Below are 57,671 nucleotides of genomic sequence, written 5' to 3'. Positions count from 1 at the left end.
GTGCTGATCCGGATCGGCGCGACCGGCTCCCGGCCGTACGCGGCCTGGGTGGCGGGGGAGCCCACCAGCAGTGCCTCGTCCACCGGGGTGAGCGGGGACAGGCCGTCGGCCAGCATGACGAAGTCGCTGGCGGTCGCGGTCGGGTCGGTCACGGTGAAGACCTGGCCCACCGCCGTCCGCCGGCCGTCGACCGCCGGGCCCGGCCGCCCCAGGCCCGGCACGGTCCGGGCGCTGAGCACCGGGCCGGACGGCAGGGCGTCCAGCCAGGCGTCGCCGACCGGCAACGGCTGGGTGCTGTCGTAGCCGAGCGCCGCCCGGGCCGCGGCCGGGAGCAGGAACCGCTGGTCGTGCCAGGCCAGGTAGACGCTGCCGTCGGGCGCGCCGACCAGCAGCGCCCGGCTGTCCGGCAGCGCGGCCACCGCCCGGTCCGAGCCGATCTCCACGGTCACCACCGGCTCGGCCGGCCCGGCACTGGCGGCCACCTCGGCCGAGCACACCGACCACGGGCCGGTGGTGGGCGCGGTGGCGGACGGCAGCGAGTCGGGCGCGCCGGGGATGCCGATCGCCGGACCGTGCGGGACGCCGTCCACGGCCGCCCGGCTCACCGTGGTGAGCGCGGGGGTGGCGCTGCCGAGCGCCAGCAGCGCCGACGAGTAGTTGAGCAGCGGGTCCAGCTCGCCGCCCTCGTACAGGTAGCGGATGCCGGTGCCCTGCTCCACCAGGATCGTGTTCGACGCGGTCAGCTTGGACGCGCCGGCGCTGGGCGAGACCAGGCCGAACACCGCCGCCCCGGCCACCGCCAGCATGGTCAGCATCACCCCGGCGAAGACGCCGGTGGCCGACCGCCGCATCGGGGTGCTGGGGGCGTCCGGCTCCCCGTGCACCAGGCCGGACACCAAACGGCCCACCACGAACCGGTACGCCTGCAACTGGTCGCGCTGGCTCTGCATCTGACTCTCCGTCCTCGTTCGGTGCGCCGGTCAGCCGCCGAGCCCGCGGGCCCAGCCGAAGACACCCAGCAGCAGCACGGCCAGCGGCACCAGGGCCACGCCCACGGCGGTCTCGGCGATCTCCGCGGCCCGGCCCCAGTAGGGCAGCAGCCGGCGGTCCGCCAGGGTCCTGGACGCCGCCAGCAGCGCCAGCGCCACCACGGCCACCGCCGCCAGCCCCACGCCCAGCCGCTCCGGCGCGGACGCCGCCCGCTGCCCCAGGTGCACGGCCAGCACCACCAGCCCGCACCCGGCCGGGGCCAGCAGCGCCAGCCGCTGCCAGGCGCTGGGCAGCAGTCGGCAGCGCAGCAGCAGCACCGCGCAGAAGCCGCCCACGGCCAGCCCCGGGCCCCAGCCGTCGGCGCGGGCCAGCACGGTCAGCGCCCCGGCGCAGGCGCCGCCGATGCCGACGGTGAGCGCGGTCATCCACAGGTCGGTCGCGCGGGCGCCCGCCCGCAGCTCGTCCGCCTTCAACGGCTCGGTGTTGCGCAGCAGTTCCTCCACGCCGACCGGCAGCGGCGGCACCCGCATCCCGGCCAGCCGGAACGAGACGGTCGGCACCAGCGGGTTCAGCGCCAGCGCCAGGACGGCGGTGCAGGCCGCGCCCCCGGCCGCGCTGCCGCCGGCCACGCCGGTGACCAGCGCGCCGACCCCGGTGAACGCGGCCGCCAGGCCGGCCGCGGCGAACAGCCGCCGGCTGCCGCCGACGCCCAGCCCGGCCAGGACGGCCGCGACCAGCACCGCCGCGCACCCGGCCAGCAGCTCCCGGCCGCCCGCCCCGTGCCCGTGGCCCGGTGCCCGCAGCAGCAGCCCGGACAGCGCCGCACAGGGCAGTGCGGCGCAGCCCAGCACCGCCGCACCGGCCCGGTCGCGCGCCAGCCGGTCCGACAGGGCGGCGCTGACCAGCAGGAACAGCGCGGTGGCGGCCGCCGCTGTGCAGCGCGGCGGCCGGGCGCCGGGGAGCAGCAGCAGGCCGAGCCCGGCCAGCAGTGCCGCGCCCAGCAGGCCCAGGAACATCCACCGGGTCAGCTGCGGCGTCCAGCGGTCGGGGCGGTCCCGGATGCCGTCGGCGATCCCGGCCACCAGGTCGTCGAAGTCGACGGCGGGCAGCCGCTCCTGGCGCGGCCGCAGGTACAGCCGGTCGCCGTCGCGCAGCCCCGCCTCGGCGGCGGTGGCGTCCTCCTCCAGCGGATCCTCGCCGAGCCGTTGCAGCACCCAGCCGTCGTGGACCGCGCCCTCGTCCGGGAGCCCGGCCCCGGCGTGCCGCAGCAGCGTCGGCAGCAGATAGCAGATCGGCACGTCGGCCGGGACCGCCACGTCCAGCGTCCGGTCGGCCGCCACCAGGATCAGTCGGCACAGGTCGTTCGGCATCTTCTCGGTCACCTCGGGCTGCTGGGCGGACGGGCGGCGGCTGCCGCGGCCGGGGAGGGGCTCGCCTCTGGGGACACGCTCGAACCCGGCCGCGGGTTCGGACGTGCTTCCCCTTGCGGGCCGGGAGCCGGTCGCGCCAGTCCCGGAACGATGGACGAAGGAGGCAGCCGTGACCACTGTGGTCTTCGAACGGCCACCGCGGCGCAAGGTCCCGCCCCTGCCGCGCGGCGAACTGGTGCTGCAGGAGCCCCCGGCGCTGCCGGAGTCCGGGCGGGGCGGCCTGGGCAGCACGCTGATGATGCTGCCGATGGCCGCCGGCTCGGGGGCGTCGATGCTGTTCTTCGCGCAGCCCGGCAGCAACCACACGCTCAGCTACCTCTCGGCCGGGATGATGGCGATGTCCAGCGTCGGCATGATGGCCGGCAGCCTCGGGCGCTCCGGCGGCGACCGCAAGGGCAAGCTGCGCGCCGAGCGCCGCGACTACATGCGCTACCTGGGCCAGGTCCGCCGCAAGGTGCGGGCGATGACCGACGAGCAGCGCGAGGCGACGGCCTGGATCCACCCCGACCCGGAGTCGCTGTGGTCGCTGGCGCTGAGCCGCCGGCTGTGGGAGCGCCGCAGCAACCACCCGGACTTCGCCGAGGTGCGCATCGGCACCGGCCCGCAGCGGCTGTCGGTCCAGCTGAAGCCGCCGCAGACCAAGCCGGTGGAGGACCTGGAGCCGCTGTGCGCCAGCGCGCTGCGCCGCTTCATCAGCGCCTACGGCACGGTGCCGGGGCTGCCGATCCCGGTGTACCTGCGGGCCTTCGGCCGGGTGTTGTTCCAGGGCGACGAGGAGGTCTCCCGGGGCATGGTCCGGGCGATGGTCGCCGAACTCGCCACCTTCCACGCCCCGGAGGACCTGCGGATCGCCGTCTGCGTCTCGCCCGACCGCGAGCAGGACTGGGAGTGGGTCAAGTGGCTCCCGCACGCCCAGCACCCCTCCGAGCGCGACGCGTCCGGCCAGGTCCGGCTGGTCAGCAGCAGCTACATCGAGCTGGAGAACCTGCTCGGCGGCGACCAGTTCCGCGACCGGCCCCGGTTCGACCCCCGGCAGCCGCCCAACCCCGGCGAACCGTACGTGGTGATCGTCCTCGACGGCGCCCGGCTCACCGAGGGATCCCAGGCCGCGACCGCCGGCTACCGCAACGCGGTGCTGCTGGACGTCGGCGGTGGCCTGCCGTGGAAGGCGGCCCGGACCTCGCTGCGGCTGCGGACCGCGCCCGAGCGGGTGGAGGTGGTCGGCGCCGACCGGGCCGGCAAGGACACCTTCGAGGAGATCTGCGTGCCCGGCGTGCTCAGCCCGGCCCGCAGCGCCGCCCTGGCCGAGGTGATCGCCCCGTTCCGGCTCGGCAGGTCCGCCGAGACCGCCCAGCCGCTGGCCACCGACATCGACCTGACCGCGCTGCTGGGCCTCGGCGACGCCCGCACCCTGGACCCGGCGGTCAGCTGGCGCGCCCGCTCCACCTGGGACCAGCTGCGGGTGCCGATCGGCGTCGCCGACGACGGCACCCCGGTCGAGCTGGACATCAAGGAGGCGGCGCGCGGCGGCATGGGCCCGCACGGCATGCTGATTGGCGCCACCGGCTCCGGCAAGAGCGAACTGCTGCGCACCCTGGTACTGGCGCTGGCCGTCACGCACTCGTCCGAGGTGCTGAACTTCGTCCTGGTGGACTTCAAGGGCGGCGCGACCTTCCTCGGCCTGGACGACCTGCCGCACACCTCGGCCGTGATCACCAACCTGGCGGACGAACTGCCGCTGGTGGACCGCATGCACGACGCCATCACCAGCGAGATGAACCGCCGCCAGGAGCTGCTGCGGCGCGCGGGCAACCACAGCTCCATCCACGACTACGAGAAGGCCCGGGCGAGCGGCGCTCCACTGGACCCGCTGCCGACGCTCTACCTGGTGGTCGACGAGTTCAGCGAACTGCTCACCACCAAGCGGGAGTTCATCGACCTCTTCGTGATGATCGGCCGGCTCGGGCGCAGCCTGGGCATCCATCTGCTGCTGGCCTCGCAGCGCGTGGACGAGGGCCGGATGCACGTGCTGGAGTCGCACCTGTCGTACCGGATCGGCCTGCGCACCTTCTCGGCGGCGGAGAGCCGCAGCGTGCTCGGCGTCACCGACGCGTACGAGCTGCCGTCCGCGCCCGGCAACGGCTACCTGAAGACCGGCACCTCCAGCCTGGTCCGGTTCAAGGCCGCCTACGTCAGTGGGCCGTCCGGCCGCGACCGGCCGGTACTGCAGAAGGCGGTGATCCAGCAGCAGATCGTGCCGTACACCGCGCGCTTCCTGGAGCCGCGGCCGACCGGGGCCGAGGAACAGGCCGCCGAAGCCGCCGAGACGGCCGCCGCCGAGGCCGCCACGCAGACCCCGGCGGAGGAGGGCGGCGAGAGCGTCATGCAGGTGCTGATCGACCGGCTCCGGGACCAGGGCCCGCCCGCGCACCAGGTGTGGCTGCCGCCGCTGTCCGATCCGCCGCTGCTGGACGAGATCCTGCCGCCGCTGGACGAGGACCCGGTGCTCGGGCTGCAGGCCCTGGGCTCGCCGCACCGGGGCGAACTGCGGGTGCCGGTGGGCGTGGTGGACCGCCCCGGCGACCAGCGCCGCGACCTGCTGGTGGCGGAGCTCTCCGGCGGCGCAGGGCACGTGGGCATCGCCGGCGGCGCCCAGTCCGGCAAGAGCACCCTGGTGCGCAGCCTGCTGCTGTCCCTGGCGCTCCTGCACACCCCGCGCGAAGTGCAGTTCTACTGCCTGGACTTCGGCGGCGGCACGCTCTCCACGCTGCGCGGCCTGCCGCACCTGGGCAGCGTCACCGGCCGCCTCGAACCGGAGAAGGTGACCCGGACCGTGGCCGAGATGGTCGGGCTGCTCAAGCAGCGCGAGGAGACCTTCCGGGTGCACGAAGTCGAGTCCATGGCCGCCTACCGCAAACTGCGCCGCCAGGGCGGCTTCGCCGACGACCCGTACGGCGACGTGTTCCTGGTCATCGACGGCTGGTTCACGCTGCACGCCGACTTCGAGTCGCTGGAGACCGCCATCCAGGAGCTGGCCGCGCGCGGCCTGACCTACGGCATCCACCTGGTGGTCACCGGCGTCCGCTGGAGCGAGATCCGCCCCTGGCTGCGGGACCAGCTGGCCACCAAGTTCGAGCTGCGGCTGCCCGACCACATCGACTCCGAGGTCAGCCCCCGGCTGGCGGCGGGCGTCCCGGAGCAGCCCGGGCGCGGGCTGACCAAGGACGCCATGCACTTCCTGACCGCGCTGCCCCGGATCGACGGCAAGCCCTCCGCGGCGGGACTGCCCGAGGCCACCCGGGAGCTGGTCGAGGAGGTCGGGCAGGCGTGGCCCGGCCCGGGCGCGCCCGCCGTCCGGCTGCTGCCGCAGGTGCTGCAGGTCGCCGAACTCCCGCCGCCCGGCGGCGACCTGAGGGTGCCGCTGGGCCTGGACGAGGCCGCCCTGGCCACCGTCTGGCACGACTTCGAACTGCAACCGCACCTGATGGTCTTCGGCGACACCGAGATGGGCAAGACCAACCTGCTGCGGTTGGTCGCCCGCGCCGTCGCCGGGCGCTACACCCCGGACCAGGCCCGGGTGCTGCTCGCCGACACCCGCCGCGACCTGTACGACGTCGTCCCGGCCGAGCACCAGCTCGGCTACTCGGTGTCCAGCGGCGCGCTGGCCGGCAACGTCAAGGAGGCCGTGTCGATCCTGCGCGAGCGGGTGCCCGGCGCGGACGTCGCCCCCGGACGGCTGCGGCTGCGGGACTGGTGGGTCGGCCCGGCCCTGTACGTCCTGGTGGACGACTACGACCTGCTCTCCTCGCCGATGGACACGCCGCTGGCGCCGCTGATGGACCTGCTCGCGCAGGGCAACGAGATCGGCCTGCACCTGGTCGTGGCCCGGGCCAGCGCCGGGGCCGGGCGCTCCATGGGCGATCCGGTGCTGCGGCGGCTGTGGGACCTCGGCACCCCCGGGCTGATGCTGTCCACCCCGCGCGAGGAGGGCCCGTTCCTGGGCTCCACCATGCCCCGGCGGCTGCCCCCGGGCCGCGCCCAGCTGGTCACCCGTCGCGGCGCCGCGCTGATCCAGACCGCCCTGGTCGGGGAGGGCTGACCGGCCGGACGGCGGCGACCCGGTGAACCGGGACGCCCCGGCGTCCGTGCCAGGAGGTGCGGACCGTGACACGGCCCCGCTGTACGAGACCTGACCGCTCACCAGACCTGACCGTCCAACCGCCGCAGCCGGGAGGTGGCCGCCCGTGGCCGTACGCGACAACCCCGAGGACCGGACCGGGCGCGCCCCCGCGCCCCGGCCGCAGGCCGACGGCGGACCGGGGCGGCGGCGGTGAGCCGGCAACTGCTCACCGTCGCGCCGACCGGGCCGGACGCCCACCGCACCATCGGCGCGGCCCTGGCCGTGGCCCGCGAGGGCGCGGTCATCAGCGTCGCCCCCGGCCGCTACCGCGAAGCGCTGACGCTGACCGTCCCGGTCACGCTGCGCGCCGAACCGGGGCCGGACGGCGGCGAGGTGCTGGTCGAGGCCCCCACCGGCAGCGTGCTGGTGATGGCCGCCGAGGCGGCCACCGTCTGCGGCCTCACCCTGGCCGGCTCGGACGGGCAGGCCCCGGCCGTCGACGGGGTCCGCGGCAGGCTCACCCTGGAGCAGTGCCGGCTGGCCGCCGACGCCTGGGCGGCGCTGCTGGCCCGGGCCGAGGCCGTGGTGGTGCTGAACGCGTGCCACATCACCAACCCCGGTGGGGCCGGCGTGGTCGCCCTGGGCGGCCAGGCCCTGCTGGACGGCTGCACCCTGGAGGACATCGGGGCCTCGGCGGTGGTCATCTCCGCCGCCGCCGACCCGGTCGTCCGCGACTGCCGGATCCGCCGGGTCGCGGGCAACGCGGTCTGCGCCGCCGACCGCGCCCGGGGCACCGTCGAGTCCTGCGACATCTCCCGCACCGGCGGCCCGGCGCTGGCCTTCGAGGAGGAGAGCACCACCACCGTCCGCTCCTGCCTGGTCCACGACGTGGACGACACCGCCGTGCACATCACCTCCGGCGCCCGGCCGGTCCTGGAGGACTGCACCGTCGAGGACGTCGCGGGCCACGGCGTGGCCCTGAGCGACCGCGCCGACCCCGTCCTGCGCCGCTGCACCGTCCGCCGCACCCGCGGCCACGCCGTCACCGTCACCGCCCAGGCCCGGGGGCGCTTCGAGGGCTGCGCCATCAGCGAGGCCCAGGCCCCTGCGGTGTGGGTCGCCGACGCCGCCCCGGTGTTCCTGGACGGCGAGATCAGCGACTGCGCCGAGGTGGCCGTCGTCTGCGGGGAGAACGCCGGGGGAGCCTTCGAGGGGCTGCGCATCCGCGACGTGCGCGGCCACGGCGTGGGCATCCGCGGCGGCGCCAACCCGCTGCTGCTGCGGATGACCGTCGACGGCTGCCAGGGCCACGGCGTGATCGTGCTGGAGCAGGGGCGCGGCCGGATCGAGGAGTGCGAGATCACCGGCACCCGCTTCGCCGCCGTCGCCACCTCCGACGGCGGCAACCCCATGGTCCAGCACTCCCGGATGCTCGGCGGCTCCGACGCGGGCGTCCTGGTCGCCGCGGGCGGCCTGGGCGTCTTCCGCGACTGCGAGGTGTCCGGGGCCGCCCTGCACGGCATCGCGGTCGAGGAGGGCGGCGACGTCACCCTCACCCGCACCCGGGTGCACGGCTGCGGCGGCGACGGCGTCCACCTCGGCGACGCCGCCCGGGCCGCGCTCGTCGACTGCGTCACCGAGTCCAACGGAGGCGACGGCATCGCCGTCCACACCGGCGAGCCGGTGACCCTGCGCGGCTGCACCAGCCGCGGCAACTCCGGCGCCGGGCTGCGCCGCCACGCCGACGGGGGCCGGCTCACCGTGGAGGCGCTGACCAGCGACGGCAACGGCCGCCCGGACACCCCGGGCATCCCCGGCATCACCGGCTCGCCGGGCTCCTCGGGCTCCGCCGGGCCGTCCGGACCGCCCGGCCGCCCGGGCACCGCGAACGGCCCGGGCGCCGCGATCGGCCCGGCGCGGGGACCGGCGGCCGGTGCGCCCGGCCGGGCCCAGCAGCCCGGCCCGGCCGCGTCCGACGGCCCGCCCGCCACGCAGCGCGCCCCTGCCCGGCCCGGCGACAGCGCCGACCCCGGCCCGGCCGAGGAGCCGCCGGAACCGGCCCCGCCCACCCTGCCCGAGCTGCTCGCCGAACTGGACAGCCTGGTCGGCCTGGCCGGGGTGAAGCAGGAGGTGTCCGGCCTGGTCAGCCTGAACCTGCTGGCCCAGCGCCGGGCCGCGGCCGGGCTGCCCGCCCCGCCGATGAGCCGCCACCTGGTCTTCGCCGGGCCGCCCGGCACCGGCAAGACCACCATCGCCCGGCTCTACGGGCAGATCCTGCGCGCCCTCGGCGTGCTGCGGCTCGGCCACGTGGTCGAGGTCTCCCGCGCCGACCTGGTCGCGCAGGTCGTCGGCGGCACCGCGCTGAAGACCACCGAGGTCTTCGACTCCGCGCGCGGCGGGGTGCTGTTCGTGGACGAGGCGTACACCCTCTCCGGCAAGGACGGCTCGGGCCCCGACTTCGGTCGGGAGGCGGTGGACACCCTGGTGAAGCTGATGGAGGACCACCGCGACGACGTGGTCGTCATCGCCGCCGGCTACTCCCACGAGATGCGCGGCTTCCTCGCCGCCAACCCGGGCCTGACCTCGCGCTTCACCCGGACCGTCGAGTTCGACGGCTACACCACCGCCGAGCTGGTCACCATCGTCGAGCGCGAGTGCGGTCGGCACCACTACGTCCTTCAGGACAGCACCCGGGCGGCCCTGGCCGCGCACTTCGACCGCATCCCGCGCAACGAGCACTTCGGCAACGGCCGCACCGCGCGGCAGGTCTTCGAGGACATGGTGGGCCGCCAGGCGCGCCGACTCGGCGCCCTGCCCGCCGCCGGCGACGCCGACCTGGTCCGGCTGCTGCCCGAGGATCTCGGCCCCGGTCCGGCCTCCGCCGTCGGCGCGGCCGCGCGCGGCGCCGACCAGGGCGGCGTCCAGGAACTGCGCGACCGGCTCGCCGCCATGGTCGGCCTGGCCGAGGTCAAACGCGAGGTCTCCGACCTGGTCAACGTGATCGCCGTGGCCCGCCAGCGCGAACAGGCCGGGCTGCCCGTCCCCTCGCTCTCCCGGCACCTGGTGTTCTCCGGCGGCCCCGGCACCGGCAAGACCACCGTGGCCCGGCTGTACGGCCAACTGCTCACCGCGCTGGGCGTGCTGGCACGCGGCCAGCTGGTCGAGGTGGCCCGCGCCGACCTGGTCGGCGAGTTCGTCGGCCAGACCGCCCAGCGCACCCGCGACGCCTTCGACCGCGCCCGGGGCGGCGTGCTGTTCATCGACGAGGCGTACACCCTGGCCCCGCGCGGCGGCTCGGGCGCCGACTTCGGCCGTGAGGCCATCGACACCCTGGTGAAGCTGATGGAGGACCACCGCGACGAGGTGGTGGTGATCGCCGCCGGCTACGCCGAGGAGATGGACGCCTTCGTGGCCGCCAACTCCGGCCTGGCCTCCCGCTTCTCCCGCCGGATCGAGTTCGAGGACTACGCGCCGCAGGAACTGGTCACCATCCTGCTCCGCAGCGCCGCCGACTCCGGCTACGAGATCGCCGAGCCCGCCCTCGCCCTGCTGCGGCGGCACTTCGAGGCCGTCCCCCGGGACCGCAGCTTCGGCAACGCCCGCTACGCCCGGCAGGTCCTGGACGCCATGACCACCCGCCAAGCGGGTCGGCTGGCCGGACTGGCCGCCACCCTGGAGCAGCTGCGGCTGCTGCTCCCCGAAGACGTCCCGGCGGCGACCTGAACCGCCGCCGGGACCGGCCTCAGCGGCCGGGCGCGGTCCAGACCGGGGCCGCGTCCGGCTGCGGGCGCAGCAGGTACTCGGCCGCCCGGGACGCCGTCTCCTGGTCCAACTCCGGTACGGCGTAGTCCGCGTAGCGGATGTGCGCCAGCAGACCCGGATCGGGGGCCAGGCCGTGCCGCTCCAGGAAGTAGCCCACCGCCTCGGTCCAGATCCACTCGCCGTCGGTGAGGAAGCTGGACGGCACGGCGTCCCCCGCCTCCCGGTCCAGCGGGTCCGGCGTCCGCGCGGTGGTGCTCAGCACGGGCACCCCCGAGGCCAGGTAGTCCAGCACCCGGGCCCGCTCCTCGGCGTCGTCGAGCACCGGGTGGTCCACCGTGAAGCCCGGCCCGAGCACCGGATCGACCAGGTCGTAGACGCGCGCCAGCTGGAACGGCGGCTCGCCGGTGGCGCCGCTCGCCCACAGCAGCAGCGCCGCATCCAGGGCCTGCCGCTGGTAGCCGGACACCTCCTGGTCCAGCCCGACCACCTCCACCCCCGCCTGCTCCTCGCCGACCGCCTCCAGCGCGTCGTAGAGCGCGCCCGCCAGCGCCGGGGCGGACGCCGGATCGTCCGTCTGGACGACATAGACCCGCCGCTCCCGCTCGTCCGCGAAGACCGGCAGCCGCCAGCACCGCCACACCCCGGCGACCCCGCCCGCGCTCGCCTCCACGGCCAGCACCAGCGCATCGTCCACCGCGTCCGGGCCTCGGACCGCGCCGGGGCCGGTCGCGGCGAAGACGCAGGCCAGGTCCGGCGGTTCGGCCACCAGCAGGAACCGCTCGGCGGCGTCGGCCCCGGCGTCCGGCCCGCGCTCGTCCGACTCCGACTCCGGTTCCCGCTCGTCCGGGCCCGGGGCCAGCCGCAGCGCGGCGCCCAGCTCCTCCCGGGTGACGGCGGTGCCGTGTTCGGCCAGCCCGTCCAGGACCAGCGCGGCCGCACCGGCGGTCTCGCCGTCGGCCAGCAGGCCCCGGGCGTGCCGCAGCTCCCGGTCGGGCAGCCGCCCGGCCAGGGCCAGCAGCAGCCGGTGGCAGCTCGCGTCGCGCAGTTCCGGGGCGGTCAGGTCGGTGGTCGTGTCGGCGGTCATGTCGGGTCTCCGTCCGCGCGGGGGCGAGGGGTTGGTGTGCGCACAGCATCCTTCAGGCCCGCAGGAAGGGCAGGCCCCGGTCGTCCAGGCCCAGCGCGAACCCGTGCCGGGGCAGCGACCGCGCCGGGACGGGCGCGGCGGGCGAGCCGTCGGCGTCCCGCTCGGCCTCCGCGACCCCCGCCGCACGCTCCGCCACCCGGGCGGCGACGGCTGCCCGCAGCCGGGCCAACAGCGTCCGGTCCGCCTCGTCGAGTGGCACGACGTCCGGCCCGGCCGCGCCCGGACGCCGGTGCTCCCGCAGGTGGACCAGCGTGCAGGGGCCGTCCGACCAGCCCGCCGGGGCCGGCTCGACCGCCAGGGTGAGGAACTCCGTCCCGGCCGGGAACACCACCTCCGCGTCGGAGCCGGTGGCGTCCAGCCAGCCGGTCCGCCGGGCGGTCTGCGACCACAGCACGTAGACGACGGCGTCGGGCTCGGCGGTGGGATCGGGCGCGGACGTCGTCGCGGCGGTGAAGCCCGGCTCCAGCAGCACCAGGCCCGGCCGGTAGCGCTCCAGCAGCGCCGGGGCCAGCCGGGCGGCCCGGAACACCGCGCCCCGGCAGGCGGGCAGCACCCGCAGCCCCGACAGCGCACAGGCGGTGTGCGCCAGCGCGTCGGACGGATCGGCCGTACGCAGCCGCTGGTCCAGGTCGGACGGCTCGCCGCACAGGTACGCCCGCAGGGCGGCGAGGTCGGCGGCGGTCACGTCCTCCGCCTCGCGGGAGGGCCGGACCGCGCCCCCGCGCAGCGCGGGCCGCTGCGCCAGCGCCCGCGCCACCGCCACCACATGACGCTCGTGCTGCGCCCCCGCCTGCTCGCGGTACCGCCGCCGCTCCTCACCCGTACTCGCATGGTCCCGCCCCACCCCCACCCGCACCCGCACCGGCTCGGCCGGGGGCACTGGCGTGGACGGTCCCGAGGCCGCCTCAGCCGGAACGACCGGCACGTCGGGCTGCCCCTCACCGGCCCGCCCCGCCTCGGGTTGCCCTGCGGCGGGCTGCGGCAGGGCGGGTTGCGGCAGCACGGGCTGCGCCGGACCGGCTTGTCCTGGCTCGGGCTGGGCCGGGATGGCCGACGCGTGGTTCGGCTGCTGCGCGGGGGCGGACCCGTGCGCGGCGGGATGCGTCGGGGTGGGCTGCGCGGGGCCGTGGTGGGGCGGCGCGGGCTGCGCCGGGATGGCCGACGCGTTGTCGGGCTGCCTGGCAGCGGGTCGCGCGTGACCGGCCTGTCCCGGCCCGGGCTGCGTCGGGGCGGACAGCGCCTGGTCCGGCTGCGCCGGGTTGGCCGCTACCGGGGCGGTCGGGGCGTGGACGGGCCGTGCCGGAGCAGTCTGCTTCGCAGTGGCCCACGGGGGAGTGGGCTGCGCCGCAGTGACCCACGGCGGAACTGGCTGCGTGGGTGTTGAACCCGCAGCTACCGAGGGCTCGGGCGCGGAGGCGCCGGGCACGGACCTCGCCGCCGCGGGAGCTCCGGTGAGTGACTCCGCAGGCGCGGGAGCGGCGGGCGAGGAAGCCCCGGGTTCCAAACCCGTTGGCGCGGAACCAGCGGCCTTAGGAGCCAGGGGGGTTGAGCTCGTGGGAGCTGCGGGCGCTGACGCCGTGGGCGCGGAGGGGACGGTCGTGGGTGTCTCGAGCGGGGCTGCTCCGGGGGCTGACCCCCTGGGGGCGACCGTAAATGATGAAGTGTCAAATGATGCGCTGGGGAAGATGGTTGGAGCAGCCGATCGGGCCGTGACCGGCAGTGGGAGTGCCGGTCCGGCCGGAGGCAGGTCCCCGGTGGAGCCGCGTACCACCTGCATGGTCGGCGCCGGGGGCGTCGGGTCGGGGGTGGACGTCGGCTCCGGCGGGTCCGTGGGGGTTGGGCTGTGCCGGGGGCGTCGAGGACCGGGCCGAGGCTCTGGGGGGCCGCGGCGGGGGTGAACAGCACCCAGGTGCCGTCGCCGTCGGCTCGCGTTGAGCGCAGGGCGGTGACGTCGCAGGGCTGGATGTCGCCGTCCGGGGCGATGATCTGCAGCCCGCGCCGGTCGCAGAGCCGCTGCAGGTCGCCCTGCAGGGCCGCCGCCGCGTGCGACCACAACAGCCGTACCCCGCAGCGGGTTCCGAGCAGGGCGATGGCGTCCGCCAGGGCGGCCAGCGCGGCCAGCATGGCCGGATCGCGGCCGTGGGCGCGGGCCAGCACGGTGAGCCGGTCGGGGTCGGGCGGCAGGGAGGCGGCCGAGCGCAGCAGGGTCGTGGTGGACTCGCCCGCGCGGTGCAGGACCACGCCGGCGGCGACCCGCTTCAGCAGGATCTCCGGTACCCGTGGCACCCGGCCCGGGGCGACCGCCTGTCCGAGCAGCGCGGCCTCCCACGCGGGCGAGGGGTGCAGCGCGCCGCAGGGCTCGGCGGGGCGGCCGGGACGGTAGTGCTGCCACTGCCAGAACGCCTCGGGCCGTTCGGGGTGGAAGCCGGTGACGGCCAGCAGGCCGTCGGCGGCGGGCAGCAGGTGGCCGTTGGGGGCGATCAGGTCAAGCCCGAGCCGGTCGGCGAGGTCCTGGCCGAGGGCGGCGCCCACCAGCGGCAGCACCAGCCGTACCGTGTGCGGGGCGGCCGGGGGCAGCAGGTCGAGCGCGGACTCCACCGCCCGCACCACCTCCCGGCTCGGCCCGGGGGCCTCCACGACCAGGGCGGGACGCCGCGCCTCGGGCCGGAGCCGGGCGACCGCCGCCGCCCGCCCGGGCTCGCCGGGGCCGGGCGTCAGCCAGATGCCGGCCGGTATGCGCCAGGCCGACCAGCCGTCCTCCGCCTCGGTCACCGGCGTCTGCTCCTGTCGCTGCGTCAGCCATCGCACATTGGACGCCACAGGCTCCCCGGCGGTCGGACGCGGGGTGAAGTCTCCGGAGGGTGAGACCACTGCGTTCATCGGACGCTCCCCGCCACTCTCGTCTGCTCGTCTACTCGTCGTCTGCTCGTCCCGTCCGCGATCCGCTCCGGGACCGCGCCCGTCCCACCCGGTACCACGCCTGCCGTGCCCCGGGGGTTCACCCGGGCCGGGGTCTAGGCGAGGACGCCGCGCCGCAGCAGGCTCTCGCGCAGCTGCCGCAGGGCGTAGTGGCTGCGCGACTTGACCGTCCCCTGGGGGATTCCCAGCCGGTCCGCGGTCTCGGCGACCGAGCAGCCCAGGTAGTACAGCTCCACCAGCACCGCCCGGTGGCAGGCGCTCAGCGAGTTGAGCGCCTCGACGAACGCGGTCCGGGTGGTCACCCGGTCGATGGCGTCGTCGTCGCAGCCCCGGTAGGCCAGGTCCGAGTCGTCGGTCTCCACCGGGCGCACGGACTGGGCGCGCTTGGCGTCGATGACGATCCGCCGGGCCACGGTGAACAGCCACGGCCGGATGGACCGCTCCTGGTCGATCAGGGCCTCGGGGTGGCGCCACAGCCGCAGGAAGGTCTCCTGCACCACGTCCTCCGCCCGCTGCCGGTCGTGGACCAGCGACATGACGAAGTTGAGCAGGGGCGTGCGGTGGTCCCGGTAGAGGGCGCGCATGGCGGCGTCGTCCACCCGGCCCGTGGGGCGCGGGGCGGCCTCCCGGCGCGGGCGGTCCACGACCCGCAGGCCGGGCTGGATCCGCTGGACCGGCTGGCCGAGGGCCCGCGCGGGTGACAGCGGGGAGTTCGCAATGAGCGGCCTTTCGGCCAGGGCCTGGCTCACGATGTCACCGTCCTGGTAGCTGCGTCCGGGGCCGCGGCAACGGCGTGAGCTGCTGCGGTGCGGCTGTTCCGGAACCGTAGGAAGCTCCGGCTCCGGCCGGTACGGCCTGGTCCACCGCCGGCGGCGAACGGCGTGAACGCGGCGGCGCGCGGTTGAGCGACCGCCGCCGAATGGGTGAGTGAACGCGACCAACGGTCAAACTGCGGGCGGTGAACGGGCGGACGGCCGGTGTGGCGGCGGTGCCGGAACCCCGGCCGCGCCGTTGAACGCCCGGCTCCCGGCGGCCGTGTCCCCAGGTGCAGCCGCAGCCGGCGGCGGTCAGCCCGCGACGGCGGCCCGGTGCCCGGCGCGGTGCTGCCCTGTGCGGAGCTGCTCGGCGCGGAACTGCTCGCGGTGCGCTCGGGCCGTGGCCATCAGGGCGTCCAGGGCGTCCCGGGTGCGCGCCAGGTCCGCTATGTGCGCGGAGAGGCGGTCGCGCTCCTGCGCCATCCGCTCCAGCGCGGCGTCGGAGTTCTCCTGGCTGGGGGAGTCCACGCAGGGCAGCAGTTCGGCGATGGTGCGGCTGGACAGCCCGGCGGCGTAGAGCCGCTGGATGAAGGCCACCCGCTCCACTTCCTCGTCGGTGTAGTGGCGCTGCCCGCTCGTCGCGCGGACGCTGGTGAGCAGCCCCTGCTCCTCGTAGTAGCGCAGGGAGCGGACGCTCACCCCGGCCCGCGCCGCGAGTTCACCGATGCGCACGGCGGTCCTGCTTCATGGCGGTCCTGCTCCCTCGGTCGTCCCGGCACAGCTTGCATCTGACGTCTATGTCAGGTTCTAGCGTAGCGAGTGCGCCCGGAAAGGTGCGCACGACCGACGAAGGAGCCCGACGTGACCACTCTCTTCACCCGCTACCGGCTCGGCGGGATGACCCTCCCCAACCGCCTGGTGATGGCCCCCATGACCAGGGTGCGGGCCGCCGCCGGGGGCCTGGCGACGCCGTCCATGGCGACCTACTACGCGCAGCGGGCCACCGCCGGGCTGATCGTGACCGAGGGCGTGCAGCCCAGCCTGCTCGGGCAGTCCAACCCGGGCACGCCCGGCCTGCACACCGAGGGGCAGACGGCCTCCTGGCGGCAGGTCACCGAGGCCGTCCACGCCAACGGGGGCCGGATCTTCGCCCAGATCATGCACAGCGGACGCGTCTCCCACCCGGACGCCACCGGGCTGCAGCCGGTCGGCCCCTCGGCGGTCGCCGCCGTGGGCGAGGTGTTCACCCCCGGCGGGCCCCGGCCCGCGCCGGTGCCGCGCGCCCTGGCCGCCGCCGAGGTCCCCGAGCAGGCGCTGTCCTACGCCCGGGCCGCCCGCCGGGCTGTGGACGCGGGCTTCGACGGCGTCGAACTCCACGGCGCCAACGGCTACTTGATCTCGCAGTTCCTCTCCAGCAATGCCAATCTGCGCACGGACGGCTACGGCGGTCCGATCGCCCACCGGATCCGCTTCGCGGTGGAGGCCGTGGCGGCCACCGCCGAGGCGATCGGGGCCGAGCGCACCGGCATCCGGCTCTCGCCCGGCGGCACCTTCTGGGGCGTCCAGGAGACCGAGGTGGCCGAGCTGTACCGGGCGCTGCTGACCGAGCTGGCCCGGCTGGACCTCGCCTACGTCCACCTGGAGGCCACCAGCGAGGAGGAGTTGCTGCTCGGCCTGCGCCGGGCCTGGCCGGGCACGCTGGTGATGAACCCGGTGCTGCCGATGGGGCCCAAGCAGACCGGCCGGGCCGAGGCCGACCGGTGGCTGGGGCTGGGCGCGGAGCTGATCAGCTTCGGCCGGTCCTTCATCGCCAACCCCGACCTGGTCGAGCGGCTGCGCACCAGTCTGCCGCTCGCCCCGGTGGACGAGGCCACGTACTACCAGGGCGGCGACGCCGGCTACCTGACCTACCCCGCCTACCAGCACACCGGTGCGGCCAAGAATTACTGACCACTTATTGACCAGTTGGTCTGCCGTGGGCCATCATCGGATCAACGCCGAACCGCTCATCTACCAGGAAGGGAGGGGTAATGTTGCGCTGACGACAGCCGTGCGCCGGGAGGATTGGTAAGCATATGGTCAGCGAGGGCCGCTGGCAGAAGCGCGAACGGATCCGCGCGCATCTGCTGGACCTGGTGGAGGAGACCCGGGTCGGGGCGCCGATCCCCGGGGAGCGCCAGCTGTGCGAGGAGCTCCAGGTCTCCCGCCCGACCCTGCGCTCGGTGGTGGACGACCTGGTGCGCGACGGACTGCTGGTGCGCGAGCACGGCCGCGGTGTGTTCGTCGCCAGGGCCAAGGTCGCGCAGCAGCTCACCCAGGGCGGCGGCCCGGCCCTCGCCCCGACCGGCGTGGACGGCGACTGGACCAGCAGCACGGTGGACTTCCGCAGCCTCCCGGCCGGTCCCAGGATCGGCCGGCGGCTGCAGGTGTCGCCCGCCGAGGAGGTCCTGCGGATCACCCGGCTGCGGTACGTCGACGGCGACCCGATGGCGGTGGAGACCCTGCACGTCCCCCGCGCCCTCGTCCCCGGACTGACCGCACGCGACCTGGAGAACGACTCCTTCTACCAACTCCTCGGACGCGGCTACGGCATCCTGCTCGCCGACGCCGCGCAGATCATCGAACCGACCGTGGTGGACGAGGCCGAGGCCGAACTGCTCGGCGTCCCGCTGCACGCCCCCGCGCTGCTGCTCGAGCGCACCACCCGCGACGCGGACGGCCGCGTCGTCGAGTTCACCCGCTCCGTCTACCGCGGCGACCGCTACCGCATCCTCACCCAGCTCTCCCTGGCCGCCCGCGCGGACACCGGCCGCGTCCTCGGCGGCTCCTGGTCCGCCGCCTCGACCGTGCCCGGCGCGGACACCCTGGTCTCGGACCCCTACTGGACCGACGTGTCCTGACCCCGGCAGCCGCGCACCCGCCGTACCGCCCAGCCCCCTGCCGCGCCGGTCACCCCGGCCCGCGCGGCGATCCCGCACGCCCTTCCGAAGGGATGCCCCATGCCCCGTCGCCCCCTGTCCACGGCGGTCGCCGTGGTCTGCGCCGTCGCCGCCCTCGGCGCCGCCGCGGCCAACGCCCCGGCCGCCACCACACCCCGGACCCGCCCCGCCACGGCCACCGCCGGGGTCGAGCTGGAGACCTGGCTCTACCCCGGCTCGCCCGGGGACTCCCAGTGCAGCGCCCCAACCGAGTACGCCGACAACCGGGTCAGGAACGGCGCGCTCAAGCCCGAGTACTGGACCGTCACCGGCAAGGGCAAGGTAAGCCTGGAGACCGTCGCAGGCGGCCTGTGCAACACCTACAGCGCCGGAGACGTCGCCGACATCAAGGCGCACTCCGCCTACCAGTACCCGACCGTCTCGGGCATGACCACCGCCGACGTCCACGCCCTGGTGAGCAGCAGCGCCAACCGCAGCGCCGCCGTCTCCCAGCTCACCTCGCTGGTCACCGCCAACGGGCTCAGCGGCGTCGACGTCGACCTGGAGGACTACTGGTCCTGGAGCGCCGCCGACTTCGGCAACTACCGGACGTTCCTCGGCCAGCTCGCCGCCGCGCTGCACGCCCAGGGCAAGAAGCTCCTGGTCGACGCCCCGGCCATGACCGGCCCCGCCTCCTTCTACGACTACGCCGCGGTCAGCGCCGAGGGCGTGGACGAGCTGGAGATCATGGCCTACGACGAGGAGTACGACACCGCCCCCGGCGACCGGTGCCTGCCGATCACCCCGCTGGCCTGGCTCAAGCAGGTGACGCAGTACGCGCAGAGCCAGGTGCCCGACCCGTCCCGGCTGGTCATCGGGCTGCCCTCGTACGGCATCAGCGCGCCCGACCCCTGCGACCTGGACGACATCACCGGCAACATCCAGTACAGCGCCATGCGGCAGAGCCCCGGCTTCTCGACCGCCCCCGCGACCCTCGCCGCCCGCCGCGACCCCTCGTCCGGCGAGATCCGCTGGGTCAGCGGCGGCACCCTCTACGACTACGTCGACAGCACCGCGCTGGACGACAAGCTCGCCGTGCTGACCGCGCTCGGAGTCACCAAGGTCTCCGTCTGGTCGCTGGGCGGCGGGAACCCCTGGTTCACCGGCTGACCGCCGCCGCCACCCGCCGCACGCAGCCGGCCGTCCACCACGGAGTGAAGGGCACCACGGAGTGAAGGGCACCACCTTGAGCGAGACCCCCACCCCGGCCGCGGCGCTGGCCACCGCCCTGCGGGAGCTGCTGGTCGGCTCCCGCGCCACCGACGGGGAGGGCGTCGCGCCGGCCGTGGTGCTGGCCGTGATCGACCCCGCCACCGGCGCCCGGCACACCGTGGCGCTGCAACCGGAGTCGGCCGACTGGCTCACCGGCCTGACCGTCAACTCCCGGGCGAGCTGCGGCAATGCGTACGGCGGCGGGAACGGCCGGTGCGCGCACTGCCGCGGCACCGGCCGGGCCGGGACAGCGGCGCCGGGGCGCGGTTGACGGCCGTGCTGCGCGGGCCGGGGATTGTGGCGATCCCTTGCGCATGATGTGAATCGCCCTGTACATATCACGGGAGCATTCCGCATGTGTGTTCCATGCGTGCGCCCGAGCACGTTCTGACAGACCTTCACTCCTGGAGTCGTCATTCACCAGAACCAGTCCTCACGCGGACGGTTGACGCGGACGGCCACCGTCGCGTTCGCCTCGTTCGCCTTGGTCGGGGCCTCGCTGGCCCTCGCCGGGACCTCCCAGGCCGACACACCCGCACCCCAGGCCAAGGTGCTGGCAGGCAGCCATCCCGACTGGGCCACCGCCACTGCCGACGCCGGGGTTGTCCCCGCCGCCACGCAGACCACGGCCACGGTCTACCTCGCGGGCCGCAACTCCGCCTCTCTGCAGCAGTACGCCACCGAGGTGTCCGAGCCGACCATCGACGGCCGGGCCAACCCCCTCTACGGCAAGTTCCTGACGGCCGCCCAGGCCAAGGCCGAGTACCTGGCCTCCCCGGCGCAGATCACGGCCGTACGGCAGTGGCTCACCGGCGCCGGGCTGCGGGTCACCGGCGCCACGGAGCACGAGATCACCGTCTCCGGCAGCACCGCGGCGATCACCCGGGCCTTCGGCACCCGGATCGACCAGTACCGGGTCGGCGGCAAGCTGGTCCACGCTCCCGCCTCCGACGTCGTCGTCCCGGCCGGGGTCTCCTCCGCCGTCCTCGGCGTGCTGGGCCTGAGCAGCACCACCCCGGCCGTCAAGCCGGACTACGTGCGCACCAACGCCTCGGCCGCCGGCACCGGCAGCAGGAGCGGCGGCGGGCTGCCCACCGTGGCGACCTGCTCGAACTACTGGGGCCAGCGGACCGCCACCGGTGCGCCCGCGGGCTACACCAAGACGACCGCCTTCGACCAGTGCTCGCTCGACCCGGCGCAGGAGCGCAAGGCGTACGGCATCAACGCCTCGCACCTGACCGGCAAGGGCGCCACCGTCGCCATCGTGGACGCCTACGCCTCCTCGACCATGCTGGCCGACGCCGACCAGTACGCGGTCAACCACGGCGACAAGCCGTTCAAGGCCGGGCAGTACTCCGAGGTCGTCGACCAGTCCGCCTGGAACAACCAGGACGCCTGCGGCGGCCCGGCCGGCTGGGCCCCGGAGGAGGCGCTGGACGTCGAGATGGTGCACGGGCTCGCCCCGGACGCCAACGTCGTCTACGTGGGTGCGAACTCCTGCACCGACACCGACCTGTTGGGCGCGATATCCGACGTGGTCGACAACCACCTCGCGGATGTCATCTCCAACTCGTGGGGTGAGATCATGCACACCACGGACGACCAGGACATCACCAGCACCGAGATCGCCGCCTTCACCCAGGTCTTCGAGCAGGCCGCGATCGAGGGCATCGGCATCAACTTCTCGGCCGGCGACTGCGGCGACTCCTCGCCGTTCGCCGCCGCGACCGGCACCAACTGCCAGTCGGACACCGCCTACGCGCAGGCCGACTGGCCGGACTCGTCGCCGTGGGTGACCTCGGTCGGCGGCACCGCGCTCGGGCTGGCGACCAAGTCCGGCGTGTACGGCTTCGAGACCGACATGGGCACGCTGCGCTCGGCGCTCTCGCCCGACGGCACCAGCTGGACGCCGTTCCCCGGCGCCTTCTACTTCGGCGGTGGCGGCGGCACCAGCCAGGACTTCGCCCAGCCCTGGTACCAGGCCGGCGTCGTCCCCAGCGCGCTGTCGCACACGCTGATGACCGGCGCCCACAGCGCCACCGCGCAGCGGGTGACCCCGGACGTGGCCATGAACGGCGACCTGTACACCTCGGTGCTGGTCGGCATCTCCGACGGCAGCCCGTACAGCGAGGCGGGGTACGGCGGCACCAGCGTCTCCTCGCCGTCGTTCGCGGCCGTCCAGGCCGACGCCATCCAGGCGCAGGGCCACCCGATCGGCTTCGCCAACCCGGAGATCTACGCCCGGTCCGGCCTGTTCACCGACGTGGTGGACCGGCAGGCCGAGCACACCACCACCCCGCTCAGCGCGGTCGCCGACTTCGGCCTGGTCAGCGGCTCGCTGCGGGTGCGCCTGGTCGCCTTCGGCCAGGACACCAGCCTGAACGCGGTCCACGGCTACGACGACGCGACCGGCGTGGGCACGCCGACGACGGCGTACCTGGACTCCTTCAAGAGCTGGTACGGCCGCTGGTAACAGCAGCCACCAAGGACCGGGGCCCGGCGGAGGACGTCCTCCGCCGGGCCCCGGCGCGTGTCACGGCCGCCGCCGACACGCTCACGCGGGTGCCTGGCCGCAGACGTCGGCGAGCGGGGGCGGGCGCGGGCGCAAGCAGTGGGGGAGGGGACCTGCGGCCGGGCGACGATCCCGGGGCAGAGCCCTCACCGAGGCCGGGCTGTCATGGAAGTGAGTCCCTCTCAGGAGTCACTTGAGCCCCAGCAGTCCCTCGGTTACGTTCATGCCACCGATCGGCGCCCACCAGGTGGGGGCCACCCGCAGGGGTGGCGCCCGCGTCGGATCGGCCCACGGGGTCCGGGCCCGGACCGCTCGTTCGACCATTCCCCAACCACCCAGGCGGCACGGCACGCGGAGCCCGGCAGGGCCCCCGCGCACCTCGCCGCACCCTCATGGGAGGGCTTTTCCTTGCACCCGCACCGACAACCGCCGAAGAGGTCCCGCAAGCTCAGGGGCCGCGGCCGGACCACCGCCGTGGCCTCCATATCCGCGGCCGCGCTGCTCGCCGCCGGCGTCGTCGCCTTCACCTCGGCCAACGCGGCGACCCACGCGGCCTCCCGCGCCGGAGCGTCGGCCTCGGCCGCGCACCACGACTACCGCAACGCCTGCCCGCCAGCGCCCGTGCACTACTCCTCCTGCAACGCCCTGGTGCGCACCGACGTCACACCGCAGACCGCCAGGGCGGGCGCCTCCCGGGCGGCGGCCGTCTCCGGCTACGGGCCCAGCCAGCTGCAGTCCGCCTACAACCTGGCATCGGCCGCCGCCTCCGGCGGCAGCGGGCAGACGGTCGCCGTGGTCGACGCCTTCGACGACCCGAACGCCGCCGGCGACCTCGCCGTCTACCGCAGCCAGTTCGGGCTCCCCGCCTGCACCACCGCCGACGGCTGCTTCCAGAAGGTCGGCCAGGACGGCCAGGCCGGCAGCCTGCCCTCGCCCGCCCCCGCCGACGACGACTGGACCGGCGAGGAATCCCTCGACCTGGACATGGTCTCCGCCACCTGCCCCAACTGCCGCATCCTGCTGGTCGAATCGGACTCCGCCAGCGACGCCGACCTGGGCACCGCGGTGAACACCGCCGTCAGCATGGGCGCCAAGTACGTCTCCAACAGCTACGGCGGCCCCGAATCGCCGCAGGACACCACCTTCGACACCGAGTACTACGACCACCCCGGCGTCGCCATCACGGCCTCCTCCGGCGACGGCGGCTTCGGCGTCGAGTACCCGGCCGCCTCGCAGTACGTGACCGCCGTCGGCGGCACCTCGCTCAGCACCGCGAACAACACGCGCGGCTGGACCGAGTCGGTCTGGTCCACCTCCTCCACCGAGGGCGCCGGCTCCGGCTGCTCGGCGGACGACGCCAAGCCCTCCTGGCAGACCGACACCGGCTGCTCCAAGCGCACCGTCGCCGACGTCTCCGCCGTCGCCGACCCGGCCACCGGCGTCGCCGTGTACGACACCTTCAACGGCAACGGCGGCTGGAACGTCTACGGCGGTACCTCGGCCGCCTCCCCGATCATCGCCTCGGTCTACGCCCTGGCCGGCGCCCCCGCCGCCGGATCGACCCCGGCCTCCTTCCCCTACGCCGACACGTCGGCCCTCAACGACGTCACCACCGGCGCCACCGCCTCCTGCTCCCCGAGCTACCTGTGCACCGCCGGGACCGGCTACGACGGCCCCACCGGCCTGGGCACGCCCGACGGCACCGCCGCCTTCACCCAGAACGGCGGCAGCGGAGGCGGCGGGACCGCGCCGGGCAGCAGCGTGACCGTCACCAATCCCGGCAGCCAGACCAGCACCGCGGGCACGGCGGTGTCGCTGCAGATCACCGCCGCCGACTCGGCCTCCGGACAGACCCTGGCCTACCGGGCGACCGGACTGCCCGCCGGACTGTCGATCAGCAGCACCGGCCTGATCTCCGGCACCCCCACCACGGCCGGTACCGCCCAGGCCACGGTCACCGCCACCGACGGCACCGGCGCCTCCGGCAGCACCTCCTTCCGCTGGACCGTCAACAGCCCCACCAGCGGCTGCGCCTCCGGCCAGCTGCTCGGCGACCCGGGCTTCGAGAGCGGCGCCAAGGCCGCCCCCTGGAAGGCCACGCCCGGCGTGATCAACAACCAGACCCGCTCCGAGCCCAGCCACGCCGGAGCCTGGGACGCCTGGCTGGACGGCTACGGCCAGGGCTACACCGACCGGCTGTCGCAGACCGTCACCATCCCGTCCGGCTGCTCCACGGCGACCCTCTCGTACTGGCTGCACGTGGACACCGCCAAGCGGACCAGGCAGGCCCAGGACACCCTCAAGGTCGAGGTGGCCGACGCCGCCGGTACCACCACCGTGGCCGCCTACTCCAACCGCGACGCCCGCAGCGGCTACCGGCACCTCTCGGTCGACCTGTCCGCGTGGTCCGGCAAGACCGTGACCCTCACCTTCGTGGGCGCCGAGAACAGCTCCCCGCAGCAGACCAGCTTCGTCCTGGACGACACCGCCCTGACCATCGGCTGACCCGGGTCACCCCCGGCTCAACCCCCGGGTTGACCAGGCGGTCAACCCGGGGGCCAACCCGGCGGCTGACGACCGGCCGCCGCTGCCCGGGCAGGCTGGTCCGCATGAACACCACCGACTACATCGTCAACGGCATCCTGGTCCTCCTCGTCATCCGGCAGATCCGCGGCGGACGCCTGGACCTGACCGGCCTGCTGCTGCCGGTCGTGCTGGTCGGCGCGACCGCCGCGTACTACCTGCGCTCCGTGCCCACCGCCGGGAACGACCTGGACCTGGAACTCGCCCTGGCCGGTGCGGGCGCGGTGCTCGGGATCGCCTGCGGGGCGACCACCCTGCTGACCCGGCGGCAGGACGGCGTCCACGCCCGGGCCGGGGTGCTCGCCGCCGTCCTGTGGGTGCTGGGCATGGCCACCCGGATGGGCTTCTCCTTCGCCTCCGACCACGGCGCGGGCGGCAGCATCGCCCACTTCAGCCGCACCCACCAGATCACCAGCTCCCAGGCGTGGGTGGCCGCCTTCGTGCTGATGGCACTCTCCGAGGCAGTGGCCCGCCTGCTGGCGATCCGACTCCGGGCCTGGCGGCTCTCCTCTTCCGGGGCCGTGGCCGAGGCCACCGCGTGAGCAGCGCCTCCGCGCAGACCTCCCCGAAGCCCTCCCCGCAGCCGGTCCCGGGCCTCCCCGGGCCGGCTGCTTCTATGCTGCACCGCATGAGCACCGAACGTCCGCAGCCCGCCGGGGCGGAGAGCCCCCGGATGGCCGAGGTCCGGCGGCGCGCCGCCGAGCGCCACACCCGCCAGGTCGCGCGCATGCACGAGATCCTCTGGATGGTGGTGGCGCTGACCGCCGCCTTCGCCTTCCGCTCCCACCCCCGCCCCGGACTGAGCGGCGAGCGGCTGGTGGTCAGCCTGGCCCTGGCCGGGTGCCTGCTGGCGCTGGTCCCCAGCGCCTGGGGCCGGGGACCACGCCGTTCGGTGACCACCACGGTCGTGCTCCCGGTGCTGCTGGGCGTCTTCGGCACGGCGCTGTCCGCGCTGCAGGCGAACTCGATGATGGAGATCCCGGTGTCCGCCGCGGTGGGGATGCTCTGCGCCCGGATGCCGCTGCGGCCGGCCCTGTGGTTGTCCGCGCCGCTGACCGTGGCCGTGGCGCTGGCCGCCGCCGGGGTCGGCTCGCACCGGGTCTCGGTGGAGGCCGGGCTGGCCTCGGTGCTGCTGTGCGTGGTCCTGGGCGCCTCCAGTGCCTTCGCCCGGCAGGCCCGGCTGGGCCAGGACCGCACCGAACTGCTGCTGGCCGAGCTGGAGGACTCCCGCGAGGCGGGGGCCCGGGCGGCCGCGGTCGCCGAACGCACCCGGATCGCGCAGGAGCTGCACGACGTGCTGGCCCAGTCACTGTCGGCGCTGGCCGTCCAGCTGGAGGGCGCACGCAAGCTGGCCGAGCGGGACCAGGTGGATCCGCAGTTGCAGCAACTGATCGTACGCGGCGGTGAGTTGACCCGGGAGGGGCTCTCCGACGCCCGGCAGGCGGTGGCCGCGCTGCGCGGCGACCGGCTGCCCACGGTGGACCAGCTCACCGCACTCATCGACCGCTGCCGCCGGGATCTGGCCCTGCCGATCACGCTGTCGGTCAGCGGCGAGCCGCGCACGCCGACCCCGGAGGCCGGACTGGCGCTGTACCGGGGTGCGCAGGAGGCGCTGACCAACGTGGCCCGCTACGCGGCCGGATCGCCCACCGCGGTGGCGCTGCGGTACACCGCCGGGGCCACCACCCTGACCGTCTCCGACCGGGGCACGGCGGCGGCCGGGGGAGCGGAGGCCGGGCATGTGGCGGCCGGGGGAGCGGGGGCGGCGACGATCACTCCGCCCGCCCGGTCGTGGACCGGCGGTGGCAACGGGCTGCGGGGCATGCGGGAGCGGATCGAGCGGGTCGGCGGCCGCATCCAGGCCGGGCCCACCGCCGAGGGCTGGACCGTGGAGATGGAGATACCGGCGTGAGCGACTCCCCGGCCCCGATCCGGGTGCTGGTCGTGGACGACCAGCGGGTGACCCGCGAGGGCCTGATGCTGCTGGTCGGCCTGAACGCCGGGATGGAGGTGGTGGGCGGCGGCGCCGACGGCGAGCAGGCGGTGGCGCTGGCCCGCGACCTGCGCGCGGACGTGGTGCTGATGGACCTGGCCATGCCCGGCACCGACGGCCTCACCGCGACCGCGACGCTCACCCGGGAGGACCCGGGCGTCGCGGTCCTGGTGCTGACCACCTACGCCGACGACGCCTCGGTCTTCCCGGCGCTGCGGGCCGGGGCCAGGGGCTACCTGACCAAGGACGCCGGGGCTGAGCAGATCGAGCAGGCGATCCGGGCAGTGCACGCCGGGCAGGTCTGGATGGACCCGGTGGTGCAGCAGCGGCTGGTGACCGCCGTCACCGCCGGCCTGCCCGCCCCGGCGGCTCCGGCCGAACCCGGGTCTGCCGCGCCGCCGGTGGCCCCGGGCACGCTGCCGGACGGGCTGAGCGCCCGCGAGGCGGAGGTGCTGACGCTGATCGCCCAGGGGCTCTCCAACGCCGAGATCGGCGAGCGGCTGTTCCTCGGGCGGGCCACCGTCAAGACCCACGTGAACCGGATCTTCGCCAAGACCGGCGCCCGGGACCGCGCCCAGGCGGTGCACTACGCCTTCCGCCACGGCCTGGCCGAATGACCCCTCCGGCGCGGCACTGACCTCCCGCGCAGCCGAGGCCCGCGCCCTGCCCTGAGCGGTGGGCCGTGACCGGCTCGTCCGTTCCCTGGAACGTTCCCTCGGGGCGAACGGTCGGCGAACATCCGTCGGTATCCGGCAACTTGTCTGGACAAGCGAATTCCCGGGACCTACGCTCCGGCTGGTCGGGCTCGAAGCCGCGGCCTCATCCACCCATCCCTGCGGTCCCTCGTGTGCGGAGGTCGCCTGTCATGCCCATGCTGTTCCCGCATCCCGATCGAACACCCCGCCGCATCCGTGGAATCGTCGTACCGGCCCTGGCAGTCGTGCTGGTCGGAGCCGGTTCCGTGGCCGTGGCGGCCACTACGGGGCACAGCAGCGCCGCCGCCCCGACGCCCGCGACCGCCGCCGTCGCCACCAGCGGCACGCTGTCGGTGGACCACGCCAGTGTGGTCCAGGGCGGGTCGGTGACGTTCAGCTATGCGACGCCTGCGGCGAAGGTGAATGCCGAGAACTGGATCGGGGTGTACGCAGATCCGGGCAATGGTCCGGTGAACCAGGTGTATGTGGGTGCGTCGACGTCCTGGCAGTACGCGGCCTCGGCCAGTGGCACGGTGTCGTTCAGCACGTCCGCGCTGGCGCCGGGCAGTTATGTCGCGTACTACCTGTACGACAACGGCTACACCTGGCTGGCGCAGCCGGTCGACTTCACTGTCACCGCCGCACCGCCGGTGACACCGCCCGCCTACCACGCCGAGTTCGGCTCCGGCACGCTCAACTCGCCCAGCGGCGTGGCCCTGGACGCCTCCGGGAACGTCTGGGTCAGCGACACCGGCAACAACCGGGTGGTGGAGTTCTCCGCGAGCGGCGCCGACATCGGCGGCTTCACCCCCTCCGGCAGCTACGCCCTCAACGGGCCCACGGCGATCGCCGTCAACGCCGCCGGTGACGTCTACGTGGCCGACACCGGCGACAACCGGGTCGTCGAATACACCTCCGCCGGAGCCGAGTTGGCCGTCTTCGGGACGGCCGGCGGCAGCGGCGAGCTGAACGCGCCGTCCGGGGTGGCGGTCAACGCCTCCGGGCAGGTGCTGGTCAGCGACACCGGCGACAACCGGGTGGTGGAGTTCGCCGCGAGCGGCGGCTACGCGTCCTCCTTCAACGCCAAGATGGGCTCGCCGACCGGGATCACCGTCGACGGGTCGGGCGACATCTGGGTGGCCAACTCCGGCCTGGCGGACGCCGGTCCGGACGCGGTGATGGAGTACAGCGCGTCCGGCACCTGGCTGGCCACCCTCGGCACCGGCGAGACCAGCGTGCGCGGCGGCCTGTCCGACCCCTCGGACGTGGCCCTGGACGCCTCCGGCCACGCCTTCGTGGCCGACCCCGACTACGGCTGGGTCGAGGAGTTCGACACCAGCGGCCCCTACCTGGACGAGTTCGGCGAGACGCAGCCCGGCCTGCTCTCCACCCCGCAGGCCCTGGCCGTCAACGGCGCGGGCGACGTGTTCGTGACCGACACCGGCGACAACCAGATCGTCGAGTTCGCCCCCGGCGGCTGACGCCGCCCGGCAGCTGACCGCCGCCCGGCCGCCGGACCTTCCGGCACGACACCACCGACCCCCCCGTCCTGTCCTCGGAGGACCGTCATGACCGACCTCACCCGCCGCCGGCTGCTCGGCACGGCCGGGGCCGCCGCGCTCGCCTCGCTGGCACTGCCGCCCAGCCTGACCCGGGCGCTGGCCGCCGCCGCGGCCGACCCGCAGGCCGCGGGCAGCCTCGCCGACGTCCAGCACGTGGTGATCCTGATGCAGGAGAACCGCTCCTTCGACGAGTACTTCGGCACCCTGCCCGGGGTGCGCGGCTTCGCCGACCCCGACGCCCTCACCCTGTCCACCGGCAACTCGGTCTTCCACCAGCCCGACGCCACCCACACCGACGGCTACCTGCTGCCGTTCCACCTGGACACCACGACCACCAGCGCGCAGGCCACCCCCGGGCTGGACCACAGCTGGACCACCCAGCACGAGGCGTGGAACAACGGCGCGATGGACCAGTGGGTGTCCGCCAAGGGCCAGATGGCCATGGGCTACTACACCGCCGAGGACATCCCCTTCCACACCGCGCTGGCCCAGGCGTTCACCGTCTGCGACAACTACTTCTGCTCCATGCTCGGCCCGACCAACCCCAACCGCCTCTACATGTGGTCCGGCACGGTCGACCCCGGCGGCACCGGGGGCGGGCCGATCACCGACGACAGCCCCGCCTACAACAATCCGATCCTGAGCTGGACGACCTACCCCGAGCGGCTGCAGGCGGCCGGCATCAGCTGGCGGGTCTACCAGGAGTACGACAACTACGACGACAACGCGCTGGCCTGGTTCAAGCAGTACGCCAACGCCCCGGCCGGCTCGCCGCTGCACCAGAACGCCATGGTCAAGCGCCCGGCCGGCTGGTTCGAGGAGGACGCGCGGAACGACCGGCTGCCGCAGGTGTCCTGGCTGGTGGCGCCCTCCGCCCAGTGCGAGCACCCCAACTGGATGCCCGCCGCGGGCGCCGAGTACATCGCCTCCAAGTTGGAGGCCATCGCCTCCAACCCGGAGGTGTGGGCCAAGACCCTGTTCATCCTCACCTACGACGAGAACGACGGCTACTTCGACCACGTCCCGCCGCCCACGCCGCCGGCCGGCACCGCGGGCGAGTTCGTCGACGGCGTGCCGATCGGCGCGGGCTTCCGGGTGCCGACCATCATGGTCTCGCCCTGGACGGCGGGCGGATACGTCTACTCCGAGCCGCTGGACCACACCTCGCTGATCCGGCTGCTGGAGACCGTCTTCGGGGTGGCCGAGCCCAACATCAGCGCCTGGCGCCGGCAGACCTTCGGCGACATGACCGGCGCCCTCAACCTCGGTGCCACGGTCGCGCCGTTCCCCTCCGACACCCAGCTGGGCGTGGCCGCGGCCGCCGCCTCCCTGGTCACCGCCCAGCAGGAGGTCGCCGCCAACCCGGCCCCGCAGGTCCCCACCGGCGCCCAGACCATGCCCACCCAGTAGCGCCCGCCGCACCCGTCCGCCCGGCTGGTCAGAAGATGGACCAGCCGGTGAGGGTGGTCAGGGTGTCGAGGGCGGTGATCCCGGCGGTGGAGTTGCCGTGCCCGTCCAGCGCGGGGCCCCAGGTGCAGATGGTGCAGCGGCCGGGGATGACGGCGATGATCCCGCCGCCCACGCCGCTCTTGGCGGGCAGGCCCACCCGGTGGGCGAACTCCCCGGCGGCGTCGTAGGTGCCGCCGATCAGCATGACGGCGTTGACGCGCTTGGCCTCGCTGCGGGTGAGCAGCCGGCCGGTGTCCGCGCGCAGCCCGTGCCGGGCCAGGAAGCCCGAGGCCAGGGCGAGGTCGCGGCAGTCCATGGCGAGCGAGCACTGCCAGAAGTAGTGCTCCAGGACGTCGTTGACGGGGTTGTCGAGCCTGCCGTGGTCGGCCAGCAGGTGGGCCAGCGCGGCGTTGCGGTGGCCGTGCAGGCTCTCGCAGGTGGCGACCGTCGCGTCGAAGTCGACGCCGGGGTTGCCGCTCTCGGCTCGCAGGAACTCCCGCAGGGCGCCCCGGGCGTCGCCGGTCAGGGTCAGCAGCCGGTCGGTGACCACCAGCGCCCCGGCGTTGACGAACGGGTTGCGCGGGATGCCGTGCTCACGCTCCAGCTGGGCCAGCGAGTTGAAGGGCGCCCCGGAGGGCTCCTTGCCGACCCGGGACCAGAGCGCCTCGCCGTCGGCGGCCAGCACCAGGGCCAGGGTGAAGACCTTGGACAGCGACTGGATGGAGAACGGCACCCGCCAGTCCCCGGTGCCCCGGGGCGCCCGTCGGCCGTCGGCGTCGGCGATGGCCAGCCCGAACCGGCCCGGGTCCACCGCGGCCAGGGCCGGGATGTACTGCGCCACCCGCCCGCCGACGAGATCGGGCCCGACCGCCCGGGTGATGTGCTCGAACAGGTCGTGGTCGTTCACGGCACCCCCCGCCAGGCAGGACGCCATTGTCATGCCCGGAACCAGGATGCGTCCGCCGCCCCTCCGAAGGAAGACCCGGGAAGGGGGCAGAACGCGGTATGGTCACGGTGAGAGATCGTGCAGGAACGGAAAGTGACGAGTACCGGATGGTGGAGCAGCTCTTCCAAATCGAGGACCCGCCGGGCTCCCGCGGGCCGGAGCCGCAGGCGGTGTTCGCGCCCGTCCGGGTCAAGTGCATGGGGCGCACCTACCGAGCCGTCGAGGCCGACGGCGCGCTCTGCATCAGCGACATCACCGACATCACCCGCCCGGTGCTGCTGGGTCGGGCCAGCGCGGACGGCGCCGGGGGCTGGGAGGTGTGCAGCACCCGGGGCCGCTGCTTCTCCTGCCCGCCGGACCTGCTGCACGCCGTCGCCGCCCTGCGCCGCGACCTCTGGCCGCCCCGCGACCCGCACTGAACGCGCGTCCGGGCCGGCCCGCGCGGTGGCGGGCCGGCCCGGACACGGGGATCAGGCCAGGTCGAACCGGTCCAGGTTCATCACCTTGTCCCACGCCTCCACGAAGGCGTTCACGAACTTCTCCTTGGCGTCGTCGCTCGCGTACACCTCCGCCAGCGCGCGCAGCTCGGAGTTGGAGCCGAAGACCAGGTCGGCGCGGCTGCCGGTCCACTTCAGCTCGCCCGAGGCGTCGCGGCCCTCGAAGGTGGTGGCGTCCTCGGAGGTCGCCTTCCAGGTCGTGCCCAGGTCCAGCAGGTTGACGAAGAAGTCGTTGCTGAGGGTGCCGGTGCTGTCGGTGAACGAGCTCAGCGGCGACTGCTGGTCGCCCACGCCCAGCACCCGCAGGCCGCCGAGCAGGACGGTCATCTCCGGGGCGCTGAGGGTGAGCAGGTTGGCCCGGTCGACCAGCAGGTACTCGGCCGGCAGCCGGGTGCCCTTGCCCAGGTAGTTGCGGAAGCCGTCGGCGACGGGCTCCAGCGCGGCGAACGACTCCACGTCGGTCTGCTCCTGCGTGGCGTCCGCGCGGCCCGGGGTGAACGGCACCTGGACGTCGAAGCCGCCGTCCTTGGCGGCCTTCTCGACCCCGGCGGCGCCGGCCAGCACGATCAGGTCGGCGAGCGAGATCTGCTTGCCGCCGGTCTGCGCCGCGTTGAAGGACTCCTGGACGCCCTCCAGGGTGCGCAGCACGGTCGCCAGCTGGTCGGGCTCGTTGACGGCCCAGCCGCGCTGCGGCTCCAGGCGGATGCGCGCGCCGTTGGCGCCGCCGCGCTTGTCGCTGCCGCGGAAGGACGAGGCCGAGGCCCAGGCGGTGGAGACCAGCTGCGGGACGGTCAGGCCGGAGGCCAGGATCTGGCTCTTGAGCGCGGCAATGTCCGCGGCGTCCACCAGCGGGTGCGTCACGGCCGGGAGCGGGTCCTGCCACAGCAGGGTCTCGCTCGGGACCTCCGGGCCGAGGTAGCGCGCGACCGGGCCCATGTCGCGGTGGGTCAGCTTGAACCAGGCCCGGGCGAAGGCGTCCGCCAGCTGGTCCGGGTTCTCCAGGAAGCGCCGGGAGATGGCCTCGTACGCCGGGTCGACGCGCAGCGCCAGGTCGGTGGTGAGCATGGTCGGCGCGTGGGTCTTCGAACCGTCGTGGGCGTCGGGGACGGTGCCCGCGCCGCCGTTGTCCTTGGGACGCCACTGGTTGGCCCCGGCCGGGCTCTTGAACAGCTCCCACTCGTAGCCGAACAGGATCTCGAAGAAGCTGTTGTCCCAGGCGGTGGGGGTGTTGGTCCAGATGCCCTCGAGGCCGCTGGTGATCGCGTCGCCGCCCTTGCCGGTGCCGAAGCTGCTGCGCCAGCCCAGGCCCTGCTGCTCGAGCGGCGCGGCCTCGGTGTCGTCGCCGACGCTGTCGGCCGGGCCGGCGCCGTGGGTCTTGCCGAAGGTGTGGCCGCCGGCGATCAGGGCGACCGTCTCCTCGTCGTTCATCGCCATCCGGCGGAAGGTCTCACGGATGTCGCGGGCCGCGGCCAGCGGGTCCGGGTTGCCGTTCGGGCCCTCGGGGTTGACGTAGATCAGGCCCATCTGGACCGCGCCGAGCGGGGTCTCCAGCTCGCGGTCGCCGGTGTAGCGCTCGTCGTCCAGCCAGGTGGTCTCCGGGCCCCAGTAGACGTCCTCGTCGGGCTCCCACACGTCGGCGCGGCCGCCGGCGAAGCCGAAGGTGGTGAAGCCCATGGACTCCAGGGCGACATTGCCGGTGAGGATCATCAGGTCGGCCCAGGAGATGCTCTGGCCGTACTTCTTCTTGACCGGCCACAGCAGCCGGCGGGCCTTGTCCAGGTTCACGTTGTCCGGCCAGCTGTTGAGCGGGGCGAAGCGCTGCTGCCCGGCTCCGGCGCCGCCGCGGCCGTCGCTGATGCGGTAGGTGCCGGCGCTGTGCCAGGCCATCCGGATCATCAGCGGGCCGTAGTTGCCGAAGTCGGCCGGCCACCAGTCCTGCGAGTCGGTGAGGACCGCGGCGATGTCCCGCTTCACGGCGGCCAGGTCCAGTCCGGTGAACGCCGCGGCGTAGTCGAAGTCCTCGCCGAGCGGGTTGGCCACGGCGGGGTTCTTGGCAAGGATCTTCAGGTTCAGCCGCTCCGGCCACCACTGGCGGTTTCCGCCGCCCTGGGTCGGGTGCAGGGCGCGCCCGTGGGCGACCGGGCAACCGCCCCCGCCCTCCTCCTTGGCGTCGGTGACGATGGCATCGTGGTTGTCGGTCATGGGAATCCTTCCGGAGTGGGCGGATCGCTGTGCTCAGTACGGGGGCGGAAAAAAATCAGGAGTACGGCCTGACCTGATCCTACGATGGACAGAGTCCAAGTCAAGAAAGACACCAGAGTCATATGCGATCAGAAGCCGGACAACCCTTGGTACTGTCGGCATCCCCCGACCTGGAACAGGTGAACCCCTATGAGTGACCTGCTGGAGCGGCTGCGCGGGCGCGGCTGGCGGATGACCTCCCAGCGGCGTGTCGTGGCGGAGGTCCTGGACGGCGACCACGTGCACCTGACCGCCGACGAGGTGCACGCCCGCGCGGCGCAGCGGCTGCCGGAGATCTCCCGGGCGACCGTCTACAGCACCCTGCGCGAACTGGTCTCCCTCAGCGAGGTCATGGAGGTGTCCACCGACGGCCGCGCCAAGCGCTACGACCCCAACGCCCACCGCCCGCACCAGCACCTGGTGTGCTCCGCCTGCGGCACCATCCGCGACGTCCACCCGACCGGGGATCCGCTGGCCGGCCTCCCGGCGGGGGAGCGGTTCGGCTTCGCCGTCTCCGCGGTCGAGGTCACCTACCGGGGGCTGTGCCCGTCCTGCGCCTAGCCCGGCGCCCCGCGCCCGCGCTGCCTAGCCGGACGTCTTGGCGTCGCCGGGCGTGACCGGAGGGGTGACGGCCGGGGACTGCGGCGCCGGGCCTATCGCGGCCGGGCCGGGCGCCCCGGAGACGGCGGTGACCGGGCGGGTGGAGAGCTGGTACCGGTGCGGGCCGGAGTCCAGCGCGCGGCCGGAGCCGGGCGAGCGCTGTATCGCCAGGTGGACGAACGGCTGTGTCTCGGCGTCGAGTTGGCGCGCCAGCAGGGCCGCGGTGCGGACCAGCTCGTCCGGGGTCGCCTGGCCGGGGACGCCCACGGTCAGCCGCATCCGGTTGGTCTGCGGGGGCAGCCCGCGCACGGTGGCGTCGGGCGTCTGGTGCGCGGCGCGCAGCCACAGGCCGCTCTGCACGACCTCCAGCAGCAGCCCGCCGCCGAACTCGAACACGCCCGGCTGGTCGCCGACCGGGGTCAGCCCGGGGAAGGGCTCCCGGAAGGACACCACCTCCGGCTCCGGGCCGGTGCCCGCCGGCCAGGGCCAGTAGGCCATCTCGGTGGCGAACGGCTTCCAGGCCGGGCGGCCGGTCGGGTCGTGCAGCACGACGGCGTTGGTGTCGCCGGGCGGCTGCGAGGGCAGCCCGCTGGTGATGACCACGCGTCGGCCGAGCCGGTCGGCCAGCAACTGCCCGAGCGGTATCTCGGACGCCGGGCTGTAGGAGACCAGCCGCACCGCGGGGGCGAAGTCCAGCCACGGCAGCCGGTGCAGCAGCTCGCGGAACTCCCGCTCCGGCAGCCAGGGTTCGCCGGGCGCGCCGAGGACGACGGTCAGCGTCTCGGGCAGGGTGGGCAGGTCGAACAGCGGCTTGGCCAGCCACTGGCCGGTGAGCGACTCGGCGGCGCGGCGGTGGATCCACAGTCCGGCCGGGATGGGTTCGGCCATGCCGACCGGCCCGGTGAACCAGCGGCGGGAAGGCAGGTGCTCCTCCCAGCGCGGGGCCGGGTAGCGCGGGCCGCCGGGCACCGGCTCGGTGCCGGCCCGGAAGGACAGCCAGGCCCCGGTCTGGCCGTCGGTGCGGCTGTCGCGGACGACGAAGACCGAACGGCCGCCGTTGGCAGGGGCGATGAAGCCGTCCGGCGCCACCACCTCGGTGAGGAGCCGTCCCGCCAGCCACTCGGCCCGGGGCAGCGGGTGCCCGCTGCCGGCCCCGGGGATGACCAGCCGCACCGGGCCCTTTCCCTGGAGCAGATCGGCGAGTTGGGACCAGAACGCCTGGGCGTCGCGCTCGTTGGGGGCGTCGGCGACCACGACGAAGCGGCCGGGCTCGCCCGGGAGCGACTCCGCGAGCCGCGTCAGCGCCCGGCTCGGGCCGTGCTCGGGGCAGAACAGCAGCGTCGCACCGGCCAGCACACCGTAAAAGGACACGCCTCATCCACCCCCCGACTTCTCTGCCACCGTCCGGAGATTACCAGTTCAGCCCGGGCACCGGCCGGTCGGCAGGGGCCGAACGGCCAAGCTTTCGGGCAGGGTTGCCGCTGCCGGGGTCGGCCGGGCCGCCGGTTCCGCCCGCGGTGGCGGCCTTGAGCTCGTCCAGCGCCTCCCGCAGGACCCGGGTCAGCTCCGGCGGTTCGGCCTCCGTGATCCAGCGCCTGAAGCCGATCTTGAAGACCGCGATCCCGGCCTCGGCGGTCAGCCCGGCGGCCGGTTCGGCGACCCCGCGCTGCCGCAGCGCCTCCGCCAACGCGGCGGACAGGGAGGCGAATTTGATCAGCTCGCGCTCTTGGAGCTCCGAGTTGGCGGCGATGACGACCTGCCGCTGCCGGGCGTGCTCGCGCTTGCCCTCGAACAGCGCGCCCACGGCGTCCAGGGCCCCGGCCATGGCGTCGATCGGCGCCGTCCCGGTCGGCGCGGCGGCGACGGCGTCCACGAAGAACTGCTGCAGCTGGGCCGCCCCGGAGAACAGCACCTCGCGCTTGTCGGCGTAGTGCCGGAAGAAGGTGCGCTCGGTGAGCCCGGCGCGCCGGGCGATGCCCGCCACCGTCGTCTGCTCGTACCCGTGCTCGACATAGAGCTCCATTGCCGCCTGCTCCAGCCTGCCGCGCGCGTCCGGCTCCCATCGACCCATGCCCTGATGGTACGTGATGACAGCAGCTGACATCGAGGCGTACGCTGATGACAGCAACTGACATCGGAGGTTCTTCCCATGCGTGTTTTTGTTACCGGTGCGTCCGGCTGGATCGGCTCCGCCCTCGTCCCCGAACTGATCGGCGCGGGCCACCAGGTCGTCGGGCTGGCCCGCTCGGACGCCTCGGCCGCCGCGCTCACCGCGGCCGGGGCCGAGGCGCTGCACGGCTCCCTGGACGACCTCGACCTGCTGCGGCAGGCGGCGGCCGGGTCGGACGGCGTGATCCACCTCGCCTTCAAGCACGAGCTCGCCTTCTCCGGCGACTTCCAGGGCGCCGCCGGCGCCGACCGCCGCGCCGTCGAGACCTTCGGCGAGGCGCTGGCCGGATCGGACCGGCCGTTCGTCCTCGCCTCCGGCCTGCTGGGGCTGGCGCCCGGGCGGGTCGCCACCGAGGCCGACGGCCTCACTGCGGACGCCGGCTCCTCGGCCGAATCCGGCCTGGAGATCCGGAAGGCCACCGCGCGGCTGGTGCTCGGCCTGGCTTCCCAGGGCATCCGCTCGTCCGTGCTGCGGCTCCCGCCGACCGTCCACGGCGACGGGGACAACGGCTTCATGGCGGCCGTGGTCGCCGCCGCCCGCGAGCGGGGCGCCTCCGGCCACGTCGGCGACGGCTCCAACCGCTGGCCCGCGGTGCACCGGTCCGACGCCGCACGGCTGTTCCGGCTGGCGCTGGAGAGCGCCCCGGCCGGCTCCGCCCTGCACGCCGTCGACGACCAGGGCGTGCCGCTGCGCGACGTCGCCGAGGTGATCGGACGCCACCTCGGCCTGCCCGTGGTGGCCGTCCCGCCCGAGCAGGCGGTCGAGCACTTCGGCTGGGTCGGGGCCTTCCTCGGGATCGACAGCCCGGCCTCGAGCGAGGCCACCCGCGCGCTGCTCGACTGGAAGCCGACCGGCCCCGGCCTGCTGGACGACCTCGACCAGGGCCACTACGTCACCGACGCCCGGACGGTCTGACCGCGCCGCAGCATCCGGCCGCGACCGTCAGGCCGACTGGAGCCCCACGGCGGTGAGGAACAGTGCGAGCGCCGCGACCGCCGCCGCGGTGCGCAAGGTGTCCAGCCGCTCCCAGCTGCGCAGGGTCGCCCGCCAGTCCGCGGGCGGCGCGTCGGCCTGCCAGCCGTCCAGGATGGCCGAGTTGATCGGCACGGTGCCGGTGAAGGTGGCCAGTGTCCACACCAGTACGGCGGCCATCGCCGCGCACTGGGCGGCGAAGCCGCTGCCGCCGCCGTTCCACACCGTGACGGCGGCCCCGGTCAGCGCCGTCGGCAGGTAGACCGAGGGCACGACCAGCCGCAGCGAGCGGATCAGGGCCTGGCGCAGCACGATCGACGGCTGCTGCTCCAGGATGCCGATGGCCGGGCGGAGGCCGAAGCGGACCGCGAACTCCGCACCGGCCAGCAGCCCGGCGAAGAACAGATTGAGCAACTCCAGAGCGCGCACGGCATGCCTTCCCGTCATATGTACTGCTACTAGAAATTTACCGTAGCAGAAATAATCGGGGCGGGCGGTCGGCTGCCGCCCGGCCGTCCGGTGCGCGGACGCCGCCGGGCCGCGGCACCTGCTGGTGCCGCGGCCCGGGAACGCGGTGGTGACGGGGCTCGGCGCCCCGGCGGTGTCAGTCCGTGCCGGACTCGATCGCCGCCTGGTCCAACGCGTCGGTGTCGACGCCCTCGACCTCCTGCGCGCCGTTGTCGGCGATGGCCTCGGCGCCGCCCGGGGGCAGCTCGCCGATCAGCCCGCCCCAGGCCGCGAGCCGGCCGTGGGCCGCGTACTGCTCCAGCTTGCTGCGGGAGTCCGCGATGTCCAGGTTGCGCATGGTCAGCTGGCCGATGCGGTCCTCCGGGACGAACGCCGCGTTCTGGCTGCGCTCCATGGAGAGCTTCTCCGGGTGGTAGCTCAGGTGCGGGCCCTGGGTGTCGATCACCGAGTAGTCCTGGCCCCGGCGCAGCCGCACCGTGACGCTGCCGGTGACCGGGAAGCCCACCCACCGCTGCAGACCCTCACGGAGCATCAGCGCCTGCGGGTCGAACCAGCGCCCCTCGTACAGCAGGCGTCCGAGCCGGCGGCCGTCGGTGTGGTACATGGCGACGGTGTCCTCGTTGTGGATGGCGTTGAGCAGCCGCTCGTACGCCACGTGCAGCAGCGCCATGCCCGGGGCCTCGTAGACGCCGCGGCTCTTGGCCTCGATGATGCGGTTCTCGATCTGGTCGGACATGCCGAGCCCGTGCCGCCCGCCGACGAGGTTGGCCTCGTGCACGAGTTCGACCGGGGAGGCGAAGCTGCGCCCGTTGATCCGCACCGGGCGGCCCTGCTCGAACTCGACCGTGACGTCCTCCGCCGGGATGTCGACCTGCGGATCCCAGAAGGCGACGCCCATGATCGGGGAGACGATCTCCAGCGAGGTGTCCAGGTACTCCAGCCGCTTGGCCTCGTGCGTCGCCCCCCAGATGTTGGCGTCCGTGGAGTACGCCTTCTCGGCGGAGTCGCGGTAGGGCAGATCGCGCCCGGCCAGCCACTGCGACATCTCGTGCCGCCCGCCCAGCTCGGCCACGAACGCCTGGTCCAGCCAGGGCTTGTAGATCCGCAGGTCGGGATTGGCCAGCAGGCCGTAGCGGTAGAACCGCTCGATGTCGTTGCCCTTGTAGGTGGAGCCGTCGCCCCAGATGGAGACGCCGTCCTCCTGCATCGCCCGCACCAGCAGGGTGCCGACCACCGCGCGGCCCAGCGGGGTGGTGTTGAAGTAGACCTGCCCGGCCGAGCGGATGTGGAACGCGCCGCAGGCCAGCGCCGCCAGGCCCTCCTCGACCAGGGCCTCGCGGCAGTCCACCAGCCGCGCCTTCTCCGCGCCGTACGCGAGGCCGCGCTTGGGCACGTCGGACAGGTCCGGCTCGTCGTACTGGCCGATGTCGGCCGTGTAGGCGTAGGGCACGGCGCCGCCCTCGCGCATCCAGGCGACCGCGACCGATGTGTCCAGACCGCCGGAGAACGCGATCCCGATGCGCTCGCCGACCGGAAGTTCTTTCAAGACCTTCGACATGGTCTGCATGGTAGCGGCGAAACCGGGGTACACCCCGGCGTTGTCCACGGGCCGGTTTCGGCCTGTCGGAGCACCGGGGGAGCGGTGTCGGCCCCGGCCGCCGGGCGGGCCGCGCCGCGCGTGATCCGATCCCGGACCGCTCCGCCCGGCGGGGCGCGGGTACAAGGGCGCCTTGTGCCCATGCAAGGCGGCACCCCCTACAGCCGTGCGCCGCGGGCGCGCAGGGTGGAGTCATGCCCCACACACTGCGCACCGCCCCCCGCCCCGCCCTCCTGCCCGAGCCGAAGCCCGCCACCGTCCCTGCCTCGGCCCCTGCCCCGGCGGCCGCTGCCCCGGCCGCCCCCGCGCAGGCGGGCCGGGGTCTGCTGCGGGATCTGCAGCAGCCCGGCCAGGTGTTCGCCGCCCTCACCCCCAACTGGTACGCCTCGGTGATGGGCACCGGCATCGTCGCCGTGGCGGCGGCCTCCCTGCCCGTGCAGTTCCCCGGGCTGCGGGCGGCGGCCACCGCGGTGTGGGGCCTGGCGGCGTTCCTGCTGGTGGCCCTGACCGCCGCCACCGCCGTGCACTGGATCCGCCACCGCGCCACCGCGCGCGGCCATGCCTCCGACCCGGTCATGGCCCACTTCTACGGGGCCCCGCCGATGGCGATGCTCACCGTGGGCGCGGGCGCCCTGCTCCTCGGCCGCGACGTCATCGGCCTGCGTGCGGCCGTCGACGTCGACTGGGTGCTGTGGTTCGCCGGTACCGCCACCGGGCTGCTGTGCGCCGTCGCCGTGCCCTACCTCGCCTTCACCCGCCATGACCTGCGCCCCGACAGCGCCTTCGGCGGCTGGCTGATGCCGGTCGTCCCGCCCATGGTCTCCGCCTCCACCGGCGCCCTGCTGATCCCCCACGCCCCGGCCGGGCAGGCCCGGTTGAGCCTGCTGCTCTGCTGCTACGCCATGTTCGGGCTCAGCCTGCTGGCGTCCGTCGTCGTCATCACCCTGGTCTGGCAGCGGCTCGCCCTGCACGGGACCGGCCCGGCCCGCATGGTGCCGACCCTGTGGATCGTCCTCGGCCCGCTCGGCCAGTCGGTCACCGCCGCCAACCTGCTGGGCGGCGTCGCCCACCTGGCCCTGCCCGCGCCGTACTCGACCGCGCTGCAGGCGTTCGGCGTCGTCTACGGCGTACCGGTCTGGGGCTTCGCGCTGCTGTGGGCCTGCCTGGCCGCCGCGATCACGCTGCGCACCGCCCGCGCCGGGCTGCCGTTCTCGCTCACCTGGTGGTCGTTCACCTTCCCGGTCGGCACGGTGGTCACCGGCACCAGCGGGCTCGCCCTGCACACCGGCGCAGAGATGTTCCGGATCGCCGCTGCCGTCCTGTACGCCGGACTGGTCCTGGCCTGGCTGCTGGTGGCCGCCCGCACCGCCCACGGCAGCCTGCGCGGACGGCTGTTCCTCCCCGCTGACCAGCAGCAGGCCCTCGACGGGGCCGCAGCCGCCCGCCGCTGACCGACCAGGGCCCCGCCTGGCCTGAAGCCGCCCGGCCCGTAGCCGCCCGGCCCGCCCGCGCCGGGCGCTACGTCCAGGGCAGTCGGGAGCGGTACGCCCAGTAGTCCTCGGCGGTCTCCGCCAGTACGGCCAGCCGGTCCAGCTCGCCGGGGCCCAGGCGCAGCTCCGCCGCACCGAGGTTGCTGTCCAACTGCCCGACGTCGGCCGCGCCCGACAGGACCACGTCCGCCCACGGCCGGGCCGCCACCGAGGCCAGCGCCACGGCGTCGCAGGACGCCCCGAGCGCGGCCGCCGTCTCGCGCAGGGCGGCGGTGTCCGGGCCGGTGGCGTTGCGCCCGGCCAGCCGGCCGTTGGCCATCCCCTCCTTGACGATCACCGTGCACCCCGCCGCGTGGGCCTCGGCCAGCGCCGGACCGGCGGACGGCTCCAGCAGGTTGTACGTCGCCTGCACGCTCCGGAACAGCGGCGCGCCGTCCACGGTGACCGCCAGCGCGGCGCGGATCGCCTCCGCCTGCGCGGGCCCGCTGGACGAGAAGCCGACCGTGACACCCTCGTCCGCGAGCCCCGCCAGCCGCCGGTGCAGGGCGGTGTCGGTCAGCGCCGGGCTGTCCGGGGTGAGCGAGTGGATCTGGTACGCGTCGAGCCGGGAGCCGAGCAGCGCGCGGGTCTCCGCCCACTGGCGGTCGAAGGTGCCCGCGCTGTGGTCCTTGACCTCGTGCACCTCGGCGTCGGTCCGCCACCCGGCCGTGTAGGTGTACCCCCACTTGCTGCCCACCACCGCGTCCCCGGCCCCGGGGCGTTCGCGCAGCCACGAGGCCAGGAACTCCTCGGCGCGGCCGTACGAACGCGCGACGTCGAAGTACCGCACGCCCTGCGCCCAGGCGGCGTCCAGCAGTTGGTGCGTGCGCTCGCGCAGCGCCTCGACCGTCCGCTCGGCGGGCAGGTCCTCGCCCCGCCCCAGCGTGATGTAGCCGGGACGCGCCACCGCGGCCAGCCCCAGCCCGAACCGCACAGCACCCAGGCCGCCGGCCTGCAGGCGTTCCAGCGACACGTAACAGAACCCTTCACGATCCGGCCGACCCCCTTCGCACGGGGAGGCCCGAGTCTACGTCGTGCCCCGGCGCCGGAGCCGCCGCGGACCGGTGCCAACTGTGACCCGATGGAGACAGCGCCGAGACAGCTCACGCGCTACCGTCCTCTCGATACGGGGGGATGTGCCATGGAATGGACGGTCTCCGGATACACGCATATCCGGGAATTGGGGTCGGGTGCCAGCGGGCGTGTCGTGCTGGCGCTGCACGAGGCGACGGGGACGCCGGTCGCGGTCAAGTACCTGAGCGAGGAACTGCACGCCGACGCCGAGTTCCTGACGGACTTCCGGGCGGAGGCGCGGCTGCTGGGCGACTTGGACTCGGGGCACGTGGTGCGCCTGTACGAGTACGTCGAGGGTCCGGCGGGCGCGGCCATCGTGATGGAGCTGGTCGACGGGATCGCGCTGCGCGCCCTGCTGCGGCAGGCCGGCGCGACCGGTCCGGAGGCGGCGCTGGTGGTCCTCAAGGGCTCGCTGCTGGGGCTGGCGGCGGCGCACCGGCTGGGCGTGGTCCACCGCGACTACAAGCCGGAGAACGTCCTGGTCGCGGCGGACGGCTCGTCCAAGCTGGTGGACTTCGGCATCGCCGTGCACCGGGGCGAGGAGGGCGGCATCGCCGGGACGCCGCCGTACATGGCCCCCGAGCAGTGGACCGGCGCCCCGGCCTCGCCCGCCGCCGACGTCTACGCGGCCACGGCCACCTTCTACGAGTGCCTCACCGGCTCGCGCCCCTTCCCGGGCACGACCTTCGCCGAACTGCTGGTGCAGCACACCACCGCGCCCATCCCGGTCGAGGACACCCCGGACAGTGTCCGGCCGCTGATCCTGCGCGGGCTGGCCAAGGAGGCCGGGGAGCGGCCGGACAGCGCCGAGGCGTTCGTCGCCGAGCTGGAGGCGGTGGCCGGGGCGGCGTACGGGCCCGAGTGGGAGACCCGGGGACGCCGTGACCTGGCCGCGCTGGCACTGCTGCTGCCGCTGCTGTTCCCCTCCGCCGGGGGCGGCACACCCACGGCCGACACCGCCGTGGCCACTACCGAGCTGGGCCCGCCGTCGCCGCCCGCCGGGCCGCCGACCGGGCCGCGCGTACGGCTGCGGAGCCTGCCACGCAAGGTGGTGCTGGTGGGCGTCGGCGGCCTGGTGCTGCTGGGCGCGCTGGGCGGGGTGGCTGTCGCGGGCTCCGGCAGCAGCGGGCACACCCTGGTCACCGGCGGCGCGGCGCCGCAGGCCGTCACCTCGCTCTCGGCGACGCCGTCGGCCGGGGGTGCGAGCGACCCGGCGACGCCCTCCGGTTCGGCGTCGGCTTCGGCGTCGGCCTCGGCGTCCGCGTCCGCGTCCGCTTCGGCGTCGGCCTCGGCGTCCGCGTCGACCTCCGCCTCGGTCTCGGCGAGCGCCTCCAGCAGCGCGGGCAGCAGCGCGACACCGACCAGCAGCGTGACGCCGACCGTGACGCCCTCGGCCCCGCCGAGCAGCACCCCGCCGCCGACGTACCTCACCGTGCCCTCGGTGCTGAACGACTCCGTCGGCCTGGCCGAGCGGCTGCTGTACGACGCCGGATTCCCGAGGGACACCATCTCGGTGAACGCCACCGCCTGCACCGGGCCCGGCGGCGTGTTCGCGCAGAACCCCGGGGGCGGCAGCCGGGTGGTGGCCGGCACCAGGATCAGCCTGTCGGCGATGGCGAGCGACTGCTACGCGTACCCGGACGAGCGCGGCGCCGACCCGACCAGGGCCGCGGAGGCGCTGCGCGCCGACGGCTTCACTGACGTGACCATCACGCCGACCTGCCCGTACGGCTACTACGAGGTGGAGACGCAGAGCCCCGCGCCGGCCGGGCAGTACCTGCTGGGCACCACGCCGATCACGCTCGGCGCGCCGTGCATCCTCGGTTGACCGGCCCGTCCGCCGCTCCCGCGCCCCCTGTACCTGCCGCAACGCCTGCCGGAACCAGAGAGAAGTCGACCAGATGAGCCACGAGGACGAGGCCCGGCAGCCGGCCCCCGCCGACGGCGGCACCGTGCACCTGCGCCGCCCGCCGCAGGACGCCGTACCGCAGGAGGTTGTTCTTCAGGAAGCGCCGCCGCAGGACGCGCGGCCGGGGGCGGGTGTCGGGACGGTGCGGCTGGGCAAGCAGGGTGCGGCGGCCGTCGATCCCCGGTCGTCGACAGCCCTGCCGCCGACCGGCCCGGCCCGCCGACCGGAGGCAGCCCAACGGGACCAGGGGACCGTCCAGTTGGGCCCGAACCCGACCCTGGCGTTCCCGACCGTCGCGCTCCCGGCCGAGCAGCCCACGCTGCGCGAACCCGAACCCGAACCCGAACCCGACACGGCACCCGTCCCCGTCGCCGACCTGACCGGCCCGGCCGTCGCCGCCGGCGCCGCAGGCGTGCTGCGGTTCGGGCCCGGGGTGCCGGACCCCGGGACCGCGCACACCATCGCCGTCTGGCAGGGCACCGCGCCCGGGCCGCAGGCGCCTCCGCCCGCCGCGCCCGGCCGCCGCCGCTGGGTCCGGTTGCTGCCGGTGCTGCTGGTGCTGCTGGCGGTGGCCGGGTACCTGCTCTGGCAGCGGGTCGGGCCGCCGCTGTCGGTGGCCTCCGTCTCGGTGACGGCGACCCCGGCGGCGCTTTCCTGCGGCGGTACCGAGCAGCTCACGGCCACGGTCCGCACCAACGGACGCCGCGGCACCCTGCGTTACCACTGGGTGCGCAGCGACGGCACCGACAGCGGTCCGCTGACGGCGAGCCTGTCCACCGGCGACCGCCAGGTGCAACTGCCGCTCCGCTGGACCGTCCAGGGCCACGGGGACTTCCACGGCACCGCCACCCTCGACATCACCGCTCCGGGCGGCGCCACGGCGTCCGCAGCCTTCAGCTACGCCTGCCACTGACCCGGCAGACCGGGCGTGCCCCCTGGCTCGGACACATCCTTTCCTCCAGGGCCGCCGATCACACGGAAAGGGACGTTTTCGGGACGATGCGGGCCGGGTGTGCGGGGCAGGCGCCGCCCGGTGTCACGGGGTGCCCAGGACCATCCAGCGCTCCGGCTCGGCCAGTGGGGCGAAGCCCGCCCGGGCGTAGACCCGGTGGGCGTCGGCGGTGGCCAGCATGATCCGGCGCAGCCCGTACGGCGCGAGGTGGTCGCGGACGGCGGCGGCCAGGGCGGTGCCCAGGCCCCGACCGCGGGCGGCGGGGGCGATGTAGACGTCGCACAGCCAGGCGAAGGTGGCCCGGTCGGTGACCACCCGGGCGTAGCCGGTCTGCGCGCCCGAAGCGCGGTGGTAGACACCGAAGTTGAGCGACCCGGCGATGGCCTGGTCCTGCTTCTCGCGGGAGCGGCCGAGCGCCCAGTAGGCGTCCTGCGACAGCCACCGGTGGACGAGTGCGGCGTCCAGGCGCGCGGGGTCGGTGGAGATCTCGTAGCCGTCCGGGAGGTCACTGGTCATGGCCGGATCCAAGCAGCCCCGGCCACCCGCGTGCCAGCGGATATCCGCGCCTGGGGCCGGGGAGGCCCCGTCCGGGCGGCCCTAGGAGCGGCGCTTGCGCTTGCCGGGCTTGGGCGCCCCGGCCTTGGGCTTGCCGCCGCCGCCACCGGAACCGCTGCCGCTGCCGCTGCCGCTGCCGCGCGGCCTGCCGCCGCCACCCCGGCCCGCCGCCGCGCCCTTCTGCGGTCGGCCGCCCGCCTGGCCCCGACCGCCCCCGTCGCGCTGCTTCGCCTGCTTCGGCTGCTTCGCCTGGGCGGCGGCCTCGGTCCGGCCCCGGGTGCTGTTGACGGTGCGGCCGCGGACGATCCCGATGAACTCCTCCACCAGGTCGGTCGTGTGCTCCTCCGGCCAGGCCAGCGCGACCTGCGACTGGGGCGCGTCCACCACCGGGCGGTAGACCAGGTCCCGCCGGTGGTGCAGCCGGGCCAGCGACTGCGGGACGACCAGCACCCCGATCCCGGCGGCCGCCAGCTCGACGGCGTCCGCCGTGGTGGCCGGGCGTTCCTTCGCGGGCAGCCCCGGCAGGCTCTCCCACTCCAGGACGTCGTCCAGCGGGTGCAGCACGATCTCGGCGGCCAGATCCGCCAGCGTCGTCTCCGCGGCCTCGGCCACCGGGTGCTCCTTGGGCAGCACCACCACCGTGGTCTCGGTGTACAGCGGGATGGCGCTCAGCACGGTCCGGTCCACCGGGAGCCGCACCAGGCCGACGTCCGCGCCGCCCTCCCGCAGCAGCCGGGCCCCCTCGGCGGCGGGCAGCGGCACCAGGGCCAGCGGGACGTCCGGCAGCCGCTCCTTCCAGACGCCGACCCACTTGGAGGGGTCACCCCGGGAACGAACGCGAGCCGGAACGAGGGGGGCGTCTGGATGTCTGTCACGCAGCCAGGCTACCGGCCGTGATCAGGGACGGCGCCGCAGGTGGCTACCCTTGACGTCATGACGACGCCCAAACCGAAGACCCCCCAGACGATGAAGCCCGCCACGGCGGCCAAGAAGCTGGGCATCCACCTCCAGGCCACTCCTGCGCAATTCCAGGAGGGTGTCGTCTCCCGCGACGAACTCAACGCCCTGCGGCTCAGCCCGCCCGAGTGGCTCCTGGAGCTGCGGCGCAACGGCCCGCACCCGCGTCCGGTGGTCGCCGAGAAGCTCGGCGTGTCCATCTCCGGGCTCGCCCGGGGCGGTGTCTCCGAGGCGCTCACCACCGAGCAGATCGACGCGCTGAAGGCCGAGAACCCGCTCTGGCTGCAGCATGAGCGCGCCACCCAGGCGGAGGTCCGCAAGGAGGCGGTGCGGATCAAGGAGAAGCAGAAGCAGGACGCGGCCAAGCAGCGCGAGCGCGGCGAGGCCGGTCACCCGGGCCGCTGACCCGCTGAGACCCACGGGCCCCGGACGCTCGCCCTCGGCGACGCCTCCGGGGCCCGTCCGCGCTCAGTCGGAGAAGTCCTGGGTGAGCCAGACCGTGCCGGAGCTGTCGCGGATCACGGATATCCCGATGTGGGTGAAGCTGCTGCTGAGGATGTTCAGCCGGTGGCCGTCGTTGGGCGGCTTCTCGTCCAGCATGCCCTGGGTCAGTCCGACCGCCATCGACGCCTCCGCCGAGGACGAGTTCACCGGCCCGCCCTCGCCTATGTTCTCGCCCGCCGACGTCCACTGGACGCCCTGCGCGCTCTCCCGCGCGCCCAGGGCGGGCTCGCCGGGGCACTGGTGCGACAGGCCGCAGCCGTCCGCCATGGTGTTGTCGTGCTGCGCGGCGCTGGCCTCCAGGCCCGGGGTCTCGGTCAGCGCCGGGAGCCCCTGCGCCGCGCGGGCGCTGTTGATCAGCGCCAGCACCTGCTGCGCCGCCGACTGGGAGGTGGACACCGCCGGGGGCGACGGGTGCGCCGAGGGCGAGGACGGCGCGGAGGACGGCGCCGGAGCGGATCCGCCGCCGGTCGGCGCGGCGGCCGGGCTGGTCCGGCGGGCGGTGCTGGCCGGGGCCGACGGCCGGGCACGGGCGGTGGTGGCCTCCGCCCTCGGCGTGGCCGAGGCCGAGGGGGAGGGCGCGGCGCCCAGGCTCGTCGGGCCGCCGGAGGCGACGGCGACCTGGACCTGTGTCAGCGCTGCCTGCTGCCGGTGCGAGCCGGGCAGTTCGGTGGCCAGCACGCCGGCTATCGCGGCGGCCGAGACCCCCGCCGATATCACCGTGGTCCGCAGCAGCCAGCGTGAGCGCACCTTGCGGTGGCCGCCGGCCGCACCGGCCCGGGCCCGGTGCCCGCCGGCCCGGTGCGAGCCGGGCCCGCGCTGACCGGCCGGACGCGAAGGCGCCCGGCCCGCAGGGACCGCGCCGAGCGGGCCGGTGACGGCCGCGCCGTGCACCCCGGCCAGGCCCGGCGACGGCAGCGGCACCAGCGCCATGCCCGCCAGCAGGCCCTCCGCCGGCACCATGCCGTCGCGCAGGCAGCCGCAGCCGGCGCACTCGCGGGCGTGACGGGCGATCCGCTTGCGCCACAGCGCGCTCGGCACCCCGTCCCAGTCGCAGGTGAGCACCGCCAGCTCCGGGCAGCGCGGCGCCGAGGCCAGCGCCCGGACCACCACCCGCGCGGTGTCCAGCTGGGCCTTCATCCGCTGCACCGCCACCGCCGCGTGCTCGGGGTGCAGCTCCAGTGCCTCGGCCAGGTCGGCGCGGGTCAGCTGGCCCGCCGCCTCCAGCCACCACAGCGCCAGCAGCTCCCGGTGGTTGGGGTCCAGCCAGCGGGTGGCCTCGACCACCTCGCGGCGCTGCTCGGACAGCCCGAGCCGGATGATGGTGAGGTCCACGAAGTCGGCGCCGGGATCGCTCAGCGGGCAGTCGTCCAGCGGCCCGGCGAAGCTGCGCGGGCTCTGCCGGCGGCGGCGGACCTGGTTCATGGCGATCGCCACCACCCAGGGCCGGAACCGCGAGGGGTCGCGCAGCTCCGGCAGGCAGTCCACGACCCGCAGGAACGTCTCCTGCACCACGTCGTCGGTGTCCGGATGCCCGGCCAGGGCCCGGCCCACGATGTTGTACACCAGCGGCATGTACGAGCTGATCAGCCTGTCCAGCGCGGTCTGGTCGCCGTGCTGCGCGGCCTCCACCAGCGCGGTCGAGCCCTCAGTGGGCACCGTGTGGCCCCTCTCCGTCGGTGTGTCCTGATGCCTGGGATTGTGCGTCACACCATGGGAGATCCGACAGCGGGGTGGCGGATAACACAAACTCGCCCGGGTTTCCTTCGCGGGCCCGGGGCCCGGGGCCCGGCGTCCGGCGCCGGGGGAGTCAGCCCAGTTCCTGCTGGCAGCGCTCCAGCCAGTCGAGGTCCGCCTGGAGGTGCAGCACCGCGCCCTCGATCAGCAGCAGCGACACCTTGTTGCCGCGCTCGCCGGCGGCCAGCCGGTTGAGCCCGCGGATGACCGAAAGGCAGTGCCGGCGCTGGGTGTTGATCAGGTCGAGCCGCTCGGCCAGGCCGGTTCCGGGGGCCAGCACCAGCTTCATGAAGAACTCGTCCCGGACCCGGGGCCCCTCGCTCGGGCTGCCGAGCCAGGCGGTGAGCTCCTCGCGTCCGGCTGCAGTGAGCTCGTAGACCTTCTTGTCGGGCTTGCCCTCCTGGCTGATCTCGTGCACGCTGACCAGCCCGGACTTCTCCAGCCTGGACAGCGTGACGTAGATCTGCCCGATGTTCGGCTGGGGATAGGCCGCGCCGAACAGCTGTTCAAGGGCGAGCTTCAGTTCGTAGCCGTAACTCGGCTGCACGGCGAGCAGCGCGAGCAGCTGCTGGCGCACCTGGCGGTCGCCTCCTCTCCCGTGGTCGTTCACACAGTAGGCGCCGCCACCGCGGAGGGGGTGCAGGCAGCGCGCGGGCCGTGGACGTGGCTGAGGGAAATGCCTAACAAGAATGTAGTGCCCGTTTGGACAACGGTGCGTCGAACTGCTTGAAACACCTGCTTCACATGGGCTTACTATGGCGCATGCTCGACCGCATACATGACGTGTATGTAGGTCGCAGCGGTCGGCTGTCGGCAGCTGCGACAGCCCTCCCGGTCCGCCCGCCCCATCCCTTCGGCACCCTGTGAGGGACCGCTCCATGACGACCACCATGCTCTCCGGCGGTCATGACGTACTCGCCCGGCCGATACCCGCGACCCACCCCGCCCCGACCAACGGCCGCCCGGCCGCGGCCTGGTGGCGCGACGCGGTGATCTACCAGGTGTACGTCCGCAGCTTCCGCGACTCCGACGGCGACGGCATCGGCGATCTGCCCGGCGTCCGCCGGCAGCTCCCGTACCTCAAGCGCCTCGGCGTCGACGGGATCTGGCTCAACCCGGTCTACCCCTCGCCGCAGCACGACCACGGCTACGACGTCAGCGACTTCCGGGCGGTCGACCGCGTCTACGGCAGCCTGGAGGACTTCGACCGGCTGGTCGCCGACTGCCGTCGGCTGGGACTGAAGCTGGTCATCGACGTCGTCCCCAACCACGCCTCCAGCGAGCACCCGTGGTTCCGGCAGGCGCTGGCCGGAGCGCCCGGCGGCCCGGAGCGGGCCCGGTTCATGTTCGCCGACGGGCGCGGCCCGGACGGTGCGGAGCCGCCCAACAACTGGCGGGCCATGTTCGGCGGACCGGCCTGGAGCCGGGTGGTCGAGGCCGACGGCAGACCGGGCCAGTGGTACCTGCACATGTTCACGCCCGAACAGCCCGACTTCAACTGGCGCAACCCCGAGGTCGCCGCCGACTTCGAGACCACCCTGCGGTTCTGGCTGGACCGGGGCGTGGACGGCTTCCGGATCGACGTCGCGGCCGGGCTGTTCAAGGACGCCGCCCTGCCCGACGCGGCCGACCCGGAAGCCGACGAGCGCACCCGGGACTCGGTCAACCCGGTCGCCTGGAACCAGCCCGAGGTGCACGGGATCTGGCGCGCCTGGCGGGCCGTCACCGACGAGTACACCGCGCGGGACGGCCGCGACCGGCTGCTGGTCGGCGAGGTGTCCGTGCCCACCGCCTCCGACCAGGCCGCCTACCTGCGCCCCGACGAGCTGCACCAGGCGTTCTACTTCCACATGCTGACCGCGCCCTGGGACCGCGACCGGATGCGCCGGGCGGTCGAGGACGGCCTGCGGGACATCGCCGGGACGGGCTCCACCGTCACCTGGGTGCTCAACAACCACGACCAGGTCCGCACCCCCACCCGCTTCGCCGGGCCCGACCCGTTCTCGGGCACGGCGAGGGCCGCCGCCGCCGCGCTGCTCATGCTGGCCCTGCCCGGCGCCGCCTACGTCTACCAGGGCGAGGAGCTGGGCCTGCCCGAGGTGGACCTGCCGGACGAGCTGATCACCGACCCGATCTTCCGGCGCACCGGCAACCGCACCGGGATCCGCGACGGCTGCCGGGTGCCGCTGCCCTGGAGCGGCACCGAGGCGCCGTTCGGCTTCACCCCGGCCGGGACCGGCGGCGCCCCCTGGCTGCCGCAGCCGGAGCACTTCCAGGCGTTCACCGCCGAACGGCAGATGGCCGACCCCTGGTCGTCCTGGAACCTCTACCGGGACGCCCTGCAACTGCGCCGGACCCTGCCGCAGCTCGGCGAGGGCTCGCTGCGCTGGCTGGACTCGCCGCCGCAAGTGCTCGCCTTCGTCCGCGGCGACGGCCTGGTGTGCGCGGTGAACTTCGGCGACACGCCCGTGCCCGCACCGGTCGACGGGCACCCGCTGCTGGTCAGCGGCCCCTGCCCGCCCGGCGTGCTGCCCGCCGACACCGCGGCCTGGTGGATGGACGAGGCCGCCGCCGACGCGCCCGCGCCGCTCCCGGCCGGGGCCGCCGCCGCGTTCGCGCCGCTGCCGCCGCTGGTGCCGGCGCCGCGCACCCCCGGGCCGTCGGAGGCGCTCCCGCCCGCCTGACGGCGGCAGCCGATCGGCCCACCCGCTCCGGGCCCGGCCGGTGAGCGGCGCGTGCTCCTCCCGGCACGCGCGCGCCACCGGCCGGGCCCGGGCCGCTCCCGTCCGGACGCCGGGGCCCCGGTCAGTGCCGGACCGGCAGCGGCGAGCGTGCGGCGCGCAGCGCGGGCAGTGCGCAGACGCACGCCCCGGCCGCCGTCAGCAGTGCCAGCAGCGCCAGCATCCCCGCGGTCGGGGCGTGCGCGATGCCCGCGCCGATGCCCTCGCTGCGCCCCTCCAGATTGATGAGCCACAGCGCCAGCGGTATTCCCGCCAGTGCCCCCAGCACCACCCCGCCCAGCGCCAGCACCACCCCGCGGACCACCATCATCGACGCGGCCTGGCGCGGCGTCAGCCCGATGGCGCGCAGGATGCCCAGCGCCGGGCGGTGGTCGCGCAGCCCGGTCGCGGCGACGCTCAGCAGCTCCGAGGCGACGACCACCGCCAGCAGCGCCACCAGGCCCACCACCGAGCCGCGCAGCCCGCCGAGTTGGGCCGCAGGGTCGGGCCCGGGCCGGACGTCCAGCCGGCTGCCGAGGCCGGTCTGGGCCACCAGCTCGCGCTGCGCCTGGGCGGGCGTGGTGCCGGGGCGCAGCACCACGCTGTAGAAGGTGGGCTGGGCCGGGTCGCCGGGCCGGTCCAGGGTGTCCCATCCGGTGGAGATCACCCGGCCGTCCAGGTCCGGCTCCAGGCTGCGGCCGACGATGTGCAGGATCCGCGGCGTGCCGCCGGTGGTGACCCGCACCCACTGGCCGACCTGGACGTCCAGCAGGTCCAGCGCCGCCTGCCCGGCCACCGCCTCGTCGGTGGCGCGGATGCCCCGGCCCTGGACGACGGTGTACGGGAAGGGGTGCGCGGTGGTGCCCAGCGCCCGCAGCGTCACGGTCGCGGACTGGCCGGGGACCAGCGCCTGCAGCTCCCCGCCCGGGTAGACGCCCTCCACGTCGCGCGCCCGGGCCAGCTCGCCGGGCAGCGCCGCGCTCTGGGCGGCGGTGGCCCCGGGCACCAGCCGGACGGTCAGGGTGCTGTGGGTGGCGCTGCCCTCGCCGCCCCGGTTGACCGCGTCCAGGGTGGCCCAGGTGCTGAGCGCCAGGATGCAGGCGACCATCGGGACGGCGATCCGCAGCGTGGTCACCGCGCTGGCCCGGGGGTTGCGCAGGGTGCTGCCGACGCCGAGGATGACCGCCGCCGGGAAGCGCCGCAGCGCGCCCAGGTGGGCCGGGCGCGGCGGGCGCCGGGTGCCCGGGGCGCCCTCGGGCGGCGGCACCGCGGCCACCCGGCTGGCCCGTCCGGCGGGCAGTGCGGCGGCGGCGCCGATGGCCGCCAGCGCGATCGCGGTGACCGCGCCGGTCACCCACGGGCCCAGCGGCAGCGGCCCGGCCTGGCTGCCCAGGAAGGGCGCGAGCAGGGCCGCCAGCACCGCGCCCAGCAGGGCGCCGCCCCCGGCCAGCAGCAGGTGCTCGGCGAAGAACATGCCGACCAGCTGTCTGCGGGTGAAGCCGAGTGCCTTCAACAGCGCCATGTCGCCGCTGCGTCCGCGGATCCGCCCGGCCGCCGCCCCGGCCACGGCCAGGGCCCCGGCCAGCAGCGTGGCCAGCCCGCTCAGCCCCAGCAGCAGCCCGACCAGGCGGCTGTCCTGGTCCTGCGAGCTGCGGGCGTCCTCCCAGGTGGACAGCCGCACCACCCGGCCGCTGCCGATGTCGGTCACCGCCCGCTGGGCCACGTACGCGGCGTTGTTCGGCGAGGACAGATACAGCCCCAGGGTGCGGCCCTGGGCGGCCAGGTCCGGCTGGATCCGGTCCAGGGTGGACGGCAGCACCCAGCCCAGGCCGTAGCCCGCCTGCGAGTAGCCGACCTGGTCCGGGCTGTCGGCCACGCCCAGCACCCGCAGCTGCACCGGCTGCCCGGCCGCGCCGACGACGGTGAGCCGGTCGCCGGGGTGGGCCCAGGCGGCCTCGGCCGCCGAGCGCTCCAGCACCAGGCCGTCCTGCGCGCCGGAGTTCAGCCAGCTGCCGTCGGTGAGCAGCGGGCGCGGGCTGCCGGGGACGTCGGCGCGCAGGATGAACGGGATGCGGTCGCCGGTGCTGGACACCCCGGCCGCGTGGGCCAGGCCGAGCAGGGTCACGTCGGCGGTCGGCTGCAGCGGGGTGAGCCGGGTGACGCCGGGCAGCTGGGCCAGCGAGGCGGGCGGTGCGCCGTCGCCGGTGCCGTCGTCCGCCGGGGCGAGGTCCAGCCGGACCTGCGGGGCGTCGGCGGCCCGGAACTCCCGTTGCCAGGGGTCGAAGGCGGCGCTGAGCAGGGTGCCGGCCAGCAGCAGCGCGGTCACCGTGCCCGCGGTCGCGGCGACCACCAGCAGCGAGGCCAGCCGGTGGCAGCGCAGGTCGGCGCGGATCCAGCGGAGGACGCCGTGCATGCTCACCCGCCCAGTTCGATGATCCGGCGCACGCTGTCCGCGCCGCCGGAGGCGGTGGCCTCGTCTATTCGGGCGTCGTCGGCGACCTGACCGTCGAACAGGCTCACCACCCGGTCGGCGTTGCCGGCCACCCGGGCGTCATGGGTGACCAGGACGATGGTGCGGCCCTGGTCGTGGAAGCCGCCGAGCAGCCGGAGCACCTCGCGGGCGCTGCGGCTGTCCAGGCTGCCGGTGGGCTCGTCGGCGAGCAGCAGGTCCGGGTCGTTGACCAGGGCGCGGGCCAGCGCGACCAGTTGCCGTTCGCCGCCGGAGAGCGCGCCCGGGTCGGCCCCGGCCTTGTCGGCCAGCCCGAGCTGCTCCAGCAGGTCGGTGCGCCGGGCCCGGGCGGTGCGCGGGGGGCGTCCGGCGAGCAGCGCGGGCAGTTCGACGTTGTCGGCCACGGTCAGATCGCCGAGCAGGTTGCCGCTCTGGAAGACGATGCCGTAGCGGCGCCGCCGGATCACCGCCCACTGGCTCTCGCTGAGCCGGTCCACCCGCTGGCCGTCCAGGCGCAGTTCGCCCTGGTCGGGCCGGTGCAGGCCGCCGAGCAGGTGCAGCAGGGTGGACTTGCCGGCGCCGGAGGGCCCGGTGATGGCGACGAACTCGCCGCGGCCGATGTCCAGGGTGACCCCGCGTACCGCGGGCACGTCGACCACGCCGTTGCGGTGGGACTTGACCAGTCCCGAGGCGGACAGCAGCGGGCAGGCGGCGGCCGGGTCGTCCGGGGCGCTCATGTCAGTTCCTCCTGGCAGCGTTCCAGCCAGTCCAGATCCGCCTGCAGGTGCAGTACGGCGCCCTCGATCAGCAGTTGGGAGACCCGGTTGTCGCGCTCCTGGGAGGCGAGCCGGTTCAGGCCGCGCATCATCGTCAGGCAGTGCCTGCGCTGGTTGTTGATGAGCGTGAGCCGGTCGGTGAGTGCGGTGCCGGGGGCCAGGATGAGTTTCATGAAGAACTCGTCGCGCACCCGGGGGCCTTCGGTCGGGGACGTGATCCAGGACACCAGTTCGGTGGTACCGCTCTCGGTGATCTCGTAGACCCGCTTGTCCGGCTTGCCGGACTGGGCCACCTCCTGGCTGAGGACCAGCCCGCCCTTCTCCAGCCTCCCGAGCGTGACATAGATCTGGCCGATGTTCGGCTCAGGGTACGCCGCGCCAAAAGTCTGTTCAAGGGCCTGCTTCAGCTCGTAGCCGTAGGCGGGTTGCCTGGCCAGCAGCGCCAGCAGCTGATGGCGCACCGGGGGGCCTCCTCAGGGTTTTCGGTGGTCACACCTCCATCACACCCTACGGGGAAGGGGTTACCACCATGCTTCCCGGGCTTAGGGTGCGAAGGGGTTCGCGCCGCGGTCGGGTCGGCGCTCATGTCGGCGTCCGTGCCGCAGCCGTCGGGGTGGAGCCGGGAGGTGTCATGCAGGACGGGTCGCTCCGGGCGTCCTGGCCGAGCCGCAGGCTGGTCGGCCGGGCGGCGCTGGCCGGTGGCGCGCTGCTGGCGCTGGGCGCGGTCCCGGCCTGGGTGGCGCTCGGCGGGCGCCACGGCCCGGTCGGCGACCCGGACGGCACCGGCCCGGTCACCCTGGCCACCGGCAAGGACACCACCGGCTACCTGGAGGGCGTGCTCCAGGATTGGAACGCCGCCAACCCGCACCAGCCGGTCACCCTGGTCCAGCTGCCCGAGGCGGCGGACGAGGTGTACGCGCAGATGGTCGACGAACTGCAGCAGGGCGGCGGCCGGTTCGACGTGCTCAACCAGGACGTGGTCTGGACGGCGGAGTTCGCCGCGCGCGGCTGGATCGCGGCGCTGCCCGAGTCCGACTTCGACCTCACCGCGTTCCTGCCGCCGGTGCTGGGCGCGGCCCGCTACGGCGGACACCTGTACGCGGTGCCGTACGTGACCAACGCGGCCATGCTCTACTACCGCAGCGACGTGCTGGCCGCCGCCGGGCAGAGGCCGCCGGCCACCTGGGCCGAACTCGAGCGCCAGGCCGCGACCCTGGCCCCGGCCCGCGGCATGGCCGGCTACGCCGGGCAGCTTTGGCCGTACGAGGGCCTGACCGTGAACGCGCTGGAGGCGATCCGCTCGGCCGGGGGCGACATCCTGGACGCCCGCGGCCGGATCGTGGTCGACAGCGCCGGAACCCGCACCGGGCTGGAGTTCCTGGCCGGGGGACTGCGCGCGGGCTGGATCCCGCAGGCGGCCCTCGGCTACCAGGAGGAGGAGTCCCGCGAGGCGTTCCAGAGCGGCAAGCTGCTGTTCCTGCGCAACTGGCCGTACGTCTACCCGGAGGCCGAGGCCCCCGGCTCGCCGGTGGCGGGCCGCTTCGGCGTGGTGCCGCTGCCCGGTCCGCACGGCCCCGGCGCGCACGTGCTGGGCGGCTCCTGCCTGGCGGTGGCGCGCGGCTCCGCCCGGCAGCGCACCGCACGGGAGTTGATCCGCTACCTGACCTCGGCCCCGGTCCAGGCCCGGGTGCTGACCCAGGGCGGGCTGCCGCCGGTGGTGGCCGACCTCTACCAGGACCCGGAGCTGGTGGCCCGGTTCCCGTTCCTGCCGGTGCTGCGCCGGGCCGTGCTGGCGGCGGGCTCGCGCCCGGAGATCCCGCAGTACCAGCAGCTGAGCCTGGTGTTCAGCGAGGCCGTGTACGAGGTGCTGCGCGGCCACCGCACCCCGGCCGCCGGGCTGGCCCGGCTGGCCGCCGACCTGCGCGAGGTCATGGCCTGACCGGCGGCCCGACGCCCGGCCCGCCAGCGGTTCGTGCGGCATATCTAACACGTATGTAGGAACTCTGGCATCCTGAGCCTGCGGCTCCGTGGATCACGGGTGCGCACCCGTGCCTGTGTGCGCACCCGTGAGCGGTGGTGCGGGTGTGCCCCGACTGCCGAAAGCGCTGATCACCGCCGTGCCGACGGATGTTGGCGCGGCTGTTCGCGGCACCCGTCCGCGCGGCGGCCCGCTGTCGGCGGTTCCGCAACTGACTCGGTCACAACGATTGCTGACCGTTGACGCCGCTGCTATACATAACGCGAATGCATGACAGCTGGGCATGCCCAGCACGGCACCGGATCGGCGGCCCACCACCGGCCCCCGGACGCCTGCCCCGAACGAACCGCCCCACCCTCGACGCACCACCCTGAGTTGAAGACAAGGGAGCCCACCCATGAGACAGCGCCGTCCCCTCCTCCTGGTCGCCACCGCCGTCGCCACCCTGGCCGCCGCCAGCCTCTCCGCCTGCTCCTCCAGCAGCACCACGGCCTCGGCCTCGCCCTCGGCCACCGGGCCCGCCAAGGGCACCATCACCTGGTACGCCAACCAGTTCGGGCCGACCGGGACGGATGTGCGCAAGACCCTGATCACCGCGTTCGAGCAGGCCAACCCGGGGATCACGGTCAAGCTGGAGCAGGCTCCCAGCGACTCCGACACCTACCGCTCCACGCTGACCACGCAGATATCCGGGGGCTCCTCCAGCTTCGACGTCTACAACGGCGACGTGACCTGGCCGGCCCAGTTCGGCAAGGCCGGGCTGGCGCTGCCGCTCAACAGCTACCTGCCCGCCAGTTACTGGTCGGGCTTCTCCAACGGCCTGGTCAGCAGCGTCACCTACCAGGGCAAGATCATGGCCGCCCCGCTGTTCACCGACAACGCCTTCCTCTTCTACCGCAAGGACCTGCTGGCCAAGGCCCACCTGCCGGTGCCCACCAC

General features: G+C 74.7%; 42 protein-coding genes and 1 pseudogene (2 of these 43 cut by a window edge). 23 read left to right on the top strand and 20 right to left on the bottom strand.

The window, feature by feature from the left end; translation table 11 throughout:
• A protein-coding gene (eccB, locus tag GXW83_RS21865; protein ID WP_182444704.1) for a type VII secretion protein EccB crosses the window boundary here: on the bottom strand, nt 1-950 show its 5' portion. 484 nt of this gene lie to the left of the window's left edge; the window shows 950 of its 1,434 coding nt (coding positions 1-950); it begins with the start codon at nt 948-950; its stop codon lies off the left edge, out of view.
• Between the two features lie 30 nt (nt 951-980).
• Nucleotides 981-2,372: a type VII secretion integral membrane protein EccD gene (gene eccD, locus GXW83_RS21860; RefSeq protein ID WP_182444703.1), complete on the bottom strand. Its 1,392-nt coding sequence runs from the start codon at nt 2,370-2,372 to the stop codon at nt 981-983.
• Between the two features lie 157 nt (nt 2,373-2,529).
• On the opposite strand from eccD, the gene eccCa reads away from it, so the two are divergent.
• A complete protein-coding gene (gene eccCa, locus GXW83_RS21855) occupies nt 2,530-6,519 on the top strand; it encodes a type VII secretion protein EccCa (protein ID WP_225447164.1) in 3,990 nt (1,329 codons plus the stop codon).
• A gap of 231 nt (nt 6,520-6,750) precedes the next feature.
• Complete coding sequence (locus tag GXW83_RS21850; protein WP_182444702.1) at nt 6,751-10,263, top strand: right-handed parallel beta-helix repeat-containing protein; 3,513 nt, start codon at nt 6,751-6,753, stop codon at nt 10,261-10,263.
• Nucleotides 10,264-10,282: 19 nt separating this feature from the next.
• On the opposite strand, the gene GXW83_RS21845 is transcribed toward GXW83_RS21850, so the two are convergent.
• From GXW83_RS21845 to GXW83_RS21830, 4 genes are all read right to left on the bottom strand, one after another.
• A complete protein-coding gene (locus GXW83_RS21845; RefSeq protein ID WP_182444701.1) occupies nt 10,283-11,386 on the bottom strand; it encodes a hypothetical protein in 1,104 nt (367 codons plus the stop codon).
• A gap of 52 nt (nt 11,387-11,438) precedes the next feature.
• A complete protein-coding gene (locus tag GXW83_RS21840) occupies nt 11,439-12,449 on the bottom strand; it encodes a hypothetical protein (RefSeq protein ID WP_182444700.1) in 1,011 nt (336 codons plus the stop codon).
• A gap of 2,011 nt (nt 12,450-14,460) precedes the next feature.
• Nucleotides 14,461-15,114, bottom strand: a complete 654-nt coding sequence (locus GXW83_RS21835; RefSeq protein WP_304940970.1) for a sigma-70 family RNA polymerase sigma factor — start codon at nt 15,112-15,114, stop codon at nt 14,461-14,463.
• A gap of 318 nt (nt 15,115-15,432) precedes the next feature.
• Nucleotides 15,433-15,852, bottom strand: a complete 420-nt coding sequence (locus GXW83_RS21830; RefSeq protein ID WP_182444699.1) for a MerR family transcriptional regulator — start codon at nt 15,850-15,852, stop codon at nt 15,433-15,435.
• A gap of 129 nt (nt 15,853-15,981) precedes the next feature.
• Here GXW83_RS21830 and GXW83_RS21825 point away from each other — a divergent pair, with 129 nt between their 5' ends.
• The 11 genes from GXW83_RS21825 (at nt 15,982) to GXW83_RS21775 (ending at nt 30,065) form a co-directional block, all read left to right on the top strand.
• Nucleotides 15,982-17,070, top strand: a complete 1,089-nt coding sequence (locus tag GXW83_RS21825) for an alkene reductase (protein ID WP_182444698.1) — start codon at nt 15,982-15,984, stop codon at nt 17,068-17,070.
• 125 nt (nt 17,071-17,195) lie between these two features.
• Entirely contained in the window at nt 17,196-18,020 is an 825-nt protein-coding gene (locus GXW83_RS21820) for a GntR family transcriptional regulator (RefSeq protein ID WP_182444697.1), read from the top strand.
• 99 nt (nt 18,021-18,119) lie between these two features.
• Nucleotides 18,120-19,208 (top strand): glycosyl hydrolase family 18 protein, encoded by a 1,089-nt coding sequence (locus GXW83_RS21815; RefSeq protein ID WP_182444696.1) that lies wholly within the window; start codon nt 18,120-18,122, stop codon nt 19,206-19,208.
• Nucleotides 19,209-19,284: 76 nt separating this feature from the next.
• Nucleotides 19,285-19,581, top strand: a complete 297-nt coding sequence (locus GXW83_RS21810; RefSeq protein WP_182444695.1) for a hypothetical protein — start codon at nt 19,285-19,287, stop codon at nt 19,579-19,581.
• Nucleotides 19,582-19,755: 174 nt separating this feature from the next.
• Nucleotides 19,756-21,783 (top strand): protease pro-enzyme activation domain-containing protein, encoded by a 2,028-nt coding sequence (locus GXW83_RS21805; protein WP_182444694.1) that lies wholly within the window; start codon nt 19,756-19,758, stop codon nt 21,781-21,783.
• A gap of 513 nt (nt 21,784-22,296) precedes the next feature.
• On the top strand, nt 22,297-24,327 hold the full coding sequence (locus GXW83_RS34325; protein ID WP_225447163.1) for a putative Ig domain-containing protein: 2,031 nt from the start codon (nt 22,297-22,299) through the stop codon (nt 24,325-24,327).
• A 104-nt stretch (nt 24,328-24,431) separates the two neighbouring features.
• Nucleotides 24,432-24,947: a hypothetical protein gene (locus GXW83_RS21795; RefSeq protein WP_182444693.1), complete on the top strand. Its 516-nt coding sequence runs from the start codon at nt 24,432-24,434 to the stop codon at nt 24,945-24,947.
• An 86-nt stretch (nt 24,948-25,033) separates the two neighbouring features.
• The gene (locus tag GXW83_RS35120; RefSeq protein WP_304940969.1) at nt 25,034-26,317 is read left to right on the top strand and encodes a sensor histidine kinase; all 1,284 of its coding nucleotides are present in this window, start codon (nt 25,034-25,036) and stop codon (nt 26,315-26,317) included.
• Nucleotides 26,314-27,015 (top strand): response regulator transcription factor, encoded by a 702-nt coding sequence (locus tag GXW83_RS21785; protein ID WP_182444692.1) that lies wholly within the window; start codon nt 26,314-26,316, stop codon nt 27,013-27,015. The genes GXW83_RS35120 and GXW83_RS21785 overlap by 4 nt, the downstream gene beginning before the upstream one ends.
• Before the next feature lie 248 nt (nt 27,016-27,263).
• The gene (locus tag GXW83_RS21780) at nt 27,264-28,574 is read left to right on the top strand and encodes an NHL repeat-containing protein (protein WP_182444691.1); all 1,311 of its coding nucleotides are present in this window, start codon (nt 27,264-27,266) and stop codon (nt 28,572-28,574) included.
• An 87-nt stretch (nt 28,575-28,661) separates the two neighbouring features.
• Nucleotides 28,662-30,065, top strand: coding sequence for an alkaline phosphatase family protein (locus tag GXW83_RS21775; protein ID WP_182444690.1), 1,404 nt, complete (start codon nt 28,662-28,664; stop codon nt 30,063-30,065).
• A 28-nt stretch (nt 30,066-30,093) separates the two neighbouring features.
• Here GXW83_RS21775 and GXW83_RS21770 read toward each other — a convergent pair whose 3' ends face one another.
• Nucleotides 30,094-31,011 carry a glutaminase gene (locus GXW83_RS21770; protein WP_370466748.1) on the bottom strand — a complete coding sequence of 306 codons (918 nt, stop codon included), beginning with the start codon at nt 31,009-31,011 and terminating at the stop codon, nt 30,094-30,096.
• Nucleotides 31,012-31,157: 146 nt separating this feature from the next.
• Here GXW83_RS21770 and GXW83_RS21765 point away from each other — a divergent pair, with 146 nt between their 5' ends.
• Nucleotides 31,158-31,469, top strand: a complete 312-nt coding sequence (locus GXW83_RS21765) for a hypothetical protein (RefSeq protein WP_182444689.1) — start codon at nt 31,158-31,160, stop codon at nt 31,467-31,469.
• Between the two features lie 51 nt (nt 31,470-31,520).
• Here the strand turns inward: GXW83_RS21765 and katG are convergent, their stop codons facing one another.
• On the bottom strand, nt 31,521-33,749 hold the full coding sequence (gene katG, locus GXW83_RS21760; protein ID WP_182444688.1) for a catalase/peroxidase HPI: 2,229 nt from the start codon (nt 33,747-33,749) through the stop codon (nt 31,521-31,523).
• 189 nt (nt 33,750-33,938) lie between these two features.
• On the opposite strand from katG, the gene GXW83_RS21755 reads away from it, so the two are divergent.
• On the top strand, nt 33,939-34,349 hold the full coding sequence (locus tag GXW83_RS21755) for a Fur family transcriptional regulator (protein ID WP_182444687.1): 411 nt from the start codon (nt 33,939-33,941) through the stop codon (nt 34,347-34,349).
• A 24-nt stretch (nt 34,350-34,373) separates the two neighbouring features.
• On the opposite strand, the gene GXW83_RS21750 is transcribed toward GXW83_RS21755, so the two are convergent.
• Nucleotides 34,374-35,759, bottom strand: coding sequence for a hypothetical protein (locus GXW83_RS21750; protein ID WP_182444686.1), 1,386 nt, complete (start codon nt 35,757-35,759; stop codon nt 34,374-34,376).
• A 136-nt stretch (nt 35,760-35,895) separates the two neighbouring features.
• Nucleotides 35,896-36,459: pseudogene (locus GXW83_RS21745) on the bottom strand (TetR/AcrR family transcriptional regulator); the annotation flags it as partial.
• Nucleotides 36,460-36,537: 78 nt separating this feature from the next.
• Here GXW83_RS21745 and GXW83_RS21740 point away from each other — a divergent pair.
• Nucleotides 36,538-37,473, top strand: coding sequence for an SDR family oxidoreductase (locus GXW83_RS21740; RefSeq protein ID WP_182444684.1), 936 nt, complete (start codon nt 36,538-36,540; stop codon nt 37,471-37,473).
• Between the two features lie 27 nt (nt 37,474-37,500).
• Here the strand turns inward: GXW83_RS21740 and GXW83_RS21735 are convergent, their stop codons facing one another.
• Nucleotides 37,501-37,977 carry an anthrone oxygenase family protein gene (locus GXW83_RS21735; RefSeq protein ID WP_182444683.1) on the bottom strand — a complete coding sequence of 159 codons (477 nt, stop codon included), beginning with the start codon at nt 37,975-37,977 and terminating at the stop codon, nt 37,501-37,503.
• Between the two features lie 157 nt (nt 37,978-38,134).
• Nucleotides 38,135-39,556, bottom strand: coding sequence for an argininosuccinate synthase (gene argG, locus GXW83_RS21730; protein WP_182444682.1), 1,422 nt, complete (start codon nt 39,554-39,556; stop codon nt 38,135-38,137).
• 233 nt (nt 39,557-39,789) lie between these two features.
• Between argG and GXW83_RS21725 the strand changes: the two genes are divergently transcribed.
• Nucleotides 39,790-41,046, top strand: a complete 1,257-nt coding sequence (locus GXW83_RS21725; RefSeq protein ID WP_182444681.1) for a TDT family transporter — start codon at nt 39,790-39,792, stop codon at nt 41,044-41,046.
• 67 nt (nt 41,047-41,113) lie between these two features.
• Here GXW83_RS21725 and GXW83_RS21720 read toward each other — a convergent pair whose 3' ends face one another.
• Nucleotides 41,114-42,097: an aldo/keto reductase gene (locus tag GXW83_RS21720; protein WP_182444680.1), complete on the bottom strand. Its 984-nt coding sequence runs from the start codon at nt 42,095-42,097 to the stop codon at nt 41,114-41,116.
• 168 nt (nt 42,098-42,265) lie between these two features.
• On the opposite strand from GXW83_RS21720, the gene GXW83_RS21715 reads away from it, so the two are divergent.
• On the top strand, nt 42,266-44,026 hold the full coding sequence (locus GXW83_RS21715; RefSeq protein ID WP_182444679.1) for a serine/threonine-protein kinase: 1,761 nt from the start codon (nt 42,266-42,268) through the stop codon (nt 44,024-44,026).
• A gap of 73 nt (nt 44,027-44,099) precedes the next feature.
• Nucleotides 44,100-45,020, top strand: a complete 921-nt coding sequence (locus tag GXW83_RS21710; protein ID WP_182444678.1) for a hypothetical protein — start codon at nt 44,100-44,102, stop codon at nt 45,018-45,020.
• A gap of 123 nt (nt 45,021-45,143) precedes the next feature.
• Here GXW83_RS21710 and GXW83_RS21705 read toward each other — a convergent pair whose 3' ends face one another.
• Together GXW83_RS21705 and GXW83_RS21700 are read right to left on the bottom strand one after the other, a co-directional pair.
• The gene (locus tag GXW83_RS21705) at nt 45,144-45,575 is read right to left on the bottom strand and encodes a GNAT family N-acetyltransferase (protein WP_182444677.1); all 432 of its coding nucleotides are present in this window, start codon (nt 45,573-45,575) and stop codon (nt 45,144-45,146) included.
• Nucleotides 45,576-45,656: 81 nt separating this feature from the next.
• Entirely contained in the window at nt 45,657-46,376 is a 720-nt protein-coding gene (locus GXW83_RS21700; protein ID WP_370466747.1) for a LysR substrate-binding domain-containing protein, read from the bottom strand.
• A gap of 171 nt (nt 46,377-46,547) precedes the next feature.
• Here GXW83_RS21700 and GXW83_RS21695 point away from each other — a divergent pair, with 171 nt between their 5' ends.
• Nucleotides 46,548-46,976, top strand: a complete 429-nt coding sequence (locus GXW83_RS21695; protein WP_182444676.1) for a DUF5997 family protein — start codon at nt 46,548-46,550, stop codon at nt 46,974-46,976.
• A gap of 63 nt (nt 46,977-47,039) precedes the next feature.
• On the opposite strand, the gene GXW83_RS21690 is transcribed toward GXW83_RS21695, so the two are convergent.
• Together GXW83_RS21690 and GXW83_RS21685 are read right to left on the bottom strand one after the other, a co-directional pair.
• A complete protein-coding gene (locus GXW83_RS21690) occupies nt 47,040-48,731 on the bottom strand; it encodes a sigma-70 family RNA polymerase sigma factor (RefSeq protein ID WP_182444675.1) in 1,692 nt (563 codons plus the stop codon).
• A gap of 151 nt (nt 48,732-48,882) precedes the next feature.
• On the bottom strand, nt 48,883-49,386 hold the full coding sequence (locus GXW83_RS21685) for a PadR family transcriptional regulator (RefSeq protein WP_182444674.1): 504 nt from the start codon (nt 49,384-49,386) through the stop codon (nt 48,883-48,885).
• 301 nt (nt 49,387-49,687) lie between these two features.
• On the opposite strand from GXW83_RS21685, the gene GXW83_RS21680 reads away from it, so the two are divergent.
• Nucleotides 49,688-51,493, top strand: coding sequence for a glycoside hydrolase family 13 protein (locus GXW83_RS21680; RefSeq protein WP_225447162.1), 1,806 nt, complete (start codon nt 49,688-49,690; stop codon nt 51,491-51,493).
• A gap of 121 nt (nt 51,494-51,614) precedes the next feature.
• Here GXW83_RS21680 and GXW83_RS21675 read toward each other — a convergent pair whose 3' ends face one another.
• Genes GXW83_RS21675 through GXW83_RS21665 form a run of 3 tightly spaced genes read right to left on the bottom strand, consistent with a single transcriptional unit; the run spans nt 51,615 to nt 55,215 of the window.
• Complete coding sequence (locus GXW83_RS21675) at nt 51,615-53,942, bottom strand: FtsX-like permease family protein (RefSeq protein ID WP_182444673.1); 2,328 nt, start codon at nt 53,940-53,942, stop codon at nt 51,615-51,617.
• Nucleotides 53,943-53,944: 2 nt separating this feature from the next.
• A complete protein-coding gene (locus GXW83_RS21670; protein ID WP_182444672.1) occupies nt 53,945-54,715 on the bottom strand; it encodes an ABC transporter ATP-binding protein in 771 nt (256 codons plus the stop codon).
• Nucleotides 54,712-55,215 (bottom strand): PadR family transcriptional regulator, encoded by a 504-nt coding sequence (locus GXW83_RS21665; RefSeq protein WP_182444671.1) that lies wholly within the window; start codon nt 55,213-55,215, stop codon nt 54,712-54,714. The genes GXW83_RS21670 and GXW83_RS21665 overlap by 4 nt, the downstream gene beginning before the upstream one ends.
• Before the next feature lie 170 nt (nt 55,216-55,385).
• On the opposite strand from GXW83_RS21665, the gene GXW83_RS21660 reads away from it, so the two are divergent.
• Nucleotides 55,386-56,693 carry an ABC transporter substrate-binding protein gene (locus GXW83_RS21660; RefSeq protein WP_182444670.1) on the top strand — a complete coding sequence of 436 codons (1,308 nt, stop codon included), beginning with the start codon at nt 55,386-55,388 and terminating at the stop codon, nt 56,691-56,693.
• Nucleotides 56,694-57,129: 436 nt separating this feature from the next.
• On the top strand, nt 57,130-57,671 hold the 5' end (the start) of the coding sequence (locus tag GXW83_RS21655; RefSeq protein WP_182444669.1) for an ABC transporter substrate-binding protein. 784 nt of this gene lie beyond the right edge of the window; 542 of the gene's 1,326 nt are visible here — the first part of the coding sequence; the start codon lies at nt 57,130-57,132; its stop codon lies beyond the right edge, outside the window.

The organism is Streptacidiphilus sp. PB12-B1b (assembly GCF_014084125.1).
Taxonomy (GTDB): domain Bacteria; phylum Actinomycetota; class Actinomycetes; order Streptomycetales; family Streptomycetaceae; genus Streptacidiphilus.
Note: the sequence above shows the minus strand (reverse complement) of the source record. Positions and strands in the feature narration are given on the sequence as shown.

Coding starts and splice junctions, on each gene's coding strand:
- GXW83_RS21815 (WP_182444696.1), top strand. CDS start 18,120: ATGCCCCGTCGCCCCCTGTCCACGGCGGTCGCCGTGGTCTGCGCCGTC.
- katG (WP_182444688.1), bottom strand. CDS start 33,749: ATGACCGACAACCACGATGCCATCGTCACCGACGCCAAGGAGGAGGGC.
- GXW83_RS21845 (WP_182444701.1), bottom strand. CDS start 11,386: ATGACCGCCGACACGACCACCGACCTGACCGCCCCGGAACTGCGCGAC.
- GXW83_RS21765 (WP_182444689.1), top strand. CDS start 31,158: ATGGTGGAGCAGCTCTTCCAAATCGAGGACCCGCCGGGCTCCCGCGGG.
- GXW83_RS21715 (WP_182444679.1), top strand. CDS start 42,266: ATGGAATGGACGGTCTCCGGATACACGCATATCCGGGAATTGGGGTCG.
- GXW83_RS21670 (WP_182444672.1), bottom strand. CDS start 54,715: ATGAGCGCCCCGGACGACCCGGCCGCCGCCTGCCCGCTGCTGTCCGCC.
- GXW83_RS21660 (WP_182444670.1), top strand. CDS start 55,386: ATGCAGGACGGGTCGCTCCGGGCGTCCTGGCCGAGCCGCAGGCTGGTC.
- GXW83_RS21735 (WP_182444683.1), bottom strand. CDS start 37,977: ATGACGGGAAGGCATGCCGTGCGCGCTCTGGAGTTGCTCAATCTGTTC.
- GXW83_RS21710 (WP_182444678.1), top strand. CDS start 44,100: ATGAGCCACGAGGACGAGGCCCGGCAGCCGGCCCCCGCCGACGGCGGC.
- GXW83_RS21740 (WP_182444684.1), top strand. CDS start 36,538: ATGCGTGTTTTTGTTACCGGTGCGTCCGGCTGGATCGGCTCCGCCCTC.
- GXW83_RS21780 (WP_182444691.1), top strand. CDS start 27,264: ATGCCCATGCTGTTCCCGCATCCCGATCGAACACCCCGCCGCATCCGT.
- GXW83_RS21755 (WP_182444687.1), top strand. CDS start 33,939: ATGAGTGACCTGCTGGAGCGGCTGCGCGGGCGCGGCTGGCGGATGACC.
- GXW83_RS21795 (WP_182444693.1), top strand. CDS start 24,432: ATGAACACCACCGACTACATCGTCAACGGCATCCTGGTCCTCCTCGTC.
- GXW83_RS21675 (WP_182444673.1), bottom strand. CDS start 53,942: ATGCACGGCGTCCTCCGCTGGATCCGCGCCGACCTGCGCTGCCACCGG.
- GXW83_RS21725 (WP_182444681.1), top strand. CDS start 39,790: ATGCCCCACACACTGCGCACCGCCCCCCGCCCCGCCCTCCTGCCCGAG.
- GXW83_RS21705 (WP_182444677.1), bottom strand. CDS start 45,575: ATGACCAGTGACCTCCCGGACGGCTACGAGATCTCCACCGACCCCGCG.
- GXW83_RS21680 (WP_225447162.1), top strand. CDS start 49,688: ATGACGACCACCATGCTCTCCGGCGGTCATGACGTACTCGCCCGGCCG.
- GXW83_RS21820 (WP_182444697.1), top strand. CDS start 17,196: ATGGTCAGCGAGGGCCGCTGGCAGAAGCGCGAACGGATCCGCGCGCAT.
- GXW83_RS35120 (WP_304940969.1), top strand. CDS start 25,034: ATGAGCACCGAACGTCCGCAGCCCGCCGGGGCGGAGAGCCCCCGGATG.
- GXW83_RS21695 (WP_182444676.1), top strand. CDS start 46,548: ATGACGACGCCCAAACCGAAGACCCCCCAGACGATGAAGCCCGCCACG.
- GXW83_RS21775 (WP_182444690.1), top strand. CDS start 28,662: ATGACCGACCTCACCCGCCGCCGGCTGCTCGGCACGGCCGGGGCCGCC.
- argG (WP_182444682.1), bottom strand. CDS start 39,556: ATGTCGAAGGTCTTGAAAGAACTTCCGGTCGGCGAGCGCATCGGGATC.